General features: G+C 67.2%; 59 protein-coding genes (1 of these 59 running past the window's edge). 38 read left to right on the top strand and 21 right to left on the bottom strand.

All coding sequences use genetic code 11. The features are described 5' to 3' along the window. The 8 genes from MRAB57_RS02970 to MRAB57_RS02935 form a co-directional block, all read right to left on the bottom strand. On the bottom strand, positions 1–977 hold the 5' portion of the coding sequence (locus MRAB57_RS02970; protein ID WP_077086229.1) for an acyltransferase family protein. It extends 130 nt beyond the left edge of the window; only the first 977 of its 1,107 coding nucleotides appear in the window; its start codon is at positions 975–977; its stop codon lies off the left edge, out of view. Between the two features lie 106 nt (positions 978–1,083). Next, positions 1,084–1,578: a lipoprotein LpqH gene (locus MRAB57_RS02965; protein WP_077086228.1), complete on the bottom strand. Its 495-nt coding sequence runs from the start codon at positions 1,576–1,578 to the stop codon at positions 1,084–1,086. After that, positions 1,575–2,198 (bottom strand): dTDP-4-dehydrorhamnose 3,5-epimerase, encoded by a 624-nt coding sequence (rfbC, locus tag MRAB57_RS02960; RefSeq protein ID WP_077086227.1) that lies wholly within the window; start codon positions 2,196–2,198, stop codon positions 1,575–1,577. Before rfbC ends, MRAB57_RS02965 begins: the two co-directional genes overlap by 4 nt. Continuing rightward, positions 2,199–3,194 (bottom strand): dTDP-glucose 4,6-dehydratase, encoded by a 996-nt coding sequence (rfbB, locus tag MRAB57_RS02955; protein ID WP_077086226.1) that lies wholly within the window; start codon positions 3,192–3,194, stop codon positions 2,199–2,201. Positions 3,195–3,221: 27 nt separating this feature from the next. Next, positions 3,222–4,088, bottom strand: coding sequence for an LLM class F420-dependent oxidoreductase (locus MRAB57_RS02950; RefSeq protein ID WP_077086225.1), 867 nt, complete (start codon positions 4,086–4,088; stop codon positions 3,222–3,224). Positions 4,089–4,111: 23 nt separating this feature from the next. Further along, on the bottom strand, positions 4,112–4,960 hold the full coding sequence (locus tag MRAB57_RS02945; RefSeq protein ID WP_077086224.1) for an LLM class F420-dependent oxidoreductase: 849 nt from the start codon (positions 4,958–4,960) through the stop codon (positions 4,112–4,114). Positions 4,961–4,988: 28 nt separating this feature from the next. After that, entirely contained in the window at positions 4,989–6,494 is a 1,506-nt protein-coding gene (locus tag MRAB57_RS02940) for an ATP-binding protein (RefSeq protein ID WP_077086223.1), read from the bottom strand. Next, complete coding sequence (locus tag MRAB57_RS02935; protein ID WP_077086222.1) at positions 6,491–8,167, bottom strand: NAD(P)/FAD-dependent oxidoreductase; 1,677 nt, start codon at positions 8,165–8,167, stop codon at positions 6,491–6,493. Before MRAB57_RS02935 ends, MRAB57_RS02940 begins: the two co-directional genes overlap by 4 nt. A 256-nt stretch (positions 8,168–8,423) precedes the next feature. Between MRAB57_RS02935 and infA the strand changes: the two genes are divergently transcribed. From infA to truA, 8 genes are all read left to right on the top strand, one after another. Beyond that, positions 8,424–8,645, top strand: a complete 222-nt coding sequence (gene infA / locus MRAB57_RS02930) for a translation initiation factor IF-1 (protein ID WP_003418601.1) — start codon at positions 8,424–8,426, stop codon at positions 8,643–8,645. Between the two features lie 47 nt (positions 8,646–8,692). Continuing rightward, entirely contained in the window at positions 8,693–8,806 is a 114-nt protein-coding gene (rpmJ, locus tag MRAB57_RS02925; protein ID WP_003879483.1) for a 50S ribosomal protein L36, read from the top strand. A 154-nt stretch (positions 8,807–8,960) separates the two neighbouring features. Further along, a complete protein-coding gene (gene rpsM / locus MRAB57_RS02920) occupies positions 8,961–9,335 on the top strand; it encodes a 30S ribosomal protein S13 (protein WP_077086221.1) in 375 nt (124 codons plus the stop codon). Between the two features lie 6 nt (positions 9,336–9,341). Continuing rightward, complete coding sequence (rpsK, locus tag MRAB57_RS02915) at positions 9,342–9,761, top strand: 30S ribosomal protein S11 (protein ID WP_066818323.1); 420 nt, start codon at positions 9,342–9,344, stop codon at positions 9,759–9,761. Between the two features lie 10 nt (positions 9,762–9,771). After that, positions 9,772–10,377, top strand: a complete 606-nt coding sequence (gene rpsD, locus MRAB57_RS02910) for a 30S ribosomal protein S4 (protein ID WP_077086220.1) — start codon at positions 9,772–9,774, stop codon at positions 10,375–10,377. 83 nt (positions 10,378–10,460) lie between these two features. Then, the gene (locus MRAB57_RS02905) at positions 10,461–11,504 is read left to right on the top strand and encodes a DNA-directed RNA polymerase subunit alpha (RefSeq protein ID WP_077086219.1); all 1,044 of its coding nucleotides are present in this window, start codon (positions 10,461–10,463) and stop codon (positions 11,502–11,504) included. Positions 11,505–11,620: 116 nt separating this feature from the next. Next, on the top strand, positions 11,621–12,247 hold the full coding sequence (gene rplQ, locus MRAB57_RS02900; protein ID WP_077086218.1) for a 50S ribosomal protein L17: 627 nt from the start codon (positions 11,621–11,623) through the stop codon (positions 12,245–12,247). Further along, complete coding sequence (gene truA, locus MRAB57_RS02895; RefSeq protein ID WP_077090356.1) at positions 12,165–13,094, top strand: tRNA pseudouridine(38-40) synthase TruA; 930 nt, start codon at positions 12,165–12,167, stop codon at positions 13,092–13,094. The genes rplQ and truA overlap by 83 nt, the downstream gene beginning before the upstream one ends. On the opposite strand, the gene MRAB57_RS02890 is transcribed toward truA, so the two are convergent. Next, positions 13,091–13,732 (bottom strand): cutinase family protein, encoded by a 642-nt coding sequence (locus MRAB57_RS02890; RefSeq protein ID WP_077086217.1) that lies wholly within the window; start codon positions 13,730–13,732, stop codon positions 13,091–13,093. The genes truA and MRAB57_RS02890 overlap by 4 nt on opposite strands. Positions 13,733–13,843: 111 nt before the next feature. Continuing rightward, complete coding sequence (locus tag MRAB57_RS02885; RefSeq protein WP_077090355.1) at positions 13,844–14,731, bottom strand: cutinase family protein; 888 nt, start codon at positions 14,729–14,731, stop codon at positions 13,844–13,846. A 186-nt stretch (positions 14,732–14,917) separates the two neighbouring features. Between MRAB57_RS02885 and eccB the strand changes: the two genes are divergently transcribed. Next, positions 14,918–16,303: a type VII secretion protein EccB gene (gene eccB / locus MRAB57_RS02880; protein ID WP_077086216.1), complete on the top strand. Its 1,386-nt coding sequence runs from the start codon at positions 14,918–14,920 to the stop codon at positions 16,301–16,303. Here the strand turns inward: eccB and mycP are convergent. Beyond that, the gene (mycP, locus tag MRAB57_RS02875) at positions 16,256–17,575 is read right to left on the bottom strand and encodes a type VII secretion-associated serine protease mycosin (RefSeq protein WP_077086215.1); all 1,320 of its coding nucleotides are present in this window, start codon (positions 17,573–17,575) and stop codon (positions 16,256–16,258) included. The two genes, eccB and mycP, sit on opposite strands and share 48 nt — an antisense overlap. Next, positions 17,566–18,963, bottom strand: coding sequence for a type VII secretion integral membrane protein EccD (gene eccD, locus MRAB57_RS02870; protein WP_077086214.1), 1,398 nt, complete (start codon positions 18,961–18,963; stop codon positions 17,566–17,568). The genes mycP and eccD overlap by 10 nt, the downstream gene beginning before the upstream one ends. 131 nt (positions 18,964–19,094) lie before the next feature. On the opposite strand from eccD, the gene eccCa reads away from it, so the two are divergent. From eccCa to MRAB57_RS02820, 10 genes are all read left to right on the top strand, one after another. Beyond that, the gene (gene eccCa / locus MRAB57_RS02865) at positions 19,095–22,835 is read left to right on the top strand and encodes a type VII secretion protein EccCa (protein WP_077086213.1); all 3,741 of its coding nucleotides are present in this window, start codon (positions 19,095–19,097) and stop codon (positions 22,833–22,835) included. Positions 22,836–22,842: 7 nt separating this feature from the next. Further along, positions 22,843–24,075, top strand: a complete 1,233-nt coding sequence (locus MRAB57_RS02860; RefSeq protein WP_077086212.1) for a type VII secretion-associated protein — start codon at positions 22,843–22,845, stop codon at positions 24,073–24,075. A 73-nt stretch (positions 24,076–24,148) separates the two neighbouring features. Next, positions 24,149–24,475, top strand: coding sequence for a WXG100 family type VII secretion target (locus MRAB57_RS02855; RefSeq protein ID WP_173813889.1), 327 nt, complete (start codon positions 24,149–24,151; stop codon positions 24,473–24,475). 15 nt (positions 24,476–24,490) lie between these two features. Next, complete coding sequence (locus MRAB57_RS02850) at positions 24,491–24,787, top strand: WXG100 family type VII secretion target (protein ID WP_077086211.1); 297 nt, start codon at positions 24,491–24,493, stop codon at positions 24,785–24,787. Between the two features lie 614 nt (positions 24,788–25,401). Beyond that, entirely contained in the window at positions 25,402–25,599 is a 198-nt protein-coding gene (locus MRAB57_RS02845) for a hypothetical protein (protein WP_077086210.1), read from the top strand. Between the two features lie 262 nt (positions 25,600–25,861). After that, positions 25,862–26,305, top strand: a complete 444-nt coding sequence (gene rplM / locus MRAB57_RS02840; protein WP_077086209.1) for a 50S ribosomal protein L13 — start codon at positions 25,862–25,864, stop codon at positions 26,303–26,305. A 26-nt stretch (positions 26,306–26,331) separates the two neighbouring features. Continuing rightward, complete coding sequence (gene rpsI / locus MRAB57_RS02835) at positions 26,332–26,826, top strand: 30S ribosomal protein S9 (RefSeq protein WP_173813996.1); 495 nt, start codon at positions 26,332–26,334, stop codon at positions 26,824–26,826. Between the two features lie 150 nt (positions 26,827–26,976). Continuing rightward, positions 26,977–28,314 (top strand): phosphoglucosamine mutase, encoded by a 1,338-nt coding sequence (glmM, locus tag MRAB57_RS02830; protein WP_077086207.1) that lies wholly within the window; start codon positions 26,977–26,979, stop codon positions 28,312–28,314. Between the two features lie 47 nt (positions 28,315–28,361). Beyond that, complete coding sequence (locus tag MRAB57_RS02825) at positions 28,362–28,691, top strand: DUF7162 family protein (RefSeq protein ID WP_077086206.1); 330 nt, start codon at positions 28,362–28,364, stop codon at positions 28,689–28,691. Positions 28,692–28,693: 2 nt separating this feature from the next. Further along, positions 28,694–30,088, top strand: a complete 1,395-nt coding sequence (locus MRAB57_RS02820) for a hypothetical protein (protein ID WP_077086205.1) — start codon at positions 28,694–28,696, stop codon at positions 30,086–30,088. 3 nt (positions 30,089–30,091) lie between these two features. Here MRAB57_RS02820 and MRAB57_RS02815 read toward each other — a convergent pair whose 3' ends face one another. Then, complete coding sequence (locus MRAB57_RS02815) at positions 30,092–31,132, bottom strand: LLM class F420-dependent oxidoreductase (protein WP_077086204.1); 1,041 nt, start codon at positions 31,130–31,132, stop codon at positions 30,092–30,094. A 254-nt stretch (positions 31,133–31,386) separates the two neighbouring features. Between MRAB57_RS02815 and MRAB57_RS02810 the strand changes: the two genes are divergently transcribed. After that, a complete protein-coding gene (locus MRAB57_RS02810) occupies positions 31,387–31,890 on the top strand; it encodes a sensor domain-containing protein (protein WP_077086203.1) in 504 nt (167 codons plus the stop codon). Between the two features lie 12 nt (positions 31,891–31,902). Here MRAB57_RS02810 and MRAB57_RS02805 read toward each other — a convergent pair whose 3' ends face one another. Next, on the bottom strand, positions 31,903–32,742 hold the full coding sequence (locus MRAB57_RS02805) for a dienelactone hydrolase family protein (RefSeq protein WP_077086202.1): 840 nt from the start codon (positions 32,740–32,742) through the stop codon (positions 31,903–31,905). Between the two features lie 176 nt (positions 32,743–32,918). Here MRAB57_RS02805 and glmS point away from each other — a divergent pair, with 176 nt between their 5' ends. The 4 genes from glmS to MRAB57_RS02785 all read left to right on the top strand — a co-directional run bounded on the left by glmS (position 32,919) and on the right by MRAB57_RS02785 (position 37,333). Then, complete coding sequence (gene glmS, locus MRAB57_RS02800; RefSeq protein WP_077086201.1) at positions 32,919–34,787, top strand: glutamine--fructose-6-phosphate transaminase (isomerizing); 1,869 nt, start codon at positions 32,919–32,921, stop codon at positions 34,785–34,787. Between the two features lie 11 nt (positions 34,788–34,798). After that, positions 34,799–35,662 (top strand): DUF4436 domain-containing protein, encoded by an 864-nt coding sequence (locus MRAB57_RS02795; protein WP_077086200.1) that lies wholly within the window; start codon positions 34,799–34,801, stop codon positions 35,660–35,662. 65 nt (positions 35,663–35,727) lie between these two features. After that, on the top strand, positions 35,728–36,567 hold the full coding sequence (locus MRAB57_RS02790) for a DUF4436 domain-containing protein (protein ID WP_077086199.1): 840 nt from the start codon (positions 35,728–35,730) through the stop codon (positions 36,565–36,567). Between the two features lie 52 nt (positions 36,568–36,619). Continuing rightward, positions 36,620–37,333 carry a rhomboid-like protein gene (locus MRAB57_RS02785; protein ID WP_108638038.1) on the top strand — a complete coding sequence of 238 codons (714 nt, stop codon included), beginning with the start codon at positions 36,620–36,622 and terminating at the stop codon, positions 37,331–37,333. Here the strand turns inward: MRAB57_RS02785 and MRAB57_RS02780 are convergent. Beyond that, positions 37,330–38,256, bottom strand: coding sequence for a class I SAM-dependent methyltransferase (locus tag MRAB57_RS02780; RefSeq protein ID WP_077086198.1), 927 nt, complete (start codon positions 38,254–38,256; stop codon positions 37,330–37,332). The two genes, MRAB57_RS02785 and MRAB57_RS02780, sit on opposite strands and share 4 nt — an antisense overlap. A 122-nt stretch (positions 38,257–38,378) precedes the next feature. Between MRAB57_RS02780 and MRAB57_RS02775 the strand changes: the two genes are divergently transcribed. The 10 genes from MRAB57_RS02775 (at position 38,379) to groL (ending at position 48,511) form a co-directional block, all read left to right on the top strand. Next, positions 38,379–39,812, top strand: coding sequence for a bifunctional ADP-dependent NAD(P)H-hydrate dehydratase/NAD(P)H-hydrate epimerase (locus tag MRAB57_RS02775; RefSeq protein WP_077086197.1), 1,434 nt, complete (start codon positions 38,379–38,381; stop codon positions 39,810–39,812). A gap of 17 nt (positions 39,813–39,829) precedes the next feature. Then, on the top strand, positions 39,830–41,212 hold the full coding sequence (gad, locus tag MRAB57_RS02770; RefSeq protein WP_077086196.1) for a glutamate decarboxylase: 1,383 nt from the start codon (positions 39,830–39,832) through the stop codon (positions 41,210–41,212). A gap of 153 nt (positions 41,213–41,365) precedes the next feature. Next, positions 41,366–42,529: an alanine racemase gene (alr, locus tag MRAB57_RS02765; RefSeq protein ID WP_077090352.1), complete on the top strand. Its 1,164-nt coding sequence runs from the start codon at positions 41,366–41,368 to the stop codon at positions 42,527–42,529. A 94-nt stretch (positions 42,530–42,623) separates the two neighbouring features. Next, the gene (locus MRAB57_RS02760) at positions 42,624–43,676 is read left to right on the top strand and encodes an alpha/beta fold hydrolase (RefSeq protein ID WP_083743283.1); all 1,053 of its coding nucleotides are present in this window, start codon (positions 42,624–42,626) and stop codon (positions 43,674–43,676) included. Further along, a complete protein-coding gene (tsaE, locus tag MRAB57_RS02755; protein ID WP_077086194.1) occupies positions 43,669–44,130 on the top strand; it encodes a tRNA (adenosine(37)-N6)-threonylcarbamoyltransferase complex ATPase subunit type 1 TsaE in 462 nt (153 codons plus the stop codon). The genes MRAB57_RS02760 and tsaE overlap by 8 nt, the downstream gene beginning before the upstream one ends. After that, positions 44,127–44,756: a tRNA (adenosine(37)-N6)-threonylcarbamoyltransferase complex dimerization subunit type 1 TsaB gene (gene tsaB, locus MRAB57_RS02750; RefSeq protein ID WP_077086193.1), complete on the top strand. Its 630-nt coding sequence runs from the start codon at positions 44,127–44,129 to the stop codon at positions 44,754–44,756. The genes tsaE and tsaB overlap by 4 nt, the downstream gene beginning before the upstream one ends. Then, positions 44,753–45,223, top strand: coding sequence for a ribosomal protein S18-alanine N-acetyltransferase (gene rimI / locus MRAB57_RS02745; RefSeq protein WP_077086192.1), 471 nt, complete (start codon positions 44,753–44,755; stop codon positions 45,221–45,223). Before tsaB ends, rimI begins: the two co-directional genes overlap by 4 nt. Continuing rightward, the gene (tsaD, locus tag MRAB57_RS02740) at positions 45,220–46,245 is read left to right on the top strand and encodes a tRNA (adenosine(37)-N6)-threonylcarbamoyltransferase complex transferase subunit TsaD (protein WP_077086191.1); all 1,026 of its coding nucleotides are present in this window, start codon (positions 45,220–45,222) and stop codon (positions 46,243–46,245) included. Before rimI ends, tsaD begins: the two co-directional genes overlap by 4 nt. A 239-nt stretch (positions 46,246–46,484) precedes the next feature. Beyond that, positions 46,485–46,787, top strand: a complete 303-nt coding sequence (groES, locus tag MRAB57_RS02735; RefSeq protein WP_077078386.1) for a co-chaperone GroES — start codon at positions 46,485–46,487, stop codon at positions 46,785–46,787. A gap of 83 nt (positions 46,788–46,870) precedes the next feature. Beyond that, complete coding sequence (gene groL, locus MRAB57_RS02730) at positions 46,871–48,511, top strand: chaperonin GroEL (RefSeq protein WP_077086190.1); 1,641 nt, start codon at positions 46,871–46,873, stop codon at positions 48,509–48,511. A 71-nt stretch (positions 48,512–48,582) separates the two neighbouring features. On the opposite strand, the gene MRAB57_RS02725 is transcribed toward groL, so the two are convergent. Next, a complete protein-coding gene (locus MRAB57_RS02725; RefSeq protein ID WP_077086189.1) occupies positions 48,583–49,122 on the bottom strand; it encodes a DUF302 domain-containing protein in 540 nt (179 codons plus the stop codon). A gap of 1 nt (position 49,123) precedes the next feature. After that, complete coding sequence (locus tag MRAB57_RS02720; RefSeq protein WP_077086188.1) at positions 49,124–49,552, bottom strand: tautomerase family protein; 429 nt, start codon at positions 49,550–49,552, stop codon at positions 49,124–49,126. 102 nt (positions 49,553–49,654) lie between these two features. Here MRAB57_RS02720 and MRAB57_RS02715 point away from each other — a divergent pair, with 102 nt between their 5' ends. Next, a complete protein-coding gene (locus tag MRAB57_RS02715; protein WP_077090351.1) occupies positions 49,655–50,236 on the top strand; it encodes a TetR/AcrR family transcriptional regulator in 582 nt (193 codons plus the stop codon). 280 nt (positions 50,237–50,516) lie between these two features. On the opposite strand, the gene MRAB57_RS02705 is transcribed toward MRAB57_RS02715, so the two are convergent. The 3 genes from MRAB57_RS02705 to MRAB57_RS02695 all read right to left on the bottom strand — a co-directional run bounded on the left by MRAB57_RS02705 (position 50,517) and on the right by MRAB57_RS02695 (position 52,273). Then, on the bottom strand, positions 50,517–50,978 hold the full coding sequence (locus tag MRAB57_RS02705) for an OsmC family protein (RefSeq protein ID WP_077086186.1): 462 nt from the start codon (positions 50,976–50,978) through the stop codon (positions 50,517–50,519). Between the two features lie 76 nt (positions 50,979–51,054). Further along, positions 51,055–51,456, bottom strand: coding sequence for a hydrogenase (locus tag MRAB57_RS02700; protein ID WP_077086185.1), 402 nt, complete (start codon positions 51,454–51,456; stop codon positions 51,055–51,057). Positions 51,457–51,553: 97 nt separating this feature from the next. Then, positions 51,554–52,273 (bottom strand): superoxide dismutase family protein, encoded by a 720-nt coding sequence (locus MRAB57_RS02695; protein ID WP_077086184.1) that lies wholly within the window; start codon positions 52,271–52,273, stop codon positions 51,554–51,556. 98 nt (positions 52,274–52,371) lie between these two features. On the opposite strand from MRAB57_RS02695, the gene MRAB57_RS02690 reads away from it, so the two are divergent. Then, on the top strand, positions 52,372–53,034 hold the full coding sequence (locus MRAB57_RS02690; RefSeq protein WP_245835812.1) for a class I SAM-dependent methyltransferase: 663 nt from the start codon (positions 52,372–52,374) through the stop codon (positions 53,032–53,034). Here the strand turns inward: MRAB57_RS02690 and MRAB57_RS02685 are convergent. Further along, the gene (locus tag MRAB57_RS02685; protein WP_077086182.1) at positions 53,031–53,567 is read right to left on the bottom strand and encodes a nuclear transport factor 2 family protein; all 537 of its coding nucleotides are present in this window, start codon (positions 53,565–53,567) and stop codon (positions 53,031–53,033) included. The genes MRAB57_RS02690 and MRAB57_RS02685 overlap by 4 nt on opposite strands. A gap of 118 nt (positions 53,568–53,685) precedes the next feature. Between MRAB57_RS02685 and MRAB57_RS02680 the strand changes: the two genes are divergently transcribed. Together MRAB57_RS02680 and MRAB57_RS02675 are read left to right on the top strand one after the other, a co-directional pair. Beyond that, positions 53,686–55,335, top strand: coding sequence for a nitric oxide reductase activation protein NorD (locus MRAB57_RS02680; RefSeq protein WP_425436802.1), 1,650 nt, complete (start codon positions 53,686–53,688; stop codon positions 55,333–55,335). A gap of 93 nt (positions 55,336–55,428) precedes the next feature. Further along, complete coding sequence (locus MRAB57_RS02675; protein ID WP_077086180.1) at positions 55,429–56,274, top strand: CbbQ/NirQ/NorQ/GpvN family protein; 846 nt, start codon at positions 55,429–55,431, stop codon at positions 56,272–56,274. Positions 56,275–56,359: the final 85 nt, after the last annotated feature.

Genomic DNA, 56,359 nt, shown 5'->3' with positions numbered 1-56,359 from the left:
CTCAGCGCCGCCGGCGGCAGCGTGGCCGCGGCCGAAACGGGGAAGAACACAAAGGGATTCAGGCTGGCGAGCCCGCAGATGACCAGCAACTGCTGCATCGGGAACGCATAGATGTAGACGCCGTAGGAAATGTCGTTGTGCAGCGTCAGGCGCTTGTGGCGCAGCAACGCAGCGGACACGATGACGGCGTAGGCCAGCGGGAGGGCGCCGAAGAGGCGGTAGTCCGACATGAAACTGGACGCGCCGACGATGATCGCGCACAGCCCGACGAGTGACCAGCGGGCCGGGATTACCTCCTGGAACTGGTAGATCAGCGCCCCGGCGAAAAACATCATGCCGAACCGGGACGCGGCCTGCCCCGCGGTGATGGTCTCGGGGGCGGGGGGCGGCAACTGCGCCGCCCAGACGACCGTCAACGCGAACAACACCGGAATCAGCCACCGGCGCTTGAGCAGCCCGACCACCCCGAGGGCCGCAACGAGGATGTAGCAGAACACTTCCCAGATGAGGGTCCACAGCGAACCATTCCAGTACTTCGGAAACGGAATGCCCTGCGGCGTTCCGGCGATATCGGGCTGCAGGATCAGGACGCCGATGTTTCTGAGTACGAATTGGAACGAGGCGCCCGAGGTGATCAGCTTTCCGCCGCCACCGTTCTGGATGGCCACGCCGATCGGCGCCATCACGAACGCGGTGACGATCAGGCAGATCCAGAAGCCGGGCAGGATGCGCAGGGCGCGGGCGGCGCAGTATTCACGCAGTCGTGGGTGGCGCAGCCAGCTCGAGGTGATGAGGAATCCCGAGATCGCGAAGAAGCCGTCGACGCCTCCCTCGCCCAGCAGCTGGTGTGCGGGCGGGAACGGTACGTTGCGGCCCGTCAGCGGGAAGGAGTGCCACAGGATCACCTCGCACGCCAACGCCAACCGCCAGGCGTTCAGGGCATTTTTGCGCGGACTGAATACCTGCGCGAGTTTCATCCACCCTGCCTGTCGTCGACGCTTGCAAACTTTCGCGCCATCGTAACGTCACCCAACGCCGCAGCAGGGCGGATTCGGCCTACCGCAAGCGGCGGCCCTCGACCGCCTAGGGGCAGGTCACGTCGACGGAGAAGGGCTTGTGTGTCTTGTTGGCCCCGTTGCTGTCCACGCCGCTGGCGATCCCGGTGACGTGGTACGTGTTGCCCTCTTTGGTGGCGCTGGCCTTGTCGCCGGGCGCGCCCTTCGTGTAGTTGAGGTTCACGCCGTCGACCTCGCCGAGCCCGACCAGATGGACGACCGAGGCGTCCTGCTCGAGTGCCACGATGACACCGATGAACGGCTGGCCGATGGCGATGGAGAACTTGCCGTCTCTGGTGTTGCAGTCCACCGGCTCGGTGACGGGCAGCACGTTGCCGTCGACGGTGATCTTCGCCGGCGGGACGGACGGAGCCGGTGGGGGCGCCGCGGTGGGCGACGCGGGCGCGGCGCTGGCACTGGACTTCGCGGAGCTGGGCGCCGGCGATTTGTTGTCGTGCGAGCAGCCCGCCACGCCCGCGACCAGCGTCGCGGCGGTAACGGCAATCAGCAGCTCACGGTTCAACCGACATCTCCTTTGTTGGCGCGCAGCCCTGCGACGAAGCTCTGGGTCCCTTCCCAGGTGGGTAGCAGGCCCGACGCCTGCACGTCGGCGAAGCTTGGGGCCACCGCGTCGCGGTCGGACAGCGTGGGCGGGGCGCCGTCCACCAGCGGCCAGTCGATGCCCAGGGCGGGGTCCGTCGCGCAGATGGTGTGTTCGCGTTCGGGGTTGTATTCCGCCGAGCACAGGTACATCACCGTCGAATCATCTTGCAGCGCAAGGAATCCGTGTCCCAACCCCTCGGAGATGTACATCGTCCGGCGGTCGGAGTCGTCGAGCAGGACCGAGTCCCACTGGCCGAATGTCGGTGAGCCCAAACGAATGTCGACGACGACGTCGAACACCGCGCCTCGCACGCAGGTGACGTACTTGGCCTGGCTTGGCGGCACCTGGGCGAAGTGCAGCCCACGCAGCACCCCGGCCGAGGACACCGAACAGTTGGCTTGCCGCACATCGAGTGAATGACCGGCGAACGAGGTGAATCCGCGGTCGGTCAGCCACTCGAAGAACATTCCGCGGGAATCGCCATGGGTGGTCGGGGTGATCTCCCAGGCGCCCGGGACCGCGAGCTCGCGAACTTTCATCTACTGACCACGTTCCTCGTAGCGGGCCTCGGCGGCATCCTTCAACGGTCGCCACCAGGATTCGTTGGCACGATACCAGTCGATGGTTTCGGCCAAACCTGCGTCGAAGTCGGTGTGCTTTGGGGCCCAGCACAATTCGTCGTTGAGCAACGTCGGGTCAATGGCGTACCGCAGATCGTGCCCGACGCGGTCGGTGACGTGGTCGAAGTCGTCGGCGTCGTGGCCCATCAGCGTCAGGATCGCGCGCAGCACGGTCAGGTTGTTGCGCTCACCCTCGGAGCTGATCAGGTAGGTCTGGCCGATCTGGCCCTTCTCCAGGATCCGCCACACCGCGCTGTTGTGGTCGTCGACGTGAATCCAGTCGCGCACGTTGGCGCCGCTGCCGTACAGCTTGCACCTGCGCCCGGTGAGGATATTGGTGATCTGGCGCGGGATGAACTTCTCGATGTGCTGAAACGGCCCGTAGTTGTTGGAGCAATTGGACAGGGTCGCCTGCACGCCGTAGGACCGCACCCAGGCCCGAACCAACATGTCGGACGCGGCTTTGGTCGCCGAGTACGGGCTGGACGGGTTGTAGGGCGTGGACTCGGTGAATCGCTGCGGGTCGTCGAGCTCCAGGTCGCCGTACACCTCGTCGGTGGAGATGTGGTGCAGCCGCACGCCTTGGCGCCGGACCGCCTCCAGGATGGTGTACGTCCCAACCACGTTGGTGTGCAGGAACGGCTCGGGGTTGTCCAGCGCGTTGTCCACGTGGCTCTCCGCGGCGAAATGCACCACCGCATCCGACTCGGCGACCAGCCGGGCCACCAGTTCGGCGTCGCAGATGTCGCCCTCGACCAGCCGGGCCGCGTCTTCGACGCCGGCCAGCGACTCCCGTCGGCCGGCGTAGGTCAAGGCGTCGAGCACCGTCACGGAAACGTCGGGACGTTCCCGCACGGTGCTATGGACGAAATTGGCGCCGATGAATCCGGCGCCACCGGTGACCAGCAGACGCATGGGTCAAACCCTAACCGAGGGGCACGGTCAGCCTGGCGGAGTTAGCCCGAGTGGTCCGGCCAGTTCACTGAGCGCGGGCAGCAGGGTGTCCGCGTCGTAGGCGCCCAGCACCTGGATCGTCACGTGATCGGCGCCGGCCTGCAGGTGCTCGTCCAGGCGTTTGGAGATGTCCGCACCGGTGCCGTAGGCGACCACCGCATCGATCAGCCGGTCGCTGCCGGGTTTGCGGACGTCGTCCTCGGTGAACCCGAGCCGCCGCCAGTTGTTCACGTAGTTGCTCAGGCCCAGGTAGTGCTCGACGACCCCGCGACCGGCCGTCCGCGCCTTATCGCGGTCGGTGGTGAGCACCACCTTGTGCTCGGGCGCCAGGAACACCGACCTGCCGAGCTGACCGTGGGCCTTGGCGGTGTGTTCCGGAGTCGTCAGGTATGGATGCGCGCCGGCGCTGCGTTGCGCCGCGAGCTCCAGCACCCGCGGCCCCAGTGCCGCCAGCACGCGGCGGCTGGTCGGTACCCCCGCGGCGTCGAGCTCGTCGAGGTAGCCGACCAGCGCGTCGTATGGTTTGACGTATTCCTGGGTGTGTTCGGGGTGGCCCACCCCGACTCCCAGCAAAAACCTTCCGGGATAAGCGCTTTCGATCCGGTTGAAGGCCGCGGCGACGGCGGCCGCCGGCGCGGTCCAGATGTTGACGATCCCGGTGGCCAGCTGCAGCGACGTGGTCGCGGCCAGTGCCGGCTCGACCCAGTCGAGCTCGGCCTCCGGCGACCCGCCGATCCACACGGCGCCGTAGCCCAGCGATTCGATCCGCGCGGCCAGCTCCGGCTTGATGGATCGGGTGGGCAGCCAGACGCCGTAGCGCCCGAGGTTCGGTTTCAGTGATGCGGCGTCGGTCATCGAAGTCCCCCTACGCGATTAGCTCACGAGTTGTTGAGTCCAAGCGGGCCCGCTAGTTCGGCCAGGGCCGCGACAAGGTTTTCATCTTTGGTGAGCACCTGCACGGGCACGTGGTCGGCGCCGGCATCGAGGTGCTCTTTGAGACGCGCGGCGATCGCGTCGGGTGTCCCGTAGGCGATGACGGCGTCTACCAGGCGATCGCTGCCCGGGCGGGTGACCTCGTCCTCGGCGAAGCCCAGCCGTTTCCAGTTGTTGCGGTAATTGGCCAGATTGAAATAAATGTCGAGGGCCGCGCGGCCCACCCGGCGCGCCTTGTCGGCGTCGGTGGTCAGCACCGCCTTGTGCTCGGGCGCCAGGAACGCCGACGGGCCGATCAGCTCGCGGGCCCGGGCGGTGTGCTCCGGGGTGGTCAGGTAGGGATGCGCGCCGGCGGAGCGCTCGGCGGACAGCTGCAACACCCGCGGGCCCAGGGCCGCCACCACCCGGCGATTGGCCGGTACGCCGTAGTCGTCGAGCTGCTTGAGGTAGTCCACCAGCGCGTCGTAGGGCTTGCGGTATTCGGTGATCGCCTCGCGGTGGCCGACGCCGATGCCCAGCAGGAAGCGGCCGGGGTAGGCCTTGTCGATCCGGTGGAACGACTCGGCCACCGGCTTGGCGGCCGCGGTCCAGATGTTCACGATGCCGGTGCCCACCTGCAAGGTGGTCGTCGCTTCGAGAAGGGGCTCCACCCAGGCCAGCTCCGCGGGCGGCGAGCCACCCACCCAGACGGCGCCGTAGCCCAGGGCTTCGATTTCTTTGGCTTGCTGGGGCGTTACGCCGCGTCCGAACGATCCGAACCGGCCAAGGTTGGGTTTTGAAGCAGAGTCCGTCATGACGTCTCCAACCGGGTGCGCGGCGACCCTATTCCTCGTCCGCCTCGTCGAGGTCGACGGCGGCGACGTCGGGAGCCGGCGGTGGCTCCAGCGGTAGCAACACGATGAACCGGGTGTCGCCGGGTACCGATTCCACGCGGAGGTCCCCGTGATGCTTCTTGACGACGATGTTGAACGCGAGATCCAGCCCGAGGCCGGTGCCTTCGCCGAAGGGTTTGGTGGTGAAGAACGGCTCGAAGATGTGCTCGCGGATATCGGCGGGGATTCCCGGCCCGGTATCGCAGATTTCGACTCGGGCCATGTTGTCGCCGTAGCGGCAGGTGCGAACGGTCAGCGTGCCGCCCGTATCGCGCATCGCGGCCAGGGCATTGTCGATGATGTTGGTCCATACCTGATTGAGATCGCCTGGATAGCAAGGGATTTCGGGAAGCGATTTGTCGAAATCCTTGACCACGGTGATCGCTTTGGCGTCCTTGCTGCCGTCCTTGGTCAACCGGTCGGCGAACATCACCAGCGTGCTGTAGAGCAGGTCGTGCACGTTGGCCACCTGGAACGGGGCCCGATCCATTTGCGAATACTGCTTGGCGTCGGCGACCAGGGCCGAAATCCGTTTGCTCGCTTCGAGAATCTGGTTCATCAGCAGCTCGCTTTCGATGGTGTAGTTGATCCATCGAATCGCCATCTCCAGCGATCCTGCCGCGAGCTCGTCGCTGACCGCGGAAATCCGTTCCAGCCAATCGGTGTCGATACCGCCCTCGACGAACGTCGGCGCGATGTCCCAGCCGCCGTCGATGCCGTGTTCGTCGAGCCAGTCGCCGACGGCATCTTCGCGGTCGGAGGTCTCCAGCGCGCTCAGGTGCTCCGTGCTGGTTTTGGCGACCTGTTCGGCGACCCGCTCCTGCAACCGCACCAGGGCGCTGAGCACCTCGGCCGAGATGGTGCCATCGGAGAGCATCGCGAGCTTGTGCCGCATGCCGGCCACCCGTTCGCGTAGATCGGCCGCGGCCCGCGAGATCGCCGCGGCCGGATTGTTCAGCTGATGCGTCAACCCGGCCGACAGCCGGCCCAGTGCCAGCAGCTTCTCCCGGTTGTCAATGATCCGCCGTGTCCGGTCGGTGCCCACGGCGATGCCGTCGAGCAGGTGGACCGCCATCGGAAACTGGTCGCGCATGAATTGGGCGAATATCGGCGCGTCCATCACAAAGAACCGCGACGGCTTGGTCACGTGTACCGAGGCGTCGTAACTTTTCTGCTTCCCGCCGGTGAACGCTCGCCAGGCGCCGGCGTACACCCCGCGCTGCGAGGTGCGGTTGGTTTCGATGTCCTGGCCGCCCGAGAGCTTGGACATGGTCAGCTCGCCCTCGATCAGCACGTAGAAGCACGTCGCCGCTTCGCCTTCGACGCAGATCGGGCCCGGCTCATAGTTCTCGATGCACCCGTTGGCGCACAGCACCGCGAGCTGCTCGTCGGTCAGCGCCTCGAACAGGAACAGGCTGCGCAGCTCGTCGGGCTCGCAGGGCGTCTTGGCGGTCATGCTTCGGCCAGGTAGCGGTGGACAAGCATCACGGCCATCGACCCTTCTCCGACGGCGGCCGCGACACGCTTGGCCGACGTCGAGCGGACATCGCCGGTGGCGAACACCCCCGGCACGCTGGTTTCCAGGTGGTGCGGCGGACGGTCCAGCGTCCAGCCGCAGACGTTGCGCAGGTCCGGGCCCGTGAGGATGAAGCCGTGGTCGTCGCGGGCCAGCACCCCATCCAGCCAGGCGGTGCCCGGGGCGGCGCCGATGAAGATGAACATCCGGGCGCAAGCGACGTCCGAGGTTTCCTCGGTCCGGTTGTTGATCAGGGTCAGTTTCTCCAGGTGGCCGTCGCCGCTGGCGCGCTGCACCTCGGTGCAGGTCATGACGTTGATCTTCGGGTTGGCCTCGATCTGCTGGATCAGGTAGTACGACATCGACGCCTCCAGCGAGGGGGCGCGCACCACGATGTTGACCGATTTGGCCGTCCGCGACAGGTACATGGCGGCCTGGCCGGCCGAGTTGGCGCCGCCGACCACGTAGACCTCTTCGTCGTCGCAGTCCGACGCGATGGACACCGCGGCCCCGTAGTAGACGCCGCAGCCGGTCAGCTCGTTGCAGCCCTCGGCGTCGAGGTTCCGGTAGGTGACCCCGGTAGCCAGGATGACCGCGTGCGCGTCGATCGAACCGCCGTCGGCGAACCGCACGGTGCGCTTGGATCCGTTGACCTCCAGGCCGGTCGCCTTGCGGGCGGTGATCAGCTCGGCGCCGAACTTCTCCGCCTGCCGGCGGGCGCGGTCGGCCAGTTGGCCGCCGGACACCCCGTCCGGAAAGCCCAGGTAGTTCTCGATCCGCGAACTCTGCCCGGCCTGGCCGCCGGTCGCGGTGTGCTCGATGAGCACCGTGCGCAGCCCCTCGGAGGCGCCGTAGACGGCGGCGGCCAGGCCCGCGGGCCCACCGCCGACGACGATCAGGTCGTAGAACTCCTGCGACGGGGTCGAGGACAGGCCCAGCTTGTCGGCCAGTTCGGCGTCGCTGGGTTCCACCAGCGGGTCGCCGCGCTCGGTGACGACGACGGGCAGCCGCCTGCCGTCCTCGCCGGCGGCGTTGAGCAGCCGCTCGCCGTCGGGCTCGTCGGCCATGAACCAGGTGTAGTAGAGGCCGTTGCGGGCCAGGAAGTCGCGGACCTGCCAGGACCGTGCCGACCAGCGGTGCCCGATCACCTTGGTGTGCGGAATCGGGTGTTCCGGCGCCGCTCGCCAGGCCTCCAGCAGGGCGTCGACGACGGGGTAGAGCTTTTCCTCCGGCGGATCCCACGGCTTGAGCAGGTAGTGGTCGAGGTCGACGACATTGATGGCGTCGATCGCGGCGTGGGTGTCGGCGTAGGCGGTCAGCAGGATCCGCCGCGCCGCCGGGTACAGGTCCATCGCCTGTTCGAGGAACTCGATGCCGGTCATCTGCGGCATCCGGTAGTCGGCGACCAGGGCGGCGACGGTCTCGCCCCGCAGCTTGAGCTGCTTGAGGGTCTCCAGGGCCTCGGGGCCGGATTCGGCGCGCACGATGCGGTGGTCCTCGCCGTAGTGGCGCCGCAGGTCCCGGGCTACCGCGCGCGATACCGCGGGATCGTCGTCGACGGTAAGTATCACGGGTTTGCGCGACTGCGCTGCGCTATCTAGGGGACGTGTCATCGAAGTCAAGTATGCGCTTGTCAGGCGTAGTGTGGCGGGTCGAGGTCGCGGCCCGGATTCGTCTGTGAGCGATTTTGGCCCACGCCCGTTAACCAGGTATTGTGGACCAACGGTGCGTCATTCGCGCCGACTTTTTGCGTGCCCTGTCCCTAGGAAATTTCCTGTCACCGGCTCACGTTCCAGGTCGGTGTGAATGTTGTGCCGATCCGGCCGCACACCAGCACGAAACTAAACGACGAGGATTTGACGAGAAGTTATGGCCAAGAAGGACGGCGCCATCGAGGTCGAGGGCCGCGTGGTCGAGCCCCTGCCCAATGCGATGTTCCGCATTGAGCTGGAGAACGGTCACAAGGTGCTTGCCCATATCAGCGGCAAGATGCGGCAGCACTACATCCGCATCCTGCCCGAGGACCGGGTGGTGGTGGAGTTGTCTCCCTACGACCTGTCCCGGGGCCGCATCGTGTACCGCTACAAGTAAAGCCCGAACCACAGACCTACGAGTAGACAGAACAGGATCGAAAAGCCGTGAAGGTGAACCCGAGCGTCAAGCCAATCTGCGACAAGTGCAGGGTGATCCGTCGGCATGGGCGGGTCATGGTGATCTGCTCCGATCCGCGTCACAAACAGCGTCAGGGCTAGTCGCACCAAACCGCTGTACAACTGAATGCAGACCTCCCAGCACCACTGAGCAGATTCGCTGCTCATCCACGCCCGGTCGGAGGCCGGGCCCCGGTTCACATCGGGAACGGACTGGGAAAAGACCTCCGCCTAGAAAAAGAGGAATACGCCACCTATGGCACGACTAGTAGGCGTCGATCTGCCGCGCGACAAGCGCATGGAGATCGCGCTCACCTATATCTTCGGCGTTGGCCGGACCCGCTCTAACGAAATCCTGGCAGCCACGGGCATCGACAAGGACCTGCGCACCAAGGACCTGACCGACGACCAGCTGACCCATCTGCGCGATTACATCGAAGCCAACATCAAGGTGGAGGGTGACCTGCGCCGCGAGGTCCAGGCCGACATTCGCCGCAAGATCGAGATCGGCTGCTACCAGGGTCTGCGGCACCGCCGCGGCTTGCCGGTTCGCGGTCAGCGCACCAAGACCAATGCGCGTACCCGCAAGGGCCCCAAGCGCACCATCGCCGGCAAGAAGAAGGCCAGGTAACCGCCCATGCCACCAGCCAAGAAGGCAGCAGCCTCTGCTCCCAAGAAGGGGCAGAAGACGCGCAAACGGGAAAAGAAGAACATCCCGCACGGCGCTGCGCACATCAAGAGCACGTTCAACAACACGATCGTGAGCATCACCGACCCCCAGGGCAACGTCATCGCCTGGGCGTCGTCGGGCCACGTCGGCTTCAAGGGCTCGCGGAAATCGACTCCGTTCGCCGCGCAGCTGGCCGCCGAGAACGCCGCCCGCAAGGCGCAGGAGCACGGCGTGAAGAAGGTCGACGTCTTCGTGAAGGGCCCGGGTTCGGGTCGGGAGACCGCGATCCGCTCGCTACAGGCCGCAGGCCTCGAGGTCGGCGCGATCTCCGACGTCACCCCTCAGCCGCACAACGGCTGCCGTCCGCCCAAGCGCAGAAGGGTCTAGGTAAGACACCATGGCTCGTTACACCGGACCTATCACTCGCAAGTCGCGCCGGCTGCGCACCGACCTCGTCGGTGGCGACCAGGCGTTCGAGAAGCGTCCCTACCCGCCCGGCCAGCATGGCCGTGCGCGGATCAAGGAAAGCGAATACCTGCTGCAGATGCAGGAGAAGCAGAAGGCCCGCTTCACCTACGGCGTGATGGAAAAGCAGTTCCGTCGCTACTACGAAGAGGCCAACCGCGTCACCGGCAAGACCGGTGAGAACCTGCTGCGCATCCTCGAGAGCCGCCTGGACAACGTGGTCTACCGTGCCGGTCTGGCGCGCACGCGCCGGATGGCTCGCCAGCTGGTCAGCCACGGCCACTTCAGCGTCAACGGCGTGCACGTCGACGTCCCCAGCTATCGGGTGTCGCAGTACGACATCATCGACGTGCGGGACGGCTCGCTGAACACGGTGCCGTTCCAGATCGCACGCGAGACCGCGGGCGACCGCCCGCTGCCGAGCTGGCTGCAGGTGGTGGGAGAGCGGCAACGCATCCTGATTCACCAGCTGCCCGAGCGGGCGCAGATCGATGTGCCGCTCACCGAGCAGCTCATCGTCGAGTACTACTCGAAGTAACAGACTTCCGCGTCGGCATTCGCCGGGGCGGAAACCCAAACGGCATCAAATAGCGGGTGCCGAGAAGGAGAACAAGAAACACCATGCTGATTTCACAGCGCCCCACACTGTCCGAGGAGATCCTCACCGACAGCCGGTCCCAGTTCGTCATCGAACCGCTGGAGCCCGGATTTGGTTACACCCTTGGCAATTCGCTGCGGCGCACGCTGCTGTCGTCGATCCCCGGCGCGGCCGTCACCAGCATTCGCATCGATGGCGTCTTGCACGAGTTCACCACCGTGCCTGGCGTCAAAGAGGATGTCACCGCGATCATCCTGAACCTCAAGGGTCTGGTCGTGTCCTCCGAGGAGGACGAGCCGGTCACCATGTACCTGCGCAAGCAGGGCCCGGGCGAGGTCACCGCGGGTGACATCGTGCCGCCCGCCGGCGTCACGGTGCACAACCCCGGCATGCACATCGCGACCCTGAACGACAAGGGCAAGCTCGAGGTCGAGCTGGTCGTCGAGCGCGGCCGCGGTTACGTCCCGGCGGTGCAGAACCGTGCCTCCGGTGCCGAAATCGGCCGTATCCCAGTCGATTCCATCTACTCGCCGGTGCTCAAGGTCACCTACAAGGTGGACGCGACTCGTGTCGAGCAGCGCACCGACTTCGACAAGCTGATCCTGGACGTCGAGACCAAGAACTCGATCACCCCGCGCGACGCCCTGGCGTCGGCCGGTAAGACCCTGGTCGAATTGTTCGGTCTGGCACGCGAACTCAACGTCGAGGCCGAGGGCATCGAGATCGGGCCGTCGCCCGCCGAGGCCGACCACATCGCGTCGTTCGCCCTGCCGATCGACGACCTGGATCTGACCGTGCGGTCCTACAACTGCCTCAAGCGCGAGGGTGTGCACACCGTCGGCGAGTTGGTCAGCCGCACCGAGTCCGACCTGCTCGACATCCGCAACTTCGGTCAGAAGTCCATCGACGAGGTCAAGGTCAAGCTGCACCAGCTGGGTCTGTCGCTCAAGGACAGCCCGCCGAGCTTCGACCCGTCGGAGGTCGCAGGCTACGACGTCGCCACCGGCACCTGGTCCACCGAGGGTGCTTACGACGACCAGGACTACGCCGAAACCGAACAGCTCTAAGGACCGTCCGGCGACGATGCGGCCGCGCAGCGGCCGCTGAGGAACCGGACACATGCAACACCGTCCGTCCCGGTCCTACCTGATACGGGGGCCGGCCCCAATTAGGAGATAGCGCAATGCCCAAGCCCACTAAGGGCCCTCGCCTCGGCGGGTCGTCTTCGCACCAGAAGGCTCTTCTGGCCAACCTGGCCACGTCGCTGTTCGAGCACGGTCGGATCAAGACGACCGAGACGAAGGCGCGTGTCCTGCGGCCCTACGCGGAGAAGCTGATCACGCACGCGAAAAAGGGCGCGCTGCACAACCGTCGCGAGGTGATGAAGAAGATCCGCGACAAGGACATCGTGCATGCCTTGTTCGAGGAGATCGGCCCCTTCTTCGCCGATCGCGAGGGCGGATACACCCGCATCATCAAGGTCGAGGCGCGCAAGGGCGACAACGCCCCGATGGCCGTGATCGAGCTGGTGCGCGAGAAGACGGTGACCTCTGAGGCCGATCGGGCCCGCCGGGTGAAGTCTTCGAAGAAGGCCTCCGAAACTGGGCAAGCTCCAGTGGCGGCAGCGGCGGCTCCTCAGGCGGCGGTTGAGCCTGAGGAGGCCGTGGGCCCGACGGCCGAAGAGGCCGGCGAGACCACCGAGACCGAAGAGTCGACGACGGAAGCGGCTGAGCCTGCTGCCGAGGCCGAAGCGGCCGAGGAGCCCAAGGCTGAGGCCGCCGACGAGAGTGACGAGTCCACCGACAAGTAGCGAAGACGTCCGTCTTAGGTTCGATATCGCCTACGACGGAACGGATTTCGCGGGCTGGGCGACTCAAGCCGGGCAGCGGACCGTTGCCGGCGTCCTCGACGAGGCGCTGACGACGGTCTTCCGCACATCGATGCGGTTACGCGCGGCCGGCCGCACCGATACGGGCGTGCATGCCACCGGGCAGGTCGCCCATCTGGATGTGCCGGCCGACGCGTTGCCGAACGCCTATTCACGCACGCCGCGCGTGGGCGAGGCGGAGTTTTCCTCGCTGGTGCGCCGGCTGGGCCGATTCCTGCCCACCGACGTGCGGGTGCTCGATATCGCCCGCGCACCAGCGGCTTTCGATGCCCGATTCTCGGCGCTGCGCCGGCACTACGTGTACCGGTTGTCGACGGCGCCCTACGGGGTGGAGCCGCAGCGGGCGCGCTACGTCACCGCCTGGCCGCGGGATCTGGACGTCGAGGCGATGGCCACCGCATCGCGATACCTGTTGGGGCTGAACGACTTTGCCGCGTTCTGCCGGCGCCGCGAAAACGCCACCACCATCCGCGATCTGCAGCGGCTGGACTGGGTGCGCGAGGGCGACCTGATCACCGCCAGCGTCAGCGCCGACGCGTTCTGCTGGCAGATGGTGCGCTCACTGGTCGGGGCGCTGCTGGCCGTCGGCGAGCATCGCCGCAGCCCCACCTGGTGTCGCGAATTGCTCACGGCGACAGCGCGTTCCAGTGATTTCGCGGCCGCGCCGGCACACGGCCTGACGCTGGTCGGGGTGGACTACCCGCCCGACGACGAACTGGCGGCCCGGATCCTGATCACCCGGGACCTGCGCACGCCCGACGAGCGCTAGAGCCGGCCGGCGGCAAAGGCCGCGGCCTGATCCACCAGCCCGGAGTTGATGTACGAGGGCTGCAGATGCGACTGCCAGTTGGTGCCGCTCGAGCAGATCGGGTCGCCGGGAGCGCACTGGTCGATGGTTTTGCCTGCGAAGGCGGGGCTGAAGTCGGGGACCGGGCCGAGCACGCGCCGGGTGCCGTTGCCGAACAGCGCGACCGCCGCCACGGTTTGGCCCAGGCCCGGCGGCAGCGGGTTCTTGAACCCGAATGACGGTTGGGTCACCGCGACCACCAGGTCGGCCGAGATAGCGCCCAACGAATAGCCCCCCAACACCTCTCGGGTGTTCGGGCACTGCCTGGCCATCGACTGGACGTGGGCGCTCATGTCGGTGGCGCCCTTGGCGGGATCGACGTCGGCGGGGTAGTTCACGCCATAGGCCGCGACGGGTTCACGCACCTTGCTTTGCAGCGCGGTGACGAACGCCTGGCCGATGTAGCCGACACCGGGCGGCTCCTCACGGCCGCGAGCGAACACCACCTCGACGGGCGGGCATGCGGCCGAGGCGACCGGAATGGTCACCGTGGCCGGGGCAATTCCGGAGACCGCGGCGACAAGCGCAACCGCGGCGAAATTGGCCGAGCGAATCCCCACGGACCGATGATAAAACGCGTACCGACCCGGCCGGCCGGTCGCTTCGGAAGGTTGCTGCAGGTCAGCGCAGGTAATGCGGGGGCGCGGTGTTACGGGATCGATGCCCGGCCGTCACTGAACCGCGTCGACGAGACTCGGTGCCTGGGTCGGCGACGCGGGGGCCGGCGAGGCCGGCACACCAGGAGTCGCCGGCGTCGCGGGCGAGGCCGGACCCTGGATCGACGGAACTGAGTTCGGGTCCTGCGGTGTCTGCGCGGGGGAGCCCGGGCTCAGCGGGCCGGTCGCCGGCGTCTGCGGGCCGCTGACGGGCGTCTGCGGGCCGTTGCCCAGGGATGGCCCGTAGCCGGGCATCGGCTGGCCGGTGCCACCCAGCAGCTTGGATGCAACGAACTGCGCCGCTTGGGTGGTGTAGACGGGGACGTAGCCCTCGGTGTGCCCGCTCCACTCGTTGCCGGAGCCGGCGTGGCAGATCGGATCGTTGGGGTTGCAGTAGTCCATGGCCTTGGAGCCGAGCAGCGCGCTCTGGGAGGGCAGCGTGCCGCCGGCGCGGTCGGCCACGTCACCGAAGGTCACCACGGCGGCGATGTTCTTGGCGTACTGCTCGGGCAGCTTGTTGCCCCAGCTGATGCCGCCGATCGGAACGCCGGCGACGATGTCCATCACCGAGGCGCCCTGCGAGTAGCCGCCCAGCACGATCTTGGTGTTGGGGCACGTTTCCACGCTCTTCTTGACCCGGTCGATGGTGTCGTTGGCGCCGTCGCCGCCGTGCAGCTGTAGCTTGCTGGCCGCGTAGTTCACCCCATACGGGAGGATGTTGAGCCCGGTCTGCTGGCGCAGCGAATCGACCAAGGAATCACCCACGCGCCCCAGGCCGGCGGGTTCATTCGTGCCGCGGGCGAAGATCACCTCGGCGTCGGGGCAGTCGAAGGCGTGCGCGACCGGCGCGACGGCGGGGCTGGCGAGCAGGCCGGCGGCCGTGACCAGTGCCGATGCGCCCAGACCGACCCAGCGTCCAGCGGTCCGTACGCTGCCCGCCCGAGGGTTGTGTATGCGGTGAAAAATCACGGGCCAATTTTACCCATTTTCAGGCCGCGTTAAACCTGGAGGCCTGTGGATAAATGGCCGCAGACCTGTGGTTTTGCAATCTATTGTGAGTTCTACCAATTCGCGGACATCGGGGGATCAGTGCCTCGCCAGCTGACCATCTGGCTGTACGTCAGCGGCAATCGATTTCTGCTGCGCCGTGCCGAGTCCGCGTTGCTGGGGCTCGGCACCCGGGTACCGGCCCTGCCGCTGCGGGCGCGGACGGCGCCTTTGACGATCGGGTGCGTCGTCGCCGCCGTCGCGGTGGCTGCGATTGCGTGCCTTGGTTTGCTGCAACCCGAAGCGAGGCTCGGCCAGGCGCAGATCGTGATGGGCAAACAAACCGGAGCGCTCTATGTGCGAGTCGGCGACACGTGGCATCCGGTCCTGAATTTGGCCTCGGCCCGGCTGATCGCAGGAACCCATGCCGATCCGCGACCGGTGCGCGAGTCGGAGTTGAGGCACACGAAACGCGGCCCACTGCTGGGCATTCCGGGTGTGCCGGACCTTAGCGGTCCGTTGTTGTCCGGCGAAGAAGCGGTTTGGACGATCTGCGATGCCGGCGACAATTCGGCGACGACCGTCATCGTCGAGTCTGCCGCAGCATCGTCGGGCGGTCGGATAAGCAGCGAGCAGGCCATCCTCGCCACGGCCGGGTTGGGTTCGCCGACCTACCTGCTCTACAACGGGCAGCGTGCCGTTGTGGACATGACAGATCCTGCGGTCGTACGCGCACTGCGGCTGGAGGGCAGCACGCCACGCACCCTTTCACCGTTGTTGCTGAATGCCCTACCCGAAGTGTCGCCGATTGCGGCGCCGCGTATTCGGGGCGCGGGCGAAAATGCGGCCGGACTGCCCGGTTATCCCGTCGGCAGCGTGCTGCGCATCGCGCGGGGCGACAGTGACGAGTATTACGCCGTTCTGGCCACCGGAATTCAGCGCATCGGCCGGATTGCCGCGGATCTACTCCGATTCCGCGACTCGCACGGCAGCGCCGAAATCCCCGCCGTGACGCCCGATGTGCTTCGCACGGCCCCGACCGTGGGCGCCCTGCCGGTGGCTACGTTCCCCGATCAACCGCCGAGATCGCTGGTCGGCGGTGACTGGGTCGTTTGCGTGACGTGGAGTCGCGGGCAGTCCGGCAGCGTGCTGCGGGCTGTGGATGAGCTACCGGTGGCCTCACCAGCGGCGCCCGTGCGGTTGGCGCAGGCTGACGCCCGCGGTCCTGCGCTCGATGCGGTTTACCTGCCGCCGGGCCGCAGCGCGTACGTGAGTGGTCCAGCGGGCACGCGTTACCTGGTGGCCGACACCGGGGTGCGGTTCGCGGTTCATGACGATGAAACGGCGCGCGACCTCGGCCTGCTGGCAGCGGCCATTCCGATCCCACCGCGCGTGTTGGCGGCCTTGCCATCCGGTCCGGAATTGAGCAGGGCGGACGCGTCAATCGCCCGCGACGGCGTCACGGGGGCCCCGTCGCCGGCTCGGTAACCGAACCCTGGCGACACCGGTGATCAGCACCGCTAGCAGCACGGCCCCGCAGACCCCCGCGCCGCGCAATGCGGTGACCCGCCCGGGGGCGTGCTGCGGCCGTGGCTGTGGCTGGGTCAGCGGAACTTGAGCGGGCGGCGGCGTGGCGGTGTTACCGGGCGGCGCTGAGTCGCTGCTGACCGCGGCCAGGATGTCGACCACCCCATTACCGACGTACGGATTCCACCCGCCGGTCGGGTGGTGCGCGGTCGACTCGATGCGTTGCATCACCTGCCGCGCGCTCAACGCAGGGAATCGTGCCCGGATCAATGCGGCGAGTCCGCTGACGATGGGGGCGGCAAAGCTGGTGCCCGAGAGTGACGCCGATCCGAGCGATGTCACGCCTTCGCCGGTCGCCGCGACGTCTACCCAAGGCCCAGCGAGAGTGAACGCCGACGGGGCGCCCTCGGCGTTCACGGAACCAACAGTCAACACGTAGTCGTCGTACCAAGCCGGGCTGACCGATACGGTGGCGGTCTGCCACGTCGCGTCGGCGCGCTGGGGCGGACACTGCCCGGCCCCGCCCGTATTGCCGGCCGCGGCGACGATGACGACGTTCTTGACGTCGACCGCATACGCCAGCGCGGCGCCGAGCGCGCGGTCGTCGAGTGCGGACGCAACCGGAACGCATGCCACAGTCGAGATGTTGATCACCGATGCACCTAAGTCGGCGGCCGTCCGCACGGCCCTTGCCATCGTGTCGACGTCACCGACCCCTGTGCTCGACGGGTCGCGTGTGAGACCAAACTTCGCGCTGGACTGGCGGATGCTGACCACGGTGGCGTCGGGTGCCACTCCGCCATCGGATCCGGAAGCGGTTGCCGCAGCGATGATTCCAGCCACCAGTGTGCCATGCGCGTCGCAGTCCTGGGTGCCATCGCCGGTAAACACATAGTCGCCTCCCGGCACCAAACTCGGCAGCCTGCGGTGGCGCGAAACCCCGGTGTCGATGACGGCTACGCGCTGGCCCGCCCCGCGGGAGAGCTGCCAAACCCGCGGTAGGTCGACCGCGGCGGCCCGTCGGGGGACAGCTCCTGAGCCCTCCGCGACCATTGTGCACACGTCGCGCTGCACGGTAGGTCGCGGCGGTGCCGGTAGGGCCGGCTTGGGCAGCCACCTGTCATCGACTTCCGGTGGCGAAACCGCTTGTGCTGACGGCATTCCGAACTGTGGAAGCGCAATCAGAGCCGACACCGCCAGCGCGCGTGCAGCGCCCAATGCCGTCAACCCCATGGCGGAGACGCAGCACGGGCGGCGCCGTAGAGACCGCACACCCAACATGTCAGCGGCACCATCGCCACCAATGCGAGACATTCGAACAGTTCGATGCTTCGCCGCGCGATGGGTGAAGCGGACATCGTTGGGGTGACGAATCCGAGAATGCATGCCGCGGCGACCAGCGATGCCGTGGCGAGAGCTATCCACGGCCCCTGCGCTGGGGCGCTGAGTGCTGTGCGGCCCAATGCTGTTGCGACGGTGGTAACCCCACCGATGACGCATATCAGCTTCCCGCTCTGAAGTGGGTGCCCGCGCAGCAGCAGGAGAACCCCGGTCAGCATGGCAAACGCGATACAAGTCGGCCGCGGTGCGCCGCCGAGCGCAGTGATAATTGCGCCAGCCGCCGCCGACACAGAGAATGCGGCGACGAGGCTGTTCAGCCACACTTCGGCCCGAAACACCTTGCCCGGCAGGTTATCTGTGTGCGGTTCGAATGAGTCCAGATCCGGCGCGGTCGGCAGCTTAGGTGACAACCCGGCCATGACGATCGAGAGTCGCGCCGCCACGCCCAGCAACCCTAGCGATACCAAAGTGGTAATCGAGCTCATGGTCCGCAGCGGTGCGGCGGTGATCATGCCCGCCATTGCGGCGAGGGCGAGAATAACTCCGAAGCACGAGATCGCGGTGCATGCGGTCACGCCGCCGCCCGATACGCGCATCACGAGGGTGGCGGCGACCGCCGACATCATCGCGGCCAGCAGCACGTTGGGAAGGCCCGGCGGGCCGGGTACCGCGAGAAAGCCCGCGACTGCAGCGAATAGCGTGGCGATCACGGCCAGCGTGTTTCCGAACATCGGATCGTGACATGCGCGGTGGGCGACGGCCGCGAAGATCAGTGCAATGGTGCCGAGCACGCCGGCAACCCCGGCTGTCGCGGTGACGTCATGGGTGACGTTCGGATCGAAGGAATTTCGTACGAGCCCCAGACCGCCCATGCTCGCGAACAAGCCCGCCGCCAGGGCACCCGCCAGCCGCGTCGCTCGGAGCCGCTGCGGCCGATCCCGGCTCTGCGGGGTCAAGCTCGCCGAGATGGCTTCGGCCCCGTCGTCGTACCTGGGTCCCGGGACCCGTGCCCGGGCGCGGCTCAGCAGGAGAGTGTCGCCGTCTCGAATACCGTTCTGCGCTAGGGTCTTCGCCGCAGGTAGCGCAGCCCTGCCCGGCCGGGAGAGTTGATAACGCGAAGCGGTCAGGGCACGGGGTCCATCGGCGGTGTGGTCTCCCACAATGTCGACAATTGGTGGAATGAGCGTGGCGACAGGCATTTGCGACGGCAGAGCGACGTCGACAAGGGTACCGCCGGCATGAATCGAAACACGACGTAATCCCAGGTCGGATTCAGACACGGGCGACCCTTTCAACCTCCGATTGCCGCCACGCTAACGCGGTTTCGCGGCACGGGTATCCGGCCGTCCACAGGTGAATTGCCCGCACGTTTGGCGCTGTCTACCGTGAGCAAACTTCAAGGAGGGGCTAGGTGACCCAGGGATTCGTGCCCGCGGTGCGACAGTGGCCGCCGACAGTTGTCGGTGCGGACATTGCCGTTGCCGCGCCGCCGGAATTGGCGAGCTCCACGGCGCCAAGCCTGCTGGTGCGGATACTGCCCGTCGTCATGGCGGTCGGGGCACTGGGCGTCATGGCGGTCATGTTCTTCTCGCGGTCGGGGGTGACCCGCAACCCCGCGTTTCTTGCCTTCCCGATGATGATGGTCGTCTCGATGGTGGTGACCGTGTTTACGGGACGTGGCCAGCGCCGCGGACGTGGGATCCTGGCCGACCGGAGTGACTATCTCGAATCGCTAAGTCGATTGCGCGAGGAAGCTGTGGAAACCGCTGCGACACAGCGCGCGTCGCTCACGTGGACTCATCCCGAACCGGAAACCCTCTGGACGCTGACCGGCGGCCCGCGGATGTGGGAGCGACGAGCGAACGACTCGGACTTTTGTCTCGTTCGCATTGGGAGCGGCACCCGGCCGCTCGCAAGGCGTCTGGTCGCTCCCGAGGACCTTGATCTGGAGCGTTGTGATCCGGTCACCGTGACTGCGATGCAGCGTTTCATCCGCACTCATGCCACGATCGACGAGGCGCCCATCGCGATCGGTTTGCGCGGAGTCGAATCCTTGGTGGTCGACGGCGAAGCCGATGAGGCGCGCGGTGTGTTGCGTGCCATGATCTGTCAGCTGGCCGTGTTCCACGCCCCCGATCAACTGCTCATCGCCGGCGTGATCGATGAACGCAATCGACCCCACTGGGATTGGTTGAAATGGTTGCCGCACCATCAGCACCCGGTTGCCGCCGATGCCGTGGGATCCGCGCGCATGATGTATTGCAGCACGGACGAATTGCGGGTCGCGCTCGCTGGTTCGGCCCTGCCGTATCTGGTGGTGATCGTTGACCTCGACGACTTGAGTGAATTCGGTCCCCTCGCACCCGTCCCGCGGACGACCGTGGTCGAGGTCCGCCCTGGGCACGACGGGTCACCCCTGACGTTCAGGTATGACGACGAATCGCGAACGCCGAGGGAACCGGACCGGTTGGATCGCATGGACGCGTTGGTATGTGCCCAGCGCCTTGCCGCATACCGCGCCGACACGGCCGCACGTTGCCGGAATCCGGACCGGGGTTGGCCGAATTTGGTCGGTATCGAGGATATCGACGCATTCGATCCAACTGCGCTGTGGGACAACCAAGACCATCGTCATCGTCTGCGTATTCCGATAGGGATTACCCCCGAGGGGGTGACGCTGGAGCTGGATATCAAAGAGCCCGCGGAAGGCGGTGTCGGGCCGCACGGGCTCTGCGTAGGCGCCACCGGGTCCGGGAAGTCGGAAGTCTTGCGCACCGTGGCATTGGGCATGATCGCCCGCAACTCTCCCGAGGCGCTCAATCTGCTTCTCATCGACTTCAAAGGCGGCGCAACATTTCTCGATCTGGCGGGAGCCCCGCATGTTGCCGCGATCATCACCAACCTCGCCGAGGAGGCGCCGCTGGTCGCCCGGATGCGAGACGCACTGGCCGGCGAGATGAATCGCCGGCAACAGGTACTGCGCGCCGCCGGCTGCGGCAGCATCGCCGCCTATGAACGCGCGCGCCGGACCGGGAAGCAACTCATCGCGATGCCAACGCTGTTCATCATCGTCGACGAGTTCTCCGAATTGCTCAGCCAGCATCCAGATTTTGCCGACATGTTCGTGGCTATCGGCCGGGTAGGCCGGTCGTTGGGCATGCACCTGTTGCTGGCCAGCCAGCGCCTTGACGAGGGCAGGCTGAGAGGATTGGAAGCGCATTTGTCGTATCGGATGTGCCTGAAAACCCTGTCCACAAGCGAATCTCGGACCGTGCTGGGAACAGTGGACGCCTATGAATTGCCCAACACTCCGGGCGTGGGCTTTTTGCGAGCGGGCAGCGATCAGCCGATCCGCTTCCAGACCGCCTTCGTGTCGGGACCCCTGCGGGCGGCTACGCCCTCGCGGCCACCCGCGCGATTGGATCGGGTGCAGCCGTTCACGTTGGCGAGCGTGGGGCCAGTGCGGTGCGCACCCGTTAGCGCGGAGACGCCGGATCGGACCGTGCTGCAGGGGGTCGTGGAGCACGTGTCCGGGCTGGGGCCGCCCGCTCGCCAGGTCTGGCTGCCGCCACTTGGCCCGGCACCGTCACTCGACAAACTGTTATCCGACGCGGGTGCCGCGGCGACGAGCCTGGCCGTGACCATCGGTATCGTCGATCGTCCCTTCGATCAGCACCGAGCGCCGCTTACCATCGATTTATCGGGCGCCGCAGGGAATCTCGCTGTTGTCGGGGCACCGCAAGCGGGAAAGTCGACGGCGCTGCGCACGGTAATCACTGCGTTGGCTGCCACCCACGACCCAAGGCAGGTGCAGTTCTACTGTCTGGACTTCGGCGGTGGGACGCTGGCGTCTGTGCGCGCGTTACCGCACGTTGGCGCCGTGGCCGGCAGGTCCGAGCCCCAACTCGCCGGCCGGATCATCGCCGAGCTTGAGGCGATCGTGCGAGCCCGCGAGGCCATTTATGTTGAGCGCGGGGTGGATTCGATTGCCGAGTATCGTCGGCAACTGGCCGCCGGGGCGGTAGGCGATGATCCGTTCGGTGATGTATTTCTGGTGGTCGACGGGTGGGGGAGCCTGCGACACGAGCTCGGCGGGTTGGAAGGTTCGATTACGGCCCTTGCGGCCCAGGGACTCTCGTTTGGCGTGCACGTCGTGTTGTCGGCCTCGCGGTGGGCGGATATCAGACCTTCGTTGAAGGATCAGATCGGCACTCGCATCGAGTTGCGTCTCGGCGATCCCGCCGATTCCGAGATTGACCGCAAGCGGGCGCGCGACGTACCCCTCGGCAGGCCCGGTCGCGGGCTGTCGGGTGAGGCGCTGCACATGGTCATCGCGTTGCCCATCGATGGAGACCAGCGGTGGTGCCGCCCGGATCAGCCGGCCGCGCCGCCGATACCCCTACTGCCCACGCAGATCGACCTCGATGCCGTCGTCCAGCATTCAAACGACGAGCTGGGCAGGCAGGTCCTGCTCGGTCTCGAAGAACGCCGATTACGCCCGGTGGCGCTTGATTTCGAGCGGGATTCGCATCTACTCATCCTCGGCGACACCGAATGCGGAAAGACCGCCACGCTGCGTACCGTGTGCCGCGAAATCATCCGGACGAACAACGCCGCAGGGGCACGACTGTTGGTCGTCGACTTTCGGCGTTCTCTACTCGGCGTCGTCGAGTCCGAACATCTCAGCGGCTACGCCATGTCGCCGGCAACGCTGAGGGTGCTATTGCCGGATCTGGTCGATCTCCTGCGGGGACGTATGCCTCCTCCGGACGCGAGCCAGACGCAGTTGCGGACCAGGTCCTGGAGGTCGGGACCGGACGTCTACGTCGTGGTCGACGATTACGACCTCGTAGTCACTCCCGCGGGCAATCCGTTGGCCGACATCGTCGAATACTTGCCTTATGCAAGCGATCTGGGGCTGCACCTTGTGGTGGCGCGCCGCAGCGGCGGAGCGGTGCGGGCTTTGTTCGAGCCGCTGTTGGCGGGGCTGCGTGACCATGGATGCCTGGAATTGATGATGAGTGCCCGTCCGGACGAGGGGGTGCTCTTGGGCTCCGGCCGCCCGGTGCGGTTGCCGCCGGGCCGCGGCCTCCTGACCAATCGCGCGGGTGAAGAGCAGCTGGTACAGGTGGGCTGGTGTCCGCCGCCGTGAGCCGGCCATGAACCGACACCGCGCAATAATCGAGGTGGGGCCCGGTGCGATTCACAGATTGTGTTGTGGCACAGACGTGGTCGCCGCCGCCGGCGTGATGGAAGAACTCGATGCGGCGCTGGGCGGTATAGACGATCGTGTGGCGTTGGTGGGCGGTCGCCCCGTAGCCATCGATTCTCTGTGGAGGACTGCCCTGCGGTCGTTGCACTGCGCGGCCGACGGGACCGTCGTCGTTCACCCGTCGTGGTGGTCGTCGTCGCGAGTCGGCATGGCCACCGCGGCGGCCGAAAGCCTGCCCGGCGACGTGTTGGTGCGCCCGCGATCGTGGCTGTTGACTCAGGCGCCCCACGCCGGTGCGGAAGTTGTGGTGGAGATCGCAGAGCGGTTGGTGGCGATCGTCGGCGCCGAGGTCATCGGCATACCCCGCAATTCGGAATCGCTCGCCGTCGCCGAGGAGGTCGCACGCGCGATCGACGAGATATGCTCCGGCACAACGACGACCGTGCTCATCGACGCACCTCGGGCGGTCGCCGGGGCGGCCGCACTCGCGGCGTCGATCGCCCGTTTGGTGCGCGCCAGCGGCCGGTCGGCAACTGAAATCGACGCGACGCGGCTATCGAAGCTGGCGGCCTCGGCGCAGTCGACCCTGGCGCCTCGGAGCGAGCCGCCGCCGCGGTCCGTTCCGCGCGTCGCCGGCGCTCGATGGCGAGCCTTCGGGTCCAGGGGCCTGGTAGCTGTCGCTGTCGTCTTGGCCGCGGCTGTGCCGATTGCGGCCGCAGTCGGCCACCACGGCGTACCACCTACCGCCGCGACCACATTTTTGGTGGAGGGCCGGGTGGCACTGACGGTCCCCGCGGATTGGATTGTGCAGCGCGTGCTCGGCGGGCCCGGCTCGGCGCGGGTGCAAGTCACATCGCCCGCAGATCCGGAGGTGGCCCTGCACGTCACCCAATCGCCCGTACCTCCCGATGAGACGTTGAGCGCGACCGCCGAGCGGCTGCAGCGCGCGATCGGTTCCGAGCCGGGTGGTGTGTTCGTCGACTTCAATCCGTCCGGGGTCAGCGCCGGGCGGCCCGCGGTCACCTACCGGGAAGTCCGCGCCAGCCACCAGGTGCGCTGGACGGTGGTCCTCGACGGGCCGGTGCGGATCAGCGTCGGATGTCAGAGCCGGCCCGGCGCGGACGATGTGGTCCACAACGTGTGTGAACAGGCCGTACGGTCCGCCCGCGCGATCGGATGAGCTTTCGAAAATTGGATGGAACCTAACCCGGGTCGGCGCAGTCGAACTAGGTATCAGTTCGGAAGGAGATTGGGTGAGCACACCGGTAAACGCGGACACGCTGAGTACCGACTTTGATCTGATGCGTTCGGTCGCAGGTACGACGGACATCCGTAACGAAGAAATCCGCGCGATGCTGCAGGCTTTCATCGGCCGTATGAGCAGCGTGCCGTCGTCGGTGTGGGGTGGGCTCGCCGCCGAACGGTTCAAAGACGTGGTCGACCGATGGAACGCCGAGTCGATGAGGCTATACCGCGTCCTGGGCGCGATCGCGGAAACCATCCGGCAGAACGAGGCCACGCTGCAAGAGGCCGGTCAGAACCACGCGCACCACATCGCCGCCGCCGGCGGCCACCTGTGACCGAAAGGAGATTCTGTGGATCCGGTGCTGGCATACAACTTTGGCGAAATCGAATACTCGGTACGCCAGGAGATTCACACCACGTCGGCCCGCTTCAACGCCGCGCTGGACGAGCTGCGCTCACAAATCGCGCCGCTGCAACAGTTTTGGACTCGCGAAGCCGCGGTTGCCTATCACGTCGAGCAACTGAAGTGGAACCAGGCGGCGACTGCACTGAACGAGATTCTGATTGACCTCGGCAACGCGGTCCGTGACGGGGCGGAAGAGGTGGCGAACGCTGACCGGCAAGCGGCCGGCGTGTGGACGCGGTAGCCATCGATAACAGGCTCTGTGTTGGTCCCGGCGGAAGGAGAGCCGCCGGGGCCAACACAGTCATTTGGGGGGCGACCGCATGCCCTCCGTCGAGCTACACGGTTGGTCATCTGCCGTGAAAATTTGGCTGGCCCAGCGGAACACTGCAGCAGTCGATCGGAGGGTGCCCGGGTGGCGACCTTGATGGCTTGGGAGTCCACGAACTATGCGTGGAACTCGCTGGGGCACTCGGTCGGAGGTTTGTCGTGTCGGCGGGCTTCGCCGGCGTAGCTGCCGTCTCCGCAGCAGTTCTAGCAGCTCGCCAAGTCAGCGCGACGCGAGAAGAAGAAAGACTCAAACACGACTTAGAGAGTGTGCAGAAGCGATTTGAGTGGGTTGTCGACAGGTCAACAGCCCCGACTGGCCGCCACATTGTCGAAAAGTCATCTGTCCTCACCTCGCTACAGACAGCGGCGATGTTGAGGGCAATCCGTACCCGTGCCGACGACTTAGGAGACGAGTTGCTAACGGCTCTCATTAGGGCATACAGAAATGACAAGATCGGCGATTTCCTAGGAGAGGGTGTGCCAAAGGATCAGACTCGATAGATATTGGGCTTCGAGGGAGAATGAAGCATGCGACCGACCTATACCCGTGAGCTCGCCGGTGACGTCCGGGCGGTCCAGACGATGTTGCGCGACGTCGTAGATGACCCGAAGTCGTCTCGGGACGAGGTCAACTGGGCCGAGGAAATGCTGAACCTTGGGTCTGCAGGCCTTGCCGAGCGCATCGTGTCGACACAACGGGATCGCCAGCACTTCGGCGACGATTAACGCCGTCCGAGGGTAGGACCAGAGCTACTTCGCCGCTTCTGGCGTGAGCGCTGGAAATTGGGCTGCTGGTGCGCGCCCGATTAACGCGTTTTGACCTGCGGGGATGTCCATCGGTATGCTGCTCCGTTGGCGTGCGGTACGCCGGGGCCTCGGGTCAATGTCGGTCGCCGAGACCAGCCCCACCGCTCACGCTGACCGGCCCCCGGCTAGCACCGGGATCCAACCCGAGTCAAACGGCTCGTTAGAGAAAGTGGTAAGCGCTGTGCCCACCTATGCGCCCAAGGCGGGTGACACCACGCGGTCGTGGTACGTCATCGACGCCACGGACGTGGTGCTTGGCCGCCTTGCCGTTGCAGCAGCCACTCTGTTGCGCGGTAAGCACAAGCCGACGTTCGCTCCCAATGTCGATGGCGGCGATTTCGTCATCGTCATCAACGCCGACAAGGTCGCCATCAGCGGCGACAAGCTGAAGAACAAGATTGCCTACAGCCACTCGGGGTATCCCGGCGGTCTGCGCAAGCGCAGCATCGGCGAGCTGATGGAGAAGCACCCCGACCGGGTGGTCGAAAAGGCCATCGTCGGCATGCTTCCGCACAACAAGCTCAGCCGTCAGATCGAGCGCAAGCTCCACGTCTACGCCGGACCAGAGCACCCCCACGCCGCGCAGAAGCCGGTTCTTTTCGAGATCAAGCAGGTGGCCCAGTGACCGAAACAACCGAGGCAACAACCGAGGTGACCGAGGTCGTCGAGACCCCTGTCGAAACCCCCGCCGAGACCCCAGTCGTCGAGACCCCCGTCGAGAGCGAGCCGGCGGCCAAGCCCGTCGAGGAGTTCGTATTCGAGCGCCCGATCCAGACCGTCGGCCGCCGCAAGGAGGCCGTGGTGCGGGTGCGCCTGGTGCCCGGCACCGGCAAGTTCGACCTCAACGGCCGCAGCTTGGAGGCTTACTTCCCCAACAAGGTGCACCAGCAGCTCATCAAGGCCGCGTTGGTGACCGTCGACCGGGTGGAGAACTTCGATATCTTTGCTCTCCTGCACGGCGGTGGCCCCTCGGGCCAGGCCGGCGCGCTACGCCTGGGCATCGCCCGGGCGCTGATCGTGGCCTTCCCAGACGACCGGCCCGCGCTGAAGAAGGCCGGCTTCCTCACCCGTGATCCGCGTGCTGTCGAGCGCAAGAAGTACGGCCTGAAGAAGGCTCGTAAGGCGCCTCAGTACAGCAAGCGCTGATCAGCGATCACTTTCTGGCCGCAACAGTGCCGCGAGCTGGTCTCGCGTGCACTGTTGTCGGCGTGTCTGCGCACTAAATGGGGCGGTTTCGGTCAAAAAGGAAACGGGCAGGTTAGGTCGAGGACCGTCAACTGTGAGAGGTTTGTCCGCATGGGTCGACTATTCGGCACCGACGGTGTCCGTGGGGTCGCCAATCGCGAGCTGACCGCCGACCTGGCGTTAGCGCTCGCGGCCGCGGCCGCACAGCACCTGGCCAGCCCGGATAAGCCGGGCCGGCACGTCGCCGTCATCGGCCGCGACCCGCGGGCCAGCGGCGAAATGCTGGAGGCCGCCGTCATCGCCGGCCTGGCCAGCCAGGGGGTCGACGCGCTGCGAGTGGGCATCCTGCCGACCCCGGCCGTGGCCTACCTGACCGGCGCCTACGACGCCGACTTCGGCGTGATGATCTCGGCATCACACAACCCGATGCCCGACAACGGCATCAAGATCTTCGGTCCCGGCGGCCACAAGCTGGACGACGGCACCGAGGACCGGATCGAAGAACTCGTCGCCGCCGGACCCGGCCTGCGTCCGGTCGGCGCGGCGATCGGTCGCGTCATCGACGCCGAGGACGCCGCCGACCGCTACCTGCGCCACGTCGGCAAGGCCAGCACCCTGCGGCTCGACGGCCTGACCGTCGTCGTCGACTGCGCGCACGGCGCGGCCTCCGCGGCGGCACCGCGCGCCTACCGCGCGGCCGGGGCCCGGGTCATCGAGATCAACGCCGAACCCAACGGGCTCAACATCAATGACAACTGCGGCTCCACCCACCTGGATTCGCTGCGCGAGGCGGTGCTGACGCATCGCGCCGACCTGGGCCTGGCGCACGACGGCGACGCCGACCGATGCTTGGCCCTTGACGCCGAGGGCGAGCTCGTCGACGGCGACGCGATCCTGGTCGTGCTCGCGCTGGCGATGCAGGAGGCCGGCGAGCTCAACGCCAACACCGTGGTGACCACGGTGATGAGCAACCTCGGGCTGCACCTGGCCATGCGCGAGGCCGGCGTCGAGGTCCGCACGACCGGTGTCGGCGACCGCTACGTCCTCGAAGAACTGCGCGCGGGCGAATTCAGTTTGGGCGGTGAGCAATCCGGCCACATCGTGATGCCCGCGCTGGGCTCCACCGGCGACGGCATCGTCACCGGGCTGCGCCTGATGACGCGCATGGTGCAGACCGGTTCGCGCTTGGCTGACCTCGCCTCGAAGATGCGGCCGATGCCGCAGGTGCTGATCAACGTCGAGGTCGCCGACAAGGCCACCGCGGCCGCCGCGCCCTCGGTGCAGACCGCCGTCAACCAGGCCGAAGCCGAATTGGGCGATACCGGTCGAATCCTGTTGCGCCCCTCCGGAACTGAGCCGATGATCCGTGTCATGGTCGAAGCGCCCGAGGAGGACATCGCCCAGCGGGTGGCCACTCAGGTTGCCGATGCGGTGAGCGATCAGCGCTAATCCTGGACCACTGGAACCCCGAGGCGAGGTTCGGCGTCGGATTAGGCATGAGATTCGATAGTCGAGGACGACCCATTACTTTCGCTGCCACCGGGGTCGACGTCGCGGCGGTCCATAGAGTCGCCGATCAGTTGAGTGCGTCCGCCGACGTGATCAACGGCGCCGTAGCTGACCACCTGGCAGGCTTCGCATTCAGCGGCGCCAGCGCCGGCCGGGCGTACACGGCGCGGGGCGATGCCCTGCGCGGTGAACTGGAGCGACTCGCGACGCAGCTGACGCAATGGTCAAGGGCAACAATCGAAATCGCCGAGACGCTACGGGCGGGCGCGGATCGCTACGCCGATGCCGACATGTACGCCGCCGCGCGGATTGCCTGATCGTGGCCGACAGGTTGGATGTCGCCGAGCGTCTCGCCGAGGGGCGGATCGCCGTCGAGCACACCCAGGCCTACGTGCGGGCCTGCCAGGCGCTCGGGTACCAACAGCCGGATCTCACGTCGCGCCCGTCGCAGGTCCGCGACCAGTTCGACAGCGAAGACGGCCTGGACCTTCGCGCGCTGGACCACGACTGCACCGAGCTGCGTGCCGCCGGCGACGCGATTCTGGAAGGCCTGCGAATGCAACGCGCCCAGGCCGCCGAGCTGGCGGCGGCGTGGACCGGGCCCGCAGGTGAAGCCGCGGGCCGGTTCCTGCAACGGCACGGCGATGCGGCGAACATGGTGGTCACCGAAGTGCGCGCGGCGGCCCAGCGGTGCGAGTCGCTGCGCGACAATCTGTGGTATCTGCTCGACTCAAAGGTCTCGTCCGCCATAGCAATTGACGACCGTTCGCAGCTGCAGCGGGACGCCTGGCTGGCCGCCGCAGCCGTGGTCACCGGCGGGGCGGGGGAGCGTTCGACGGCTGAGCAGGTCGTCGGCCAGCAGGTGATGCCGTACGTGGACAACGACATTCGCAACGACTGGCTGGCTTCGATGCGCTCTTCGCTGGCCGGCTGCACGGCAGCCTACGACATGGTCATCAACAGGATGGCCGCCGTCCCCGCGGTGTACTTCGATTCTCCGGGCAACATCGAACCCGGATTGCCGGCGTTGCAGCCCGTGCCGCCGAATGCGCCCGAGTTGCCCTCGGCGACCGTACCCAGCGCCGTGACGGAACCTGTTGCGGCACAACCCCCGATGGTCTCCGCCCTTCCCGCAGTTCCCGCACCGGATGCTGCTCCCGTGCCGCCTGCGGCGGCAGTGCCGGATCTGGGCTCCGCGTTGGACGAGGCCTCGGCCCTACCCGCCGACGCCGCAGGTTTGGGAGGCCTGGGGGGTCTCGGCGATATGGGTTCCGGATCGGGCGGGCTCGGCGGACTCGGAGGGCTCGCCAGCCGAATTGTCGATGCGATGTCTGGCCTACTGGGGTCGGGCGGCGACCAACTGGGCGATCCGTCGACGCTCGACGATTCGCTGGACGACAAGGATCCCTTCGACGAGGACGACTCCGACGACGATCCCTTCCATCCGGTCGACGACAAGGCAGACGCCGACGAGAAGGACGCCGATCCTGAGAAAGATGACGAAGCAGTCAAACCCGAAGACGCGCAAGAGGTTCGACCGGTCGACGGATCACCGCCCGCGGACGCGCCGCCGCTGCCGGGTGACGGTCCACCGCCCGCGACCGCCCCTGAACCCGCAGGCGCGCCGGTGCCACCGGCGAGCGAGCCCGGCCCGACCGACGGTGCAACGCCGTGTGAGATTGCCGCAGACCAGCTTCCGCAGGCGGGGCAGTGAGGGCTAGGGCCGCAGCGCGAGCACGTCCTCGACGTAGCGGATGGCTTCCTTGGGGTCGGCCGCCGCCGGGCTCACCAATAGCGTGGTGACGCCGGCCTCGGCGAACGCCGCGAGGCGTTCGGCGATGAACCCGCGCGGGCCGACCAACGACATGGCGCGCACCATCTCGTCGGGCACCAAGTCGATGGCCTCGCGCTTGTTGCCGGACAGGTACAACTCCTGAATCTTGTCCGCCACTTCGCCGTAGCCATAACGCGTGGCCAGGTTGTGGTAGAAGTTGCGGCCCTTCGCGCCCATGCCGCCGAGGTAGAGGGCCAGCTGCGGCTTGACCCAGGACAGTCGCTCCTCGACGTCGTCACCGACGGCCAGCGACGTGTGCACCATGAGGTCCAGCGGGCCGAGCTCGGGATCGCGCTTGGCCTTGCCCGCGGCCAGCGCGTCACCCCACACGGTGTTGGCCTTCTCGGGGAGGAAGAAGACCGGCTGCCAACCCTCGGCGATCTCGGCGGTCAGTTCGACGTTCTTGGGGCCCAGCGCCGCGATGGTGATCGGAATACGTTCGCGCACAGGGTGATTGATGAGCTGAAGCGGCTTGCCCAAACCGGTTCCGCGCTCCGCGGGCAATGGCAGCTGGTAGTACTTGCCGTCGTATTGGACGCGCTCCCGGCGCCACACCTTGCGACAGATCTCCACGACCTCGCGGGTACGGCCCAGCGGGGCGTCGAACGCGACGCCGTGGAAACCCTCCATCACCTGCGGTCCCGACGTCCCGATGCCCAGGCGGAATCGGCCATCGGAGACGAAGTCCAGGCCCGCGGCGGTCATCGCGAGCAGCGACGGGGTGCGGATGTAGATGGGAACCACGCCGGTGGCCAATTCGACCCTGCTGGTCTTGGCGGCCAGGTACCCGAGCTGGCTGATGGCGTCGTAGGAGTACGCCTCGGCCACCACGGCGATGTCGATGCCGGCCTTCTCGAGTTCGACGACGCGGTCCACGGCCTCGTGAAAACCACTCGAATAGTCCAGCGCGATCCCGATTCTCATGAACGTCACTTAATCACGCCGAGAATGACGGGCCCCGAGAGGGCAGCTCCGCCGATGTCGGAGAGTGAAGTGATTCGGGCGGCGCGCGGACCTATGCTCCACGCGTGCGGCACCACCCTAATAAATGGATCCGAATGTGCCTCTTGACGTGCATCGCGCTCGTTGTGGTGGGGTGCGGGAACGCGGGTCCCGGTCCGACGTCAAAGGCCGCGAGTACATCGGCGGCGCCCGTTGCTGTCGAGCGAATTGATTCCGTGACGCTGGCGGGCCCCGATTTGCAGGCGCTGGGAATCGATTACGAGCCCGAAGAGGTAGAAAAGGCCGTCCCGCACTGGTTTGACATCGATCAGTCCGATCCGTGTCGGCAGTTGGATTGGTATTCCGGACTGCAGCCGTTCTTGGCGTTTCGACTGGTTAATAGCCGAGGGCCCAGCAATTTCGGCATCCAACAGACGGTCGCCGTTTACGCTGACGGCCCGGCCGCGAAGGCAGTCTTCGACAAGTATTCGGGGTATGCCGCGTCGTGCAAAGCGAAGGGCGGTCCCAGGGTCTTCACGACAGCCACGCCCACCGAATTGGCGTCGAGCGTGCCGACCGCGGACGAGGTCGGAGAATATCGGGGCAACATCGCGGCATCGGACATCCGCGTCGTGGAGAACGTGGTGATCGACGTTCAGTCGTTTCGCCGCCGAGACGGTGTCGCCATGACTGCCCAGATCGCGGAACGCATTTCCGCAAGAGTCAAGTCGATTGCCTGACACCATCGCGCGTCACTTCAGCAGCGCGACGATCTTGCTTTCTAGAGTGATCGGCTCGGCCTCGGGATCGGGCCTGCTCGTCTTCGGCAGATCCGCGGCCGGATCGGCGAACTCGCGATAGGTCTTGTCACCGCCGAGGGTGTAGAGCAGGTACCCGGTCAGCAGCGCGCGGACCGATCGCTGCGTGCGGCGGTGCGGGCCGGGCAGCCCCAGCGCCTGAGTGAGGCGCCGGCCCTCGACCAGTCCCCCGGGCTGGGCCTTGCCGACGATGCGCAGCGTCGCCGTCTTCCACGCGACCGAAAGTGGCAGCGCGTTGGAGTTCAACGTTTCGGGGTCCCCGGGAGCGGACAAGATCAACCCGGGCAGCTTCAGCGGCGCTGCCGGCTGCTCGGCCGGGGGACTGGAGACGGTGGGAAACAGCGCGACCGCGGAGGCCAGCCGCGTCGACATCCCGGCCGCGGCGAACACGGCGGCCGAGGCCCCGAAGCCGTGGCCGACGGCGCCCAGCTTGGCCGGGTGCACGCTGATCTTGCCGGGCCCGAGGCGCACGCCCGACACGATGTCCAGGGCGGTCCCCAGGTCGGAGGCCAGGTTGAGCACCGACGGAGCCACGCCCCGCTCGGTCTCGGGGGCCCCGGCCACGATGCCCCACGACGCCAGATGCTCGAGCAGACCTGAGTAGCGGGCGGTGCCGGCGAGCCAGTCGTGACCGAACGCGATGCCGGGCAGGTTCAGCCCGGCCTCCGGGGTGTAGACCACGCCGGGCAGGCCCGCGAAGGCCAGGTCACCCCGCAATACCTGGTGCGGTCCACGGCGGCTGAGGGCGGCGAAAAGCTTGCGGATGCGGGCCACGCGTTGACGTTAGCGGGGATGGATCCATTCAGTCCATGCGGCGCCATCCCAGCGTGTGCTCAGGGCGACATTTCTGGGCAAATCCCGCCCTCAGCGCACCTGGAAACGCCGTCTGAGCACGCCATCGGCGTCGCGACCAGTCGGGCTGCGAGCCCGACTGCACTACCCTGGTCAGAATGTGCGGAATCGTCGGCTACGTCGGGCAGGGCCCTGCCTGCCAGGTCGTCATGGACGCGCTGCGCCGGATGGAGTACCGCGGCTACGACTCCTCAGGGATCGCCCTGGTCGACGGAAGCGGCACCCTCACCGTGAGCCGCCGCGCCGGCGGGCTGAACAACCTGGAGAAGGCGGTGGCCGAGATGCCGCCGGAAACCCTGGGCGGCACCACCGGCCTGGGGCACACCCGCTGGGCAACCCACGGTCGACCCACCGACCGCAACGCGCACCCGCACCGCGACGCCGCCGGCAAGATCGCCGTCGTCCACAACGGCATCATCGAGAACTTCGCCACGCTGCGCCACGAGCTGGAGCAAGACGGCGTGGAATTCGCCAGCGACACCGACACCGAGGTCGCCGTGCACATGGTCGCCCAGGCCTACCGCCACGGGGAGACGGCCGGCGACTTCGCCGCGTCCGTGCAGTCGGTGCTGCGCCGGCTCGAGGGCCACTTCACGTTGGTGTTCGCCAACGCCGACGAGCCCGGCACCATCGTGGCCGCCCGGCGGTCGACGCCGCTGGTGGTCGGGATCGGTGACGGCGAAATGTTCGTCGGCTCTGATGTGGCCGCGTTCATCCCGCACACCCGCGAGGCCGTCGAACTCGGCCAGGACCAGTGCGTGGTGCTCACCGCCGACGGCTACCGCATCACCGATTTCGACGGCAACCCCGACGAGGCGAATGCCCGTGTCTTCCATATCGATTGGGACCTGGCCGCCGCCGAAAAGGGTGGCTACGAGTACTTCATGCTCAAGGAGATCGCCGAGCAGCCCGCGGCGGTCGGCGACACGCTGCTCGGTCACTTCGTCGACGGCCGCATCGTGCTCGACGAGCAGCGCCTGTCCGACCAGGAACTGCGCGAGGTCGACAAGGTCTTCGTCGTCGCCTGTGGCACCGCCTATCACTCCGGGCTGCTGGCGAAGTACGCCATCGAGCACTGGACGCGGCTGCCGGTGGAAGTCGAACTGGCCAGCGAATTCCGTTACCGCGACCCGGTTTTGGACCGCAGCACGCTGGTGGTCGCCATCTCGCAGTCCGGTGAAACCGCCGACACCCTGGAGGCGGTGCGCCACGCCAAGGCCCAGAAGGCCAAGGTGCTCGCGATCTGCAACACGAACGGCTCGCAGATTCCGCGGGAGTGCGACGCGGTGCTCTACACGCGCGCCGGTCCGGAGATCGGTGTCGCGTCGACCAAGACGTTCCTGGCGCAGGTCACCGCCAACTACCTGGTGGGTCTGGCGCTCGCGCAGGCCCGCGGAACCAAGTACCCCGACGAGGTCGAGCGCGAATACCGTGAGCTGGAAGCGATGCCGGAGGTGGTGAGCCGCGTCCTCGCAACGATCGAGCCGGTGGCCGCGCTGGCCAACAGATTCGCCCAGTCGTCGACGGTGTTGTTCTTGGGGCGCCACGTCGGCTACCCGGTCGCGCTCGAAGGCGCCCTCAAACTCAAAGAACTCGCGTACATGCATGCCGAGGGCTTCGCCGCCGGCGAGCTCAAGCACGGACCGATCGCGTTGATCGAGGATGGCCTGCCCGTCATCGTCGTGATGCCGTCGCCGAAGGGCTCGGCTACGCTGCATGCGAAGCTGCTGTCCAACATTCGCGAGGTCCAGACCCGCGGCGCGGTGACGATCGTCATCGCCGAGGAGGGGGACGACACGGTGCGCCCCTACGCCGATCACTTGATCGAAATACCTTCGGTGTCAACGCTTTTGCAGCCGCTGCTGTCGACCATCCCGCTGCAGGTGTTCGCCGCCTCGGTGGCGCAGGCCCGCGGCTATGACGTCGACAAACCGCGCAACCTGGCCAAGTCCGTCACGGTCGAGTAGCGTCCCGCGCCATGAGGCTCGGAATCATCGGTTTCATGGCGCTCATCGCGGCATACGTTGCCTCGCTCCTGATCTACGTCGACAGCGGCATGGGCCACCCGCATCAAGTGAACGAACGTCAGCCTGGCGGTAACGCGACGACGGTGACCGTCGACATCGAAGACATCCGTTCGAACAACAGCGTGCTCGCCACCAACATCAGCGTCGTGCCCAGTCCGGCGCTTCTGGATCCGGTGACCCACAAGCTCAAGGAGGACCTCAGCGTCGAGGTCACCTCCGTCGTCACCCCGAGCAAGCGCAGTTGGTCGAAGGGCGCGGTGCCCGACGTCTGGCCGGTATCGCTGATCCTGTCGGGAGAGGTGGCGGATTGGCCCTTCGACGAATACCGTTCCAAGCCCGTCACCATCGAGGTCGAGCGCGGCGCCAGCGACACCCCGGAGCCCGCGACCGTGATATTCGTCGACCGCCTGCTCGGCTGGACCGTGGACATGTCCAGCTCCGGCCCCGCCGCGCCCGGGCCCTACCAGGTTGAGTTGAGCCGAACTATGAGCACCGTGGCGTTCGGGTTCGTCATCGTGTTCGTGTACCTGGCGCTTGGCGGCCTGGGCTTGGTCGTTGCCGTGCAGACGTGGCGCAACAAGCGGAAATTCCAGCCCCCGATGACGACGTGGTACGCCGCGATGCTGTTCGCCGTGATGCCACTGAGAAACGCGCTTCCGGACTCTCCACCGTTCGGCAGCTGGATCGACATCAGCGTCGTGCTGTGGGCGATCGTCGTGCTGGTGATCTCGATGATGATCTACATCTTGTGCTGGTGGCGGCATCTGGCGCCCGAGCCGGCCGAGCTGGCCGCTTCAGCGAAAACGCCTCGTTAGCAACGCTTCCGGCTTTAGGATCGCTGGGCGGGACGGCTACCTTCAGCCACCGAAATGGGGGACGCGTGAAATTTGGCATCGTCGGGATCATCGTGGCGGTGATCGGTGCGTACATCGCCTCGGTCGCGCTGTATGCCAACGCGGGCGGGGCGCACCGGCACGATGCTGAAGCCCCGGCGGCCAGCGACCGGACCACAGTGGAGCTGGATGTGTCAGAGGTCCAGTCGAATTACAGCGTGCTTGTTGCCAATGTGACGGTGTTCCCCGGACCCGAATTGCTGGATCCGCAGTCGGGGCATCTCAAGGAAGACCTCGGCCTTCGGGTCAGGTCCACGGCTTCGCCGGCCCGTCGCACCTGGACGAAGGGCATGCTGCCCGGTGATTTTCCCGTTCCGCTGACCCTTGCCGGCGACATCGACGAATGGCCCCTCGATCACTACAGCACCGGACCCATCGAGGTTGAGCTGATGCGCAACGGCTCGGACAAGGCCATCGAACGGGTACCGGTGACATTCGTCAACCACCTCTCCGGCTGGAGCACCAAGATCGACGGCGCCCCTGGGCTCGGCGCGCACCGCGTGAGTTTGCACCGTTCGCTCAGCGCGGGTGCGTTCGGCGTCGTGATCCTCGGCATCCTGATCGCCATTGCGGGCCTGGCCTTGTTCGTGGCGATTCAGACGGTGCGCGACCGGCGCAAGTTCCAGCCGCCGATGACCACGTGGTACGCGGCGATGCTATTTGCCGTGGTACCACTGCGAAACGCGCTGCCGGGCTCGCCGCCGTTCGGCGGTTGGATAGACATCACCATCGTGCTCTGGGTGCTCGTCGCGCTGGTGGTCTCGATGCTGCTCTACATCACCTGCTGGTGGCGGCACCTGCGACCTGAGCCTATGAAGGTGCCCTGACACGTTTGCCGAATCGGGGCGGCGCGACGTCAAGCATGCGAAGGTGGACGCCGTGGCGGATAGATCGGTGGGGGCACGGCTGCGCGGCATCTGGCTGGCGGTCTGGCACTTCGTCACCGGTGCGCCGCTGACCTATGGCTGGCTCATCGCGCTGACCATCACGACGATCGTCCAGAACGAACTCTCCGGCCGGCAATTGCACTCGGTTTTGCTGCACCGCTCCACCAACATTCACTCGCTGGGCACCGATCCGCTCGATGTGCTGTTTTCCAGCCTGCTCTGGATCGACGGCCGGAACCTGGAGCCGTACTTCCTGCTGTTCACCTTGTTCCTCGCCCCCGTCGAACACTGGCTTGGCCACTTGCGCTGGCTCACTGTGGGATTGACCGCTCACATCCTTGCGACCTATATCAGCGAAGGCATCCTCTACTTCGCGATCGAACAACACGACGCCGCCGAAAGACTGGTCCACGCCCGGGACATCGGGGTCAGCTATTTCATGGTCGGCGTGATGGCGGTGCTGACCTATCACATCGTGTCGCCCTGGCGCTGGGGCTATGTCGGGGTCTTGTTCGTCATCTTTGGTTTTCCCTTGTTGACGATGGACCCGCACCAGCTGAACTTCACCGCGATCGGCCACTTCGCCTCGCTCCTGATCGGGCTCTGCTTCTATCCGATGGCCCAAGAGCGCAAGCGCCCGCCCTGGAGCCCGGCGAGATTCAAAGGTGCTGTCCAGCGAGCTTTTTCGCGCGAGCAGGAAGCCTAGGTTCGCGTGGCGATGACGTAGTGCATCGCCGATAGCGTCTCCTCCTTGTCGGTGGGCCTGGGCGGCAGCGAAAGGCCATAGGCGCCAGCCAATTCCGGGACACCGGTCGCCGACGTGGTCCAGCCGTGGGCAGCGAGATAGTCGACCACGTCGTTGCGCTCACCGGCGTACCAGAGGTCGGTCATCTCGATGTCGAAGCCGTGTTCTCGCCACTGGTCGGTGACCTCGCGCATCCGGTCGGCCATTGTCTGTACGGTATCGCCGGTGCCCTGCAGGTTCTCGGTGGCCAACTGGCTTCCCGCCGGGCTCAACGCGGTGATGTTGTCCAACAGGCGATCCTGGGCGTCCGCCGGCAAAAACGGCATCAGTCCTTCGGCGCTCCAGGCGGTCGGCTTGCTGGGGTCATGGCCCGTGGCGCGCAGCGCGGCGGGCCAGTCGTGCCGTAGGTCGACCGATACCGGCCGGAGATCGGCGGTGGGTGTGGCACCCAGCTCAGTCAAGGTCGCGATTTTGAAGTCGATGACCCCGGCCTGGTCGATCTCGAACACGGTGGTGCCGACGGGCCAGGGCAGCCGGTAGGCGCGGGCGTCCAGCCCCGAGGCCAGGATCACCGCTTGCCGGATGCCCGCATCGGCCGCGGCCACGAAGAACTCGTCGAAGAACCTGGTGCGCAGGCCCATCATGGCGCCCATGCCCACCATTCCGAAGCTGCCGTTGTCATCGACTTGCGCGGGATCCAGTTCGCCGCTGGCGAGCTGGGTGAAGAAGTCCACGCCGACCGCACGGACCAACGGTTCGGCGTAGGGGTCGTTGATCAGTGGGTCGGGGCTTCGGCTGGCCAATGCTCGTCCCACCGCGACGCCGGTCGCCGTCGCGCCCACGCTGTTGCCGAGATCCCAGGTGTCGTTCTCCGTGCGTGCCATGCCCAATCCTCTCGTCGTCCTCGAAACCTAAAAACGAGAAACGCCATCATGACGGCCTGTATGCCGCGTCCGCGGTACGAGCGCAGTACGCAAAGACAGCCGGGCATGGAATCCTGGCACTGATGCGGCATTACTACTCCGTAAACGCGATCCGTGACGCCGAGGCACCGCTGCTGGCCAGCCTGCCCGATGGCGCGCTGATGAGACGCGCGGCTTTCGGACTGGCTATGGAGGTTGTCAGCGAGCTGAGCCGCCGCACCGGCGGGATCGCCGGTCGCCGGGTGTGCGCGGTCGTCGGCTCGGGTGACAACGGCGGCGACGCGCTGTGGGCGGCGACGTTCTTGCGGCGCCGCGGGGTGGGGGCCGAGGCGATACTGCTCAGCCCGGACCGCACCCACGCGAAGGGGCTGGCCGCGTTCCGCAAGGCCGGCGGTCGCATCGTGGAACGTGTCGCCGACCTTTCCAAGGCAACCGATCTTGTGATCGACGGGGTGGTGGGCATTTCCGGTTCGGGTCCGCTTCGTCCGGCGGCGGCCGAGGTGTTCGCCGCTTTCAACGAGGCGGGCGACCCGCCGGTGGTCGCCGTCGACCTCCCCAGCGGCATCGACGTCGCGACCGGAGCGATCACCGGGCCCGCGGTGCATGCCGCGCGGACCGTCACATTCGGCGGGCTCAAACCCGTGCATGCGCTGGCCGACTGCGGCGAGATTACGCTGGTCGACATCGGGCTGGATCTGCCGCAGACCGACGTGCTCGGGTTCGAGGCCCGCGACGTCGTGGCGCGCTGGCCGGTACCCGGGCCGCACGACGACAAGTACACCCAGGGCGTCACCGGGGTGATGGCCGGATCGTCGACCTACCCGGGTGCTGCCGTGCTGTGCACCGGGGCGGCGGTCGCGGCAACCTCCGGCATGGTCCGCTACGCCGGCAGCGCCCACACCGAGGTGCTCGCGCACTGGCCCGAAGTCATCGCCTCGCCCACCCCGGCGTCGGCCGGACGGGTGCAGGCCTGGGTCGTCGGGCCGGGCCTGGGCACCGACGACACCGGGGCCGCCGCGCTGTGGTTCGCGCTCGGCACGGACCTGCCGGTGCTCGTCGACGCCGATGGGCTGACCATCCTGGCGGCGCACCCCGAGCTGGTCGCCAACCGCGCCGCCCCGACGCTGCTGACGCCACACGCCGGTGAATTCGCCCGGCTGGCGGGTAACCCCCCGGGGGATGACCGGGTGGGCGCCACCCGCAGGTTGGCCGACGCGTTGGGTGCAACCGTGCTGCTCAAGGGGAACGTCACCGTGATCGCCGACCCCGGCGGCCCGGTGTATCTCAACCCCGCCGGGCAGTCCTGGGCGGCCACCGCCGGGTCCGGCGACGTGCTGTCCGGGATGATCGGCGCGCTGCTGGCGGCGGGTCTTCCTGCCGCCGAGGCCGCCGCGGCCGGTGCGTACGTGCACGCTCACGCGGCGGCGTTGTCGGCCGCCGACCCCGGTCCCGGCGAGGCACCCACCTCGGCGTCGCGCATCGCCGGCCACATCCGGGCCGCCCTGGCCAGCCTGTAGCCCCAGAAAGGAACCTCATGCCACAACATCCGTCCATGCCCGCCCACTCGATCGCGCCCGCCTACACCGGCCGCCTGTTCACCGCGCCCGTGCCGGCGCTGCGGATGCCGGACGAGTCGATGGACCCGGACGCCGCGTACCGCTTCATCCACGACGAGCTGATGCTCGACGGCAGCTCGCGGCTGAATCTGGCCACGTTCGTCACCACGTGGATGGATCCCCAGGCCGGCCGGCTGATGGCCGAGACGTTCGACAAGAACATGATCGACAAGGACGAGTACCCGGCGACGGCGGCGATCGAGCAGCGCTGCGTGTGCATGGTGGCCGACCTGTTCCACGCAGACGGCCTGCGCGACGACGACCCGTCCAGCGCGATCGGGGTGTCGACGATCGGCTCCAGCGAGGCGGTGATGCTCGGCGGGCTGGCGATGAAGTGGCGGTGGCGCGCAAAGGTCGGCAAGGACTGGAAGAAGCGCACGCCGAACATGGTGATGGGCTCCAACGTCCAGGTGGTCTGGGAGAAGTTCTGCCGCTACTTCGACGTCGAACCGCGCTACCTGCCGATGGAGGAGGGCCGCTATGTCATCACGCCCGAGCAGGTCATCGACGCCGTGGACGAGGACACGATCGGCGTGGTCGCGATCCTGGGCACCACCTACACCGGTGAGCTCGAACCCATCGCCGAGATCTGTGCGGCGCTGGACAAGCTGGCCGCCGGTGGCGGCGTGGACGTTCCGGTGCATGTCGACGCGGCCAGCGGCGGATTCGTGGTGCCGTTCCTGCACCCCGAGCTGAAGTGGGACTTCCGGCTGCCGCGGGTGGTGTCGATCAACGTCAGCGGCCACAAGTATGGGCTGACGTATCCCGGAGTCGGATTCGTGGTGTGGCGCGGCAAGGAGTACCTGCCCGAGGACCTGGTGTTCCACGTGAACTATCTGGGCGGTGACATGCCGACCTTCACGCTGAACTTCTCCCGGCCCGGCAACCAGGTCGTCGGCCAGTACTACAACTTCTTGCGGCTGGGCCGCGAGGGCTACACGCAGGTGATGCAGACGCTGTCGTCGACCGCGCGCTGGCTCGGTGAGCAGCTGCGCACCGGCGATCACTGCGAGCTGATCTCGGATGGCTCGGCGATCCCGGTGGTCAGCTTCCGGCTCGCCCGCGACCGCGGATACACCGAGTTCGACGTCTCCCACGAGCTGCGCGGCTACGGCTGGCAGGTGCCGGCCTACACGATGCCCGACAACGCGACGGACGTCTCGGTGCTGCGCGTCGTGGTGCGCGAGGGGCTGTCCGCCGACCTGGCCCGGGCCCTGCACGACGACGCCCGCAGCGCGCTGGCCTCGCTGGACAAGCTCAAGCCCGGCGGGCACTACGAACAGGAGCACTTCGCGCACTAGCGCGGCGCTGAGCGTGCGCTCGCGGCTTTCGGGGTGCGCTCAGGGTGGGCGAGCTCGGCGTGTCGCCGCCTTCAACGCACAGTCAACGCAGGTCACGGGCACGCCGCGCGATGGATGGGCATGCCGGAACCCGGTTCTGGGAGAATGGCGGCCGTGTCTACTACCCCGATATCCATGACGCCCGGCGTACTCGCCGAGGCCGTCGTGGACCTGGGTGCGATCGCCCACAACGTGCGCGTTCTGCGCGAACACGCCGGCTCCGCCCAGGTGATGGCCGTCGTCAAGGCCGACGGCTACGGCCACGGGGCCACCTCCGTCGCACGGGCCGCATTGGGCGCCGGGGCGGCCGAACTCGGTGTCGCCACCGTCGACGAGGCACTGGAATTGCGTGCCGCCGGAATCACCGCGCCGGTGCTGGCGTGGCTGCATCCGCCCGGCATCGACTTCGGGCCCGCGCTGGTGTCCGACGTCCAGGTCGCGGTGTCCTCGGTGCGCCAGCTCGACGAGCTGCTGGACGCCGCGCGCCGCACCGGCCGCGCCGCGACCGTCAGCGTCAAGATCGACACCGGGCTGAATCGCAACGGCGTCGCCCCGCTGGACTACCCGGCGATGCTGACCGCGGTGCAACGGGCCGTCGCCGACGAGGCCATCCGCCTGCGGGGCCTGATGTCACACATGGTCTTCGCCGACCAGCCGAGCAATCCGGTCAACGACATTCAGGCGCAGCGCTTCAAAGAGATGTTGGCCTACGCGCGCGAGCAGGGTGTGCGGTTCGAGATCGCCCATCTGTCCAATTCCTCTTCGACCATGTCGCGTCCCGACCTGGCCTACGATCTGGTGCGGCCCGGCATCGCCGTGTACGGCCTGAGCCCGGTTCCCGAGCGCGGCGACATGGGCCTGGTGCCGGCGATGACGTTGAAATGTGCTGTCGCGCTGGTGAAGTCGGTTCGCGCGGGGGACGGCGTGTCGTATGGGCACACCTGGATTGCCGAGCAGGACACCACCGTGGCGCTGATGCCGATCGGGTACGCCGACGGCGTGTTCCGATCGCTGGGCGGGCGGCTGGACGTGCTGATCAACGGCAGGCGTCGACCCGGCGTCGGGCGGGTCTGCATGGACCAATTCCTCGTCGACCTGGGTCCCGGGCCGGTCGATGTGTCCGAGGGTGACGAGGCGATCCTGTTCGGGCCGGGCACCAGAGGTGAACCCATCGCCCAGGATTGGGCCGATCTGATCGGCACCATCCACTACGAGGTCGTGACCAGCCCGCGGGGCCGCGTCACCCGGACCTTCCGCGAGGCCGAAGCCGTTGAGTGATAAGAAAACTCGCAGACGTCGGTGGGGCACGTTGGGTGATAAGAAAACTCGCGGACGTCGGTGGGGCAGGGCGTGGCTTGCGGGCGGGGCGGGGGTGACCGCGGTCGCCACCATAATCGGGGCGTCGGTGCGGCGGTCGATGACACAGCGCGCAGTCGGCGTCGACGACCCCTACGCCGACGAGGATTTCGAGAAGACAGACAGCGACCGCGGCTACGTGGTGAACACCCCGGACGAGGTGGCGTTGGCGGTGCGCGAGGTCGGCCCCGTGGACGCACCAGTGACGATGGTCTTCATCCACGGGTTCTGTCTTCGCATGGGCGCCTTCTATTTTCAGCGCAAGTGGCTGGCCGAGAGGTGGGGGCCGCAGGTGCGGATGGTCTTCTACGACCAGCGCGGCCACGGGCGATCCGGGGAGGCCTCACCCGAGACCTACACGCTGACGCAGCTGGGGCAGGATCTGGAATGCGTGCTGCACGAGGCCGCGCCGCGTGGGGTGGTCATCCTGGTCGGCCATTCGATGGGCGGCATGACGGTACTGTCGCACGCCCGGCAGCATCCCGAGCAATACGGCCAACGCATCGTCGGGGCGGCGCTGATCTCCTCGGCGGCCGAAGGCGTCGCCCGCTCCCCGCTGGGCGAGATCCTGAAAAACCCTGCGGTGGAAGCACTTCGGTTCACGGCACGGTCGGCTCCCAAATTGATGCACCGCGGCCGCAACGTGTCGCGGTCGCTGATCGGCCCCGTTCTGCGCGCCGCGTCCTACAGCGACCTGCAGGTCAGCCGCAGCCTGGACGCGTTCTCGCAGCGGATGATGAACTGCACCCCGATCGCGACACTGGTCGGCTTCCTGCATGCTCTGGAAGTGCACGACGAAACCGCGGGGCTGTGGACCTTGACGAAGATCCCGACGTTGATCGCCTGCGGCGACCACGATCTGATCACCCCCGACGAGTATTCGCGGAAAATGGCGGCGTCGCTGCCGCGCTCGGAACTGGTCATCGTCAAGGGCGCCAGTCACCTGGCGCTGCTGGACAAACCCGAAGCCATCAACGACGGCCTCATCCGACTGGTCAACCGGGCCGTGCCCGGCAAGATGACGCTGCGCTACCGGCGGATCCGGGATCGGCTGCGGCGCCATGACTAGACAGGGCGCCGCGACGTGCGAGCGCGTCGAGGACACCATCGCGCTCGGGTCGCAGTTGGGCGGGCAGTTGCGGGCCGGCGACGTGGTCGTGCTGTCCGGCCCGCTGGGCGCGGGAAAGACGGTGCTGGCCAAGGGAATTGCGGCCGCGATGGAGGTCGACGGCCCGGTCACGTCGCCGACGTATGTGCTGGCGCGCGTGCACCCGGCGCGCCGGGCGGGCGCACCGGCGATGATTCACGTCGACGTCTACCGGCTGCTGGACCATCAGGGCGCCGACTTGCTGGGCGAGCTGGACTCGTTGGACCTCGACACCGATCTCGAGGACGCGGTCGTCGTGGTGGAATGGGGCGAGGGCCTCGCCGAACGACTCTCCGAGCGCCACCTCGACATTCGCCTGGAGCGGGTCAGCCACTCCGATGTGCGGATCGCGACCTGGGAGTGGAGCCAACCGTGAGTCTGATACTCGCCCTGGACACCGCGACCCCGGCGGTCACCGCCGGCGCCGTGCGGCGCGACGGCGCCGACCGGGTCGTGCTGGGCGAGCGGGTCACCGTCGACGCGCGGGCACACGCCGAACAGCTTACCCCGAATGTGCTTGGTGCCCTTGTTGATTCCGGTCTTGCGATGGCCGACCTGGACGCGGTGGTGGTGGGCTGCGGGCCCGGCCCGTTCACCGGCCTGCGGGCCGGGATGGCCACGGCCGCCGCCTACGGTCATGCGCTGAACATCCCTGTGTATGGGGTCTGCAGCCTGGACGCCATCGGTGTGCGCACCACCGGCGACGTCCTGGTGGTCACCGACGCGCGCCGCCGCGAGGTCTACTGGGCGCGCTACCGCGACGGCGTCCGTACCGACGGCCCGGCGGTCAACGCGCCCGCCGACGTCGACCCCGGATCGGCCGGGGCCGTGGCTGGTTCCCCCGACCATGCGGCGTTGTTCGACCTGCCGCGCATCGAGCCGGTCTACCCGACACCGGCCGGCCTGGTCGCCGCCGTACCTGACTGGTCCGGCGCGCCCGCGCCGTTGGTCGCGCTGTACCTGCGCCGGCCCGACGCCAAACCTCTGGCGGCCCCGCGATGACCGTCTGCCGTGGGCCCGTCACCGTCGCCGCCCTGACACCGGACGACGCCGAGCGCTGCGCCGAGCTGGAGGCGCAGCTCTTCGACGGCGACGACCCCTGGCCCGCGGCGGCGTTTCACCGCGAATTAGCCAGTGCCCACAATCATTACGTCGGCGCGCGCACCGGGGGCCTGCTGGTGGGCTATGCGGGCATCTCCAGGCTGGGCCGCAAACCGCCGTTCGAATACGAGGTGCACACCATCGGCGTCGACCCGGTCTACCAGGGGCACGGCATCGGCCGCCGGCTGCTCGACGAGCTGCTGACGTTCGCCCACGACGGCGTCGTGTACCTGGAGGTCCGCACCGACAACGAGCCGGCCATCGCGCTCTACCGCAGCGTGGGCTTCGCGCAGATCGGCGTGCGCAAGCGCTACTACCGGGTCAGCGGCGCGGATGCCTACACGATGCGGCGGGAGGCGCTCAAGTGACCAACATCCTGGCGATCGAAACCTCTTGCGACGAAACGGGAGTCGGCATTGCGCGGCTCGACGCCGACGGCACCGTGACGCTGTTGGCCGACGAGGTGGCGTCCAGCGTCGACGAGCACGTCCGGTTCGGCGGCGTGGTGCCCGAGATCGCATCGCGCGCGCACCTGGAGGCGCTGGGCCCCGCGATGCGGCGCGCCCTGGAAACTGCGGGGCTGGACAAGCCCGACATCGTCGCGGCCACCATCGGACCCGGGCTGGCCGGCGCCCTGTTGGTGGGAGTGGCTGCGGCCAAAGCGTATTCGGCCGCCTGGGATGTGCCGTTCTACGCCGTGAACCACCTGGGCGGACACCTGGCCGCCGACGTGTACGAACACGGGCCGCTGCCCGAATGTGTGGCCCTGCTGGTGTCCGGCGGACACACCCACCTGCTGCACGTGCGTTCGCTCGGTGAGCCCATCGTCGAGCTGGGCAGCACCGTCGACGACGCCGCGGGCGAGGCCTACGACAAAGTGGCGCGGCTGTTGGGCCTGGGCTACCCCGGCGGCAAGGTGCTCGACGAGCTGGCCCGCACCGGCGGTCGCGACGCGATCGCGTTCCCGCGCGGCATGACCGGCCCGCGCGACGACCCGCACACGTTCAGCTTCTCGGGCCTCAAGACCGCCGTCGCGCGATATGTCGAGAGCAACCCGGACGCGGCCACCGCCGATATCGCCGCCGGCTTCCAGGAAGCCGTCGCCGACGTGCTGACGATGAAGGCGGTGCGGGCGGCGACCCGCCTCGGTGTCTCCACGCTGTTGATCGCCGGGGGAGTGGCCGCCAACTCGCGGCTGCGCGAGCTGGCCACCCAGCGCTGCGCCGACGCCGGGCTGACGCTGCGCATCCCCAGGCCGCGGCTGTGCACCGACAACGGGGCAATGATCGCGTCGTTCGCCGCGCACCTGGTGGCGGCCGGAGCGTCGCCGTCCCCGCTGGATGTGCCCAGTGACCCGGGCCTGCCGGTGGTAAAAGCCCAGGTGAGCTGAGCTCAGAGCATAAATCCGCGGGAAGCAGCGGGGCGGTCTTGAGTGCTAGCACTCGCATGTATAGAGTGCTAGGTGGCAATCGGCCAAGCCCTGTGTCGGCACCCGCGACGACGGCGCTCGGGCTTGGACGGATGCCAAAACATCTGATAATTCGGACGGTTCGGGGCAAGCCTCGAAGCGACCGCCAACTCCGGTCCGGGATTGTCCCGGACCCGATGCAAATGTGGAGGGCTCCAATCGTGGCGAAGGTGAAGATCAAGCCACTCGAGGACAAGATTCTCGTGCAGGCCAACGAGGCCGAGACCACGACCGCTTCTGGTCTGGTTATTCCTGACACCGCCAAGGAGAAGCCGCAAGAAGGCACCGTCGTCGCAGTTGGCCCCGGCCGCTGGGACGAAGATGGCGCGAAGCGGATCCCGGTGGATGTCTCCGAGGGTGACACCGTCATCTACAGCAAGTACGGCGGCACTGAGATCAAGTACAACGGCGAGGAGTACCTGATCCTGTCGGCACGCGACGTGCTGGCTGTCGTTTCCAAGTAAACAACGTGTCCGCCCCGGCGATCCCCGTGTGCAGCACGGGTGATTTCCGGGGCGGACTGCGTTGATAGCGGGCAAGGAGCCTGATGAGCAAGCTGATTGAGTACGACGAAACCGCGCGTCGTGGCATCGAGGCGGGCGTGAACAAGCTCGCCGACGCGGTACGGGTGACGCTGGGGCCGCGCGGCCGACACGTGGTGCTGGCCAAGTCTTTTGGTGGCCCGACCGTCACCAACGACGGCGTCACCGTCGCACGTGAGATCGACCTGGAAGACCCGTTCGAGAACCTGGGCGCCCAGCTGGTCAAGTCGGTGGCAACCAAGACCAACGATGTCGCCGGCGACGGCACCACCACCGCGACCGTGCTGGCCCAGGCGCTGGTCAAAAGTGGCCTGCGCCAGGTGGCTGCGGGCGCTAACCCGATCGCGCTGGGTGTGGGCATCAGTAAGGCCGCCGACGCGGTGTCCGAGGCGCTGCTGGCCGCGGCCAAGCCGGTGTCCGGTGAAAGCGCCATCGCACAGGTCGCCACGGTGTCTTCGCGCGACGAGCAGATCGGGGAGCTGGTCGGCCAGGGCATGCACAAGGTCGGCACCGACGGCGTCGTCAGCGTGGAGGAATCCTCAACGCTGAACACCGAACTCGAGTTCACCGAGGGCGTCGGCTTCGACAAGGGTTTCCTGTCGGCGTATTTCGTCACCGACTTCGACTCGCAGGAGGCCGTGCTCGACGAGCCGCTGATCCTGCTGCATCAGGAGAAGATCGGCTCGCTGCCCGACCTGCTGCCCATGCTGGAGAAGGTCGCCGAATCGGGCAAGCCGCTGCTGATCATTGCCGAGGACATCGAGGGCGAAGCGCTGGCCACACTGGTGGTCAACTCAATTCGCAAGACGCTCAAGGCCGTTGCGGTCAAGGCGCCGTTCTTCGGTGACCGGCGCAAGGCCTTCCTCGAAGACCTCGCGATTGTGACGGGCGGTCAGGTGATCAACCCTGACGCCGGCCTGGTGCTGCGCGAGGTTGGCGCCGACGTGCTCGGCTCGGCCCGCCGCGTGGTGGTCAGCAAGGACGAAACCATCATCGTCGACGGCGGCGGCAAGAAGGCCGCGGTCGAAGGCCGCGTCAAGCAGCTGCGTGCCGAAATCGAGAACAGCGACTCGGATTGGGATCGCGAAAAGCTGCAGGAGCGCGTGGCCAAGCTGGCCGGCGGTGTGGCCGTCATCAAGGTGGGGGCCGCCACCGAGACCGCGCTGAAAGAGCGCAAGGAAAGTGTCGAGGACGCCGTCGCGGCCGCCAAAGCGGCGGTCGAGGAGGGCATCGTCGCAGGCGGCGGATCGGCGCTCATCCAGGCCGGCAAGTCGCTGGAGAAGCTGGGCAAGTCGCTGAAGGGCGACGAGGCCGCCGGCGTGGCGGTGTTCGCCGAGGCGCTCAACGCGCCGCTGTACTGGATCGCCACCAACGCCGGGCTCGACGGCGCGGTTGCGGTTCACAAGGTCAGTGAGCTGCCCGCCGGGCACGGCCTGAACGCTGCCACGCTGAAGTACGGCGACCTGATCAAGGACGGCGTCATCGACCCGGTGAAGGTCACGCGCTCGGCGGTGCTCAATGCGGCGTCGGTGGCCCGCATGGTGCTGACCACCGAGACGGCGATCGTCGAGAAGCCGGCCAACGGCGACGACGACGGCCATGGGCACGGTCACGGCCACAGCCACGGCCACCATCACCACCACTGAGTTGTATTTCGAAGCGCCCCCGGTCCATTCGGCCGGGGGCGCTTTCGTTTGTTGTGACCCGTTGACGGTGCTCAAGATTCGATGAGCGCGGCCGGAACCGGAGCACCGAGATGCTCCAGCAACGCGGCCAGCTTGCGATCCAATTCGATTCCCACCGCGGCGATTTCGGGGGTGTCGAAGCTGCCGAACCGGGTGCTGGGTTGGTCGACTGTGAACCACGTGGCGCCGCCGGCGTATTCCACGATCGCGGTGCGCAGCGGCGCATAGAGCAAAATGGCCGGGTCGTAGCGGTACATCTTCTCGGCGACGGTGTGATTGCCCATCAGGTACTCGACACACCGGCCGCCGTCTCCGGCCAGACTCATCAGCGACGAGAAGTCGTGCGACCAGTAGCGGATGAACCCGTGTGGCGCGTTCTCTGCGGTCGCCTCTTGAACCGTCTGCCAGTCGACGCCTCGGTCGATCAGGGAGTCGAATCGTTCGCTCTGAAACACCGGCACGGCTTGCTCATAGCGATTCCTGAAGCCGTCGAATGTGTCGTCGATGCGGATCGTCAACCGGGCGACCTGATGTGAGACCGTCTCGAGGGATCCATTCAGTGACTGAGTCATGTCACACCGCGATTCCGAGGTCGGCCAGCCGGGCCCGGTTCTGCTCGAACCACTCGTGCTCGTGGCCGGACTCAGGAATGAACAGCCCGGAGTCCATCACATTCGTGGGATCGACTTCGGCGATCGAGATCCACAGGTCGGCCTCCGGCTGGCCCGAATTGCGCGTCCAGATCTGCGCGAGCTCGCGCAGCATCGCCTGGCGCGTTTCGAGGCTGCGGCCCTGCCGGGTGGAGCCCAGAATTAACGATTGCGTCGCCGGTCGGCCGGCCACGAAGCAATCGCCCACCGTCAGCTCGTGGAACAGCACTTTGACCCATGCCGCCGGTGCGCCGGTGGCGTCGCAGTACATGGTGGTCATCTCTTGGGCGATCTTGGACTTCGCGGACACGGTCAGCAGGCCCCGTGGGCTGTAGCACTGATAAACGGGCATGTCGGACTCCTTGTAGATACTATGTCGGCCGTCATACTTATAACTATCACGATACTACAACTGCATTCGAGCAACGGTCAAGAACTATGTATGATGGACGACATGCCAAGGCGAACTGACAGCAAGCAACGGATGATCGCCGCCGCGCGGCGCCTGTTTCGCGAACACGGCTATCTCGGCACCGCCCTGTCCGACGTGGTAAGCGAGAGCGCTGCTCCGCGCGGGTCGATGTACTTTCACTTCCCCGGTGGCAAGGAAGAGCTCGCCATCGAGGTCACCCTTCTGCACGCCGCCCAGCGGATCGCGGACATCAACCGTGCGGCAGCCGCGACCGGCACCCCGGCGGAACTGATCGCGGCGTTCATCGGCCGCGAACGCGACGAGCTCGTCGCGAGTGACTACCGCGAGGGGTGCGCCGTAGCTCCGATAGTCATCGAATCGACGCCCGCCTCCGGCCAGCTCAGCGATGCGGCGCGGCGCGCCTTCCAGGATCTGATCACCACGCTGGCCGCACGCTTCGCCGAAAAGGGTCTCGCCCACGACAACGCCGTGCGGCTGGCGACCAACGTGTGGAGCAGCGTGGAAGGAGCGCTCATCCTCAGTCGTGTCCTGCGTAGCCCCGACCCATTCGACATGGCGATCACCCAATTGGTCGCAACCGCCGAGGCCAACCCGGGACTCTAGGTCGCGACGGCGCGTACGAACGTTTCGGCGAAGACGTCACACGCGGCGTCGAGGTCGAGCAGCGGCCAGGCCGGGAGATTCGGTAGGGCCGGGCGGGTAAGCACATGAAACACTATGGGGCCCAACAGTTGTTGGGCCAACAGGGTGAGGGGCAGATTCCCGGCATCGAAGTACCCGATCTCGAGACGGTCTGCGACACCTTTGCCGCGACCTTCCTGCGCGCCGCGGGTACTGCGAAGCGATTCCGTCCCAGAAAGCGCTGATGTCGTGACGACCTGCCTCACCCCAAAGAGGTCGCGACGCGCACCTCCGAGGTCAGCGTTTGGTGCACGGGGCAGCGTTCGGCCATGAGCAACAACCGATCACGCTGAGCTTCGTCGAGGTTCCCGGTCAATTCGATACGGCGGTCGATATGATCGATCCAGCCGTTGGTGGTCTCGCAGTCGGCGCAGTCTTTAGCGTGAATGCGCGAGTGCCGCAACGTGACTCGAACTTGCTCTAGCGGCCAGCCCTTGCGTTCGGCGTACATTCGCACCGTCATGGACGTGCACGCGCCGAGCGCGGCCAGCAGCAGGTCGTAGGGCGTTGGTCCGGCGTCGTCGCCGACCGGCCGCGGCTCGTCGGCGACGAGCTGGTGGCGCCCCGCGGTGATCTGTTGGGTGTACGTTCCGGTGCCGGTTTCCGCGACGGTCACCGTGCCCTCGGGCGATGCCCCGTCCCGGCCAGTCTCGTGTGTGGTCATGTCTTTATCTAACTGTGGGGAAGCGGGGAATGTCGCGGCCCGACCGAGTCCGGGCGTTTAGGCGGGCGGCTCGTCGTCAGAGTCCAGCGATCACGATGCCGACACCCACGACGATCGAGAGCGACAGCGACACCAGCAGAAAACTGACGAACCTCTCCTTCGCCGCCGAGGCCTCATGGTCGCCGGTCGCGATCGGCGCGAGTTTGCGGCCGGCGCCCCACACCGCCGCGAGCAGCGACGCCACCCAGTTCGCGTAGGCGGAGTAGACGACGAGCGCGACTGCCGTAACTTCCCACGGGTGCGGCAAGTGCAGGTGCGGCCAGAGCAGGCCCAGCAGCACCAGGAACATGCCGTTGAGCACCGCCTCGAGGTGGCTCGACAACGCCATGCGTGGATTCTTGAGCGCGGGAACGGCGAACCCGGTGAGCAGGCCGAGCAGGAACAGAACCAACCCGAGCGCGAAAAGCACGGTCTGCATGCCAGAACACTATTTCGTTTGCTGGCCAATGGCGATGCCTACGTTGAGTGTGGCGGCCCATGCAGGTCTTCGGCCTCGAACCGAGGACGCTTCGTGCCTAGTGCGCGCCGGGGGGCAAGCTGGGCGGAGTCGTCACGGTCTTGGTCGGCAGGTACGTCGTGGTGCTCGGAGTGACCGTGACGGTGCTGGTGCTCGTCTCCGGCGGCGGCACGACGGCAGTGCTGGTCACCGTGCTGACGCTGTTCGTCGTCGTGGTGGTCGAGGTTGACGACGTCGCGGCGATCACGCCGCAGGCCACGCGCTTGTTCGATTCACCGGTCGGGGCAGCGTTCAAGTTGTCCGCGGATTGGTGGAGGATCAGCGCCGATCCGGAGCTGTTCCTCAGGTCTGCGGCCGTCAGCAGGTTGGTGGTGGTGACGAGTTTGGCCGAGCCATCGTTGCGCACCTGCAGCGCGGTCAGGTCCCCACTGGCGGGAAAGCCCGTGTGGTCCGCCGCCTGGTAGACGCTGCCTGCCGAGGTGAAGTCCGGCGCCTCGCATTTGCCCACCGCGTGGACCATCAGCGAATGAAAACCAGGACTCAGCACCTGGTTGGGGCTGGTTTCCACGGTCACCGTCGCGTACCCGTTCGCGAAATCGATGGTCGCGGTGCCGATCTGGTTGCCGTCGGCACCCTTCAGTTGCGTGGTCAGCCGTTCCGCGCCCGGGGGTGGGCTGGTCGACGTATTGGCCTGGTTGCCCTGCTGGTTCGAACATGCGGCTAGCGGTGCGATGGTTGCGGTCAATGCCGCGACCGCGAAGGATACGCCCTTATTCATGAGCGGGGCCTACCCCGATTAATGACTGCCGAAACGGTGGCATGCGCGGCCGTCGGACCGAAGTTGCAATGGCGACGCGACTAGTGCTGAATTGCTCTGTGGCCGAGCTAATGCCGAATAACAGCGGGGGCCTGGCGGCCGCCCATACCGCGATCCGCACCTTCTGGGAAGAAGAGGGCTCGCGCTATGACGGCAAGGATGCCCACGGCATCCACTCCGAAGCCGAGCATCAGTTGTGGACGACGGCCCTGGGCGCGATCCCACCCTCGTCCCGGGTGCTCGACATCGCCACGGGCACCGGCTTTGTCGCGTTGCTGCTGGCCGACCTCGGTCACCAGGTGACCGGATTCGATGCGTCGGAGGCGATGCTGGCGAACGCGCGCGCCAAGGCTGCCGAACGCGGAATCGACATCACCTTCGTGGAGGGGGTCACCGAGCGGCTGCCGTTCCCCGACGCCAGTTTCGACGCCGTCACCGCGCGGCATTTCATCTGGACCGTGCTCGAACCCGACAAGGCGTTCGCGCAGTGGCTTCGCGTCCTGACGCCGGGCGGAACGCTGGTCGCCGACTGCTCGCTCAACGCGCAGGTGGCGGCGCATCACTACACCGACGACGTCGCGGCCGCGCTGCCGTTCAGCGATATCGCCGACCCCGCTCCGGTTGCCGACGCGCTGCAGTCCGCGGGCTTTGCGGCAGTCGATGTCGACCTCGTCGGCGGCGAGGGCGGCCGTCAGCGCGCGATGCTGCGCGCCCGGGCTTAGGTCGAGCGGGCCGCGGTCAGCGGCCGCTGGTAGGACGGGTCCGTCGAGTCGTGGCGGGCGGCCCGTATCCCGACCATCAGCGCGAGCACTTCGTCGGTCATCTGCGATTCCGATTCGGAAGTGAACTCCACGACGCACACCCGATCGGCGATGGCCCAGCGGCCGTCGCGCCGCTCCAGGCGATCGACGTAGCGCCCGCCCGAAAGCGTCATGTGATTGGCCGGCTCGCGATCGGTTCCGATAAACAGGTAGTACGTCTCGGCGTGGGCCACGTCGCCATCGATGTCCGCGGTGTGGTTGAGCAGGAAGTGCTGATAACGCGTCTGGGTGCCGTGGTAGGCGAGCGCCCAATCGATGAAATCGTCTACCACACCGACGAATCCGACGTGATCGTCGACCGCGCCGTCGTGATATGCCGACCGCAGCAGCGCGCGGTCCTGGCGGTCGATGCCGCGCGCGTAACGCTGCATGCAGTCGTAGATCTCGGCCCGGTCGGTAAGCCGTTTGACCTGTTCGCGTAATTCGGTGTCCACGTTCTCATCTCGTTGACGGCGCTCGAACCCGGACTCTACGATGGAACAGATATTTGGTCAACCTGGAAAGGCTCCCGTGACGAACGACGCCCCCGGCGATCGTCTGCCGGTCCTCGGCATGCTGGCGTCGGCCCTCGCCGGGCGTCCCATGGCTGTCGCCGCCCAGCAACCGGGCGCGCCGGCGTGGACGGACGGCCAGACGGTGTTCATCGATACCGCTGCGCCGGCCCGCGAGGGTCTGAAATCCGTTGCGGTACAAGCATCTTTGGTCGCGGCGGGCAGCCTGGATCCCGACGTTGTGCGTCGCCTGGCCCGGCACCCCCGGTTGGCCCGACGCTATCTGGTCATCGAGGGGCATCGCGCGCTGGCCGGCAACGCCGACGTGCTGCCGCGAACTTTGGCCGCCATGGCCGACCCCGACATCGCCGGTCGCAGCGACTCGCCCGCCGCGTCGCTGGACATCGCCACCGGGAAGTCGGCGGTCGACGAACCGCCGCCCGAGTTCGGCGTCATCCGCGGCGCAAAGATCCTCAGCGCGTCGGCCCGGGCCGAGAAGAAGCCGGATGAGGACCAGCCCGGCCACGCCCCGCGCAGCCGGGGCGCGCGGGAATTGGAAGAGCTCGACGACGGCGAGGTCGACGACACCGACGATCCCGACCTGTTCACCAGCCCGGTCGGCGGCGGCGGATTCATCGGCAAGTGGCTGAAGAAGATGCTGTCGTCGGCGCGCAAGACCGGCAGCGGGGGCGGCCCGCCGGGCGCCGACAGCCCCACGCATCGCACCAACTCGGGGCGCCGCGGCGCGGATGCGGTGCGCTCGCTGGCAGCCACGACCGGCGCCGACGGCGACGAGCCCGACGTGACGTCGGATGGCGTGCGGTATCCGGAATGGGACGGCGCCCGCAAGGCCTACCGGCCCGCCTGGTGCACGGTGCGCGAGGTCGAGCCCACGATCAAGCAATCCGCCACGCAGGCGATCGACGCCGCGATCGGGCTGCGCCGGCCGCTGGCCCGGCTCGGGATGGCCCTGCACCGCCGCCACCGCCAGTCGCAGGGCGACGACATCGACATCGACGCCGCCATCGAAGCGCACGTCGAAATGCTGGCTGGGTCGGTGCCCGACGAGGCGGTGTACATCGATAGCCTGCGCCGCCGGCGTGACCTGTCGGTACTCGTTCTCCTCGACGTCTCGGGTTCGACGGCCGAGCCCGGCACGCTGGGACGAACCGTCCACGAGCAGCAGCGCGTGGTCGTCGCCGACCTGACGGTCGCGCTGCATGACCTGGGTGATCGGGTGGCGCTGTACGCGTATTACTCGCAGGGCCGCTCCGCGGTGAACATGGTGCCCGTCAAGCGATTTGACGATCACCTGGACGCCCGGTTCGTCCGGCGGCTCAATAGCCTGGAGCCCGGTGCGTACTCGCGGCTGGGCGCCGCGATCCGGCACGGCTCGACGGTGCTGGAGACCCACGGCGGAACGTCGCGGCGGCTGCTGGTGGTGATCTCCGACGGGCTGGCCTACGACCACGGCTACGAGCGCGCCTACGGCGCCGCGGATGCCCGCCGCGCGCTGACCGAGGCGCGCCGCCGGGGGACCGGCTGCGTGTGCCTGACGATCGGCGCGGGCACGGACCTGAAGTCGCTGCGCAGGGTTTTCGGCAGCACCGCGCACGCCACCGTGGCGCGTCCGGATCAACTCGCGGGCGTGATCGGGCCGCTGTTCCGCTCGGCACTTCGGTCGGCCGAGGTGCGCCGACGGGTGTCCTGAGGACGCCGCCCCGAGCCCCGCAAGCTTGAAAACAAATATCTGTTCCGGTTAGGCTCGCTGCACCGCAGTGTCGCGGAAGAGGAGAGGGAATCGATGGCCGACGAGCCGATGCTCGCTCAGCAGAACGGCGCGATCGCGACAGAGGACGTGATGCGCCCTTACTACCAGGCGGTCGGCGACGAGGAAATCGTCTTCAAGGCCGCCTACCGGCAGGGGCTCTCCCTGGTCCTCAAGGGCCCGACCGGGTGCGGCAAGACCCGCTTCGTCGAGGCGATGGCCCACGACCTGGGGCGACCGCTGGTCACCGTCGCCTGCCACGACGACCTCACCACCGCGGACCTGGTCGGTCGCTACCTGCTGCGCGGCAACGAGACGGTCTGGGTCGACGGGCCGCTCACCCGCGCCGTGCGCGAGGGCGCGATCTGCTACCTCGACGAGGTGGTCGAGGCGCGGCAGGACACGACCGTGGTGCTTCATCCGCTCGCCGATCACCGGCGGCAGCTGCCGATCGAACGCCTCGGCGTGACGCTGGACGCGGCGCCCGGATTCGGCCTGGTGGTGTCGTACAACCCGGGCTACCAAAGCGTGCTCAAGGACCTCAAGGACTCGACGCGCCAGCGCATGGTCGCGATCGAATTCGGTTTTCCCACAGCCGAAATCGAGGAGCAGATCGTGATCAACGAGTCCGGCGTGGATCGCGCGACAGCCGCCGAGCTGGTCCGGCTCGGCCACGCGATCCGCCGTCTGGAGACCGGCGGGCTGCGCGAGGTCGCCTCCACCCGGGTGCTCATCGCGGCGGCCCGGCTAGTTTGCGAAGGCCTGACCATGCGCACGGCGGCCAGGGCCGCGATCGCCGGACCGCTCACCGACGACGTCGCGGTGGGCCGCAGCCTGAACGAAATGCTCGACGTCTACCTGCCCGACGCCGTCCATGATTGACGCCGCGAAACCGCCCACGCTAGGGTCTGAACAAATATTAGGTCGACCCGGCGGGTCACTGCGGCTGATGCGCGTTCCCTAGGAG

The organism is Mycobacterium rhizamassiliense, assembly GCF_900157375.1.
Lineage (GTDB): Bacteria > Actinomycetota > Actinomycetes > Mycobacteriales > Mycobacteriaceae > Mycobacterium > Mycobacterium rhizamassiliense.
The sequence above is the reverse complement of the archived record's forward strand: the minus strand, read 5'-3'. Positions and strand labels throughout refer to the sequence as shown.

What these genes read in the sequence shown, in the direction of transcription:
- rfbC (WP_077086227.1), bottom strand. Translation starts at nt 2,198, where the DNA reads ATGAAAGTTCGCGAGCTCGCGGTCCCGGGCGCCTGGGAGATCACCCCG.
- rfbB (WP_077086226.1), bottom strand. Translation starts at nt 3,194, where the DNA reads ATGCGTCTGCTGGTCACCGGTGGCGCCGGATTCATCGGCGCCAATTTC.
- MRAB57_RS02950 (WP_077086225.1), bottom strand. Translation starts at nt 4,088, where the DNA reads ATGACCGACGCCGCATCACTGAAACCGAACCTCGGGCGCTACGGCGTC.
- MRAB57_RS02945 (WP_077086224.1), bottom strand. Translation starts at nt 4,960, where the DNA reads ATGACGGACTCTGCTTCAAAACCCAACCTTGGCCGGTTCGGATCGTTC.
- MRAB57_RS02940 (WP_077086223.1), bottom strand. Translation starts at nt 6,494, where the DNA reads ATGACCGCCAAGACGCCCTGCGAGCCCGACGAGCTGCGCAGCCTGTTC.
- MRAB57_RS02935 (WP_077086222.1), bottom strand. Translation starts at nt 8,167, where the DNA reads ATGACACGTCCCCTAGATAGCGCAGCGCAGTCGCGCAAACCCGTGATA.
- infA (WP_003418601.1), top strand. Translation starts at nt 8,424, where the DNA reads ATGGCCAAGAAGGACGGCGCCATCGAGGTCGAGGGCCGCGTGGTCGAG.
- rpsM (WP_077086221.1), top strand. Translation starts at nt 8,961, where the DNA reads ATGGCACGACTAGTAGGCGTCGATCTGCCGCGCGACAAGCGCATGGAG.
- rpsK (WP_066818323.1), top strand. Translation starts at nt 9,342, where the DNA reads ATGCCACCAGCCAAGAAGGCAGCAGCCTCTGCTCCCAAGAAGGGGCAG.
- rpsD (WP_077086220.1), top strand. Translation starts at nt 9,772, where the DNA reads ATGGCTCGTTACACCGGACCTATCACTCGCAAGTCGCGCCGGCTGCGC.
- MRAB57_RS02905 (WP_077086219.1), top strand. Translation starts at nt 10,461, where the DNA reads ATGCTGATTTCACAGCGCCCCACACTGTCCGAGGAGATCCTCACCGAC.
- rplQ (WP_077086218.1), top strand. Translation starts at nt 11,621, where the DNA reads ATGCCCAAGCCCACTAAGGGCCCTCGCCTCGGCGGGTCGTCTTCGCAC.
- mycP (WP_077086215.1), bottom strand. Translation starts at nt 17,575, where the DNA reads ATGGGGTTGACGGCATTGGGCGCTGCACGCGCGCTGGCGGTGTCGGCT.
- MRAB57_RS02860 (WP_077086212.1), top strand. Translation starts at nt 22,843, where the DNA reads ATGAACCGACACCGCGCAATAATCGAGGTGGGGCCCGGTGCGATTCAC.
- MRAB57_RS02845 (WP_077086210.1), top strand. Translation starts at nt 25,402, where the DNA reads ATGCGACCGACCTATACCCGTGAGCTCGCCGGTGACGTCCGGGCGGTC.
- glmM (WP_077086207.1), top strand. Translation starts at nt 26,977, where the DNA reads ATGGGTCGACTATTCGGCACCGACGGTGTCCGTGGGGTCGCCAATCGC.
- MRAB57_RS02825 (WP_077086206.1), top strand. Translation starts at nt 28,362, where the DNA reads ATGAGATTCGATAGTCGAGGACGACCCATTACTTTCGCTGCCACCGGG.
- MRAB57_RS02815 (WP_077086204.1), bottom strand. Translation starts at nt 31,132, where the DNA reads ATGAGAATCGGGATCGCGCTGGACTATTCGAGTGGTTTTCACGAGGCC.
- glmS (WP_077086201.1), top strand. Translation starts at nt 32,919, where the DNA reads ATGTGCGGAATCGTCGGCTACGTCGGGCAGGGCCCTGCCTGCCAGGTC.
- MRAB57_RS02795 (WP_077086200.1), top strand. Translation starts at nt 34,799, where the DNA reads ATGAGGCTCGGAATCATCGGTTTCATGGCGCTCATCGCGGCATACGTT.
- MRAB57_RS02780 (WP_077086198.1), bottom strand. Translation starts at nt 38,256, where the DNA reads ATGGCACGCACGGAGAACGACACCTGGGATCTCGGCAACAGCGTGGGC.
- MRAB57_RS02775 (WP_077086197.1), top strand. Translation starts at nt 38,379, where the DNA reads ATGCGGCATTACTACTCCGTAAACGCGATCCGTGACGCCGAGGCACCG.
- gad (WP_077086196.1), top strand. Translation starts at nt 39,830, where the DNA reads ATGCCACAACATCCGTCCATGCCCGCCCACTCGATCGCGCCCGCCTAC.
- tsaE (WP_077086194.1), top strand. Translation starts at nt 43,669, where the DNA reads ATGACTAGACAGGGCGCCGCGACGTGCGAGCGCGTCGAGGACACCATC.
- rimI (WP_077086192.1), top strand. Translation starts at nt 44,753, where the DNA reads ATGACCGTCTGCCGTGGGCCCGTCACCGTCGCCGCCCTGACACCGGAC.
- groL (WP_077086190.1), top strand. Translation starts at nt 46,871, where the DNA reads ATGAGCAAGCTGATTGAGTACGACGAAACCGCGCGTCGTGGCATCGAG.
- MRAB57_RS02725 (WP_077086189.1), bottom strand. Translation starts at nt 49,122, where the DNA reads ATGACTCAGTCACTGAATGGATCCCTCGAGACGGTCTCACATCAGGTC.
- MRAB57_RS02720 (WP_077086188.1), bottom strand. Translation starts at nt 49,552, where the DNA reads ATGCCCGTTTATCAGTGCTACAGCCCACGGGGCCTGCTGACCGTGTCC.
- MRAB57_RS02715 (WP_077090351.1), top strand. Translation starts at nt 49,655, where the DNA reads ATGCCAAGGCGAACTGACAGCAAGCAACGGATGATCGCCGCCGCGCGG.
- MRAB57_RS02705 (WP_077086186.1), bottom strand. Translation starts at nt 50,978, where the DNA reads ATGACCACACACGAGACTGGCCGGGACGGGGCATCGCCCGAGGGCACG.
- MRAB57_RS02700 (WP_077086185.1), bottom strand. Translation starts at nt 51,456, where the DNA reads ATGCAGACCGTGCTTTTCGCGCTCGGGTTGGTTCTGTTCCTGCTCGGC.
- MRAB57_RS02695 (WP_077086184.1), bottom strand. Translation starts at nt 52,273, where the DNA reads ATGAATAAGGGCGTATCCTTCGCGGTCGCGGCATTGACCGCAACCATC.
- MRAB57_RS02680 (WP_425436802.1), top strand. Translation starts at nt 53,686, where the DNA reads ATGCTGGCGTCGGCCCTCGCCGGGCGTCCCATGGCTGTCGCCGCCCAG.
- MRAB57_RS02675 (WP_077086180.1), top strand. Translation starts at nt 55,429, where the DNA reads ATGGCCGACGAGCCGATGCTCGCTCAGCAGAACGGCGCGATCGCGACA.